The sequence below is a fragment of the Vibrio algivorus genome (assembly GCF_030161215.1).
Taxonomy (GTDB): domain Bacteria; phylum Pseudomonadota; class Gammaproteobacteria; order Enterobacterales; family Vibrionaceae; genus Vibrio; species Vibrio algivorus.
The window spans coordinates 115,344-173,014 of record NZ_BSPV01000010.1 but is presented as its reverse complement, the minus strand read 5'-3'; the positions used below and the strand labels follow the sequence as shown (position 1 = coordinate 173,014).

Genomic DNA, 57,671 nt, shown 5'->3' with positions numbered 1-57,671 from the left:
GATCAACAACTTCGAAATTCCAGCTCGAGCTTACTGTTCTCGCTTTAACTTCCGTGGTGTTGATCAGCAAAAACGCATTGGCGAACTTTCTGGTGGTGAACGTAACCGTGTTCACCTAGCGAAATTACTTAAAGCGGGCGGTAACGTATTACTACTCGATGAACCGACCAATGACTTGGACGTTGAAACGCTTCGTGCACTTGAAGAAGCGTTACTTGAGTTCCCAGGTTGTGCCATGGTTATCTCGCATGACCGTTGGTTCCTCGACCGTATTGCCACGCACATTCTTGATTACCGCGATGAAGGGCAAGTAAACTTCTACGAAGGTAACTACACAGAATACAGCGAGTGGTTGAAACAAACTTTAGGTGCAGCGGCTGCTGAACCTCACCGCATCAAGTATAAGCGCGTAACTAAGTAGTTATGATTTAGGTAGTCATCTATTGTCCTACCTAGACTGATACCCAACCACCAAAGCCATTGCCCTATGTGATGGCTTTATTTTTTCTGCTGATTTTTCTGTTTATATCAATCAAAATCCGTAGAAAGGTTTCCTTGCCTCAAAATGAGAACAGCGCTGTAAATTTTATCGCTTAATTTAGCTCAACCTTTTCCCTCCTTATAAATTGCTGTAGACCATAAGCTATCCAGATTTTTAACCTTGTGTGCTTTATGCCTGATTTAGACTCCACACTACCTAACACCCTACATTCTCAAATTACCGCAAAGAGTAAACAGAGTATTTGGCCTATGATGATCTTTAAGCACATGGTAGGCCAAAAGCTATTTAAAGTACTCTCCATTACTTGTATTCTTTTTTTAGTTTCAACAATATGGTTAGCTATCGCCCAGTGGCAAACTAGCCGAGATCAACTCGATATTCTCAATCACCAATTACAATTCTATAAAGAGCAGTACCAACTACAACTTGCCACCAATCAAAACCTGCAAGACGCTTTGCAGGAACAAGACCATGATCAAATTGATAACCTAGACGATGACTCAATCGTGCTCCCTGCAATAAATTTCGAGCAAGCTCTTGCCACAATAGACAACTCAGAGCAAATCACCTTCCCTCTTCCGCCAGCGATTGAAGCCAGCTTGTTTCGCATGATCCCTAATGATATCCCTGTCGAGTACCGACGAATCTCCTCACCTTACGGAGAGCGATTACACCCAATTAGTGGTAAATGGAAACGACATCTAGGGACGGATTTAACCTGCCCACTTGGCACACCTATTTTTGCAACTGCCGATGGTGTCATTGAAATGACTCGCGCCAGCAACCAAGGTTACGGCAACTTATTGAAGATTCGTCATGGCTTGGGCTTTGCAACTCTCTACGCTCATCTAAACCAATTTGCAGTCAAGCCAGGGCAGTTTGTCGAGAAAGGTGACCGAATCGGATTTTGTGGCAATAGTGGTAATTCAACAGGCTCACATTTGCACTACGAAGTTCGTTTTATTGGCAAAACGTTAGATCCACAAGACTTTATGCAATGGCAGCCCGAAAATATTGAACAGCTATTTAACAAGCAATCATACGTACCTTGGCCAAACTTAGTTAAGCAGCTTAATCGAACAGTGAACTTACAACTATTATTAGCAATGAGTAGCAAACAGCCAATAAATGATATAGTGAACCAATCAAGAAAACTCACCCAACAAAATAAAATAAAGAAAAAAGAAAGTTTACAAGATTTTGGTATAGAAGAAGGTGGATGGGTGACAGTAGAAGAATAATGAGCCTTTTCTATCAATAAAAAAGGCTCAGTAGTATTTGTAAAAATGCCCCTTAAAGTAACTGAAATTGCTGCAAAGTGACAAATAATGCAGCTTCAAATACGACAGGGATAATTATTTGCCGCGATGCATTGCATCATTAGCTTGCTTTAACAAGTTTTGGCTTTCACGCATAAATTGCTGAGAGTAGTCTCCATACCATTCTGATACCGAATTAAACTGCCTCACAAATTCTGCTTTGTTGCGATGTTCTAAAATTTCAATTGCTTCGCCAAAACGTTGATGGAAGCGTTTTATCATATCGATATTACGTTGTGACGACATAATAATATCACCGTACAAATCAGGATCCTGCGCAAACAGACGCCCCACCATCGCCAACTCTAAGCGATAAATCGGAGAGCTTAACTGCACTAAAGTATCGAGATTTGGGTTCTCTTTAGATAAATGCGAGCCATAAGCAAATGAAGTAAAGTGACGCAGCGCTTGAATCAAAGTCATGCCGTTATCATGCTCTTCTGCACCAATGTCACAAATACTCGCGCCCCAAATTTCAAATTGCTTGAGTAACCATTGGTAAGCTTCAGGTTGGCGACCCTCACTACAAATAATGACCTGTTTTGCCATGCTTGGAATATCCGGGCCAAACATTGGGTGTAAACCAACAACAGGACCAGCATGCGCTTCGAGCATAGCTGCGAGTGGTTCCGCTTTAATCGAGGTTAAGTCACATAAAATGCAATCATTAGGTAATGCTGGCAGCTTTTTAATCACAGAATCGGTTAAGTGAATCGGCACGCTGACCACAACCATTCCTGCATCCTTAACGATTTCTTGTGCGTTAGCCCAGTCTTGACTACCTAAGATTTTCACCTGATAGCCTGAAAGTTCAAACATACGCTTAAATAAACCACCGAGTTGACCATTACCTCCCACAATAACAATGGAACGTAACTCTGGATTTAAGCACTTAAAGCCGGAATCTTTTTCACTGGCATAAGATTCACGCATAGTACGACGTAGAATGTCTTCAATAAGTTGCGGTGGAACACCTCGTTTTTCAGCTTCTGCACGACGAGATGCCAACATCGCCGCTTCACGATCCGGTGCGTAAATAGGTAAACCATGTTTGCTTTTTACTTCGCCTACCTTTTCAACCAAAGACAAACGTTGAGCTAGAAGCTCAACGATTTGTTTGTCCACGGCGTCGATTTGATCTCTTAATTCATTTAATTCAACAGCCATTTTATTTCCTACTAAAACGCAATCGTCTTACTCTACCCTTTTAAACGGTTTTGTAAAAATGGAACTAACTCTTTATGTGCATGACGTAGCAAGGTTTCAGTTGTATCCCAGCTAATACAAGCATCGGTAATCGATACTCCATACTGCATTTCAGAGAGTGGGATATCTGAACCTTGATTACCTTCATTAATATGGCTCTCAATCATTAGGCCAATAATCGACTTATTTCCCTCGCGAATTTGGTGAATCACATCTTCTGCAACTAATGGCTGACGACGGTAATCTTTACGTGAGTTGGCATGACTACAATCGACCATCAACGCGGCGTCTAATCCATGTTTCGCCATCTCTTGTTCACACTCATTAACCGATACTGAATCGTAATTAGTTTGTTTTCCGCCACGTAAAATTACATGACCATTCCCATTACCTTGGGTAGTTAGTAGTGCAACTTGTCCATCACTATCAATCCCCATAAAACGGTGGCTAGAAGAAGCGGCTTGCATCGCATTAATAGCTGTACCTAAACTGCCATCGGTACCATTTTTAAAGCCAACTGGAACCGATAAGCCACTAGCCATTTCACGGTGAGTTTGAGATTCTGTAGTTCGTGCACCAATTGCTGCCCAACTAAAAGTATCACCAAGGTATTGTGGACTAATTGGATCCAATGCTTCAGTTGCCAATGGGATTTCCATTTCAGCTAAATCGACTAATAACTGACGAGCAATATGCAAGCCTTGTTCAATATCGAAGGAGTTATCCAAATGCGGATCGTTAATCAACCCTTTCCAACCTACTGTAGTTCGTGGCTTTTCAAAGTAAACGCGCATCACTAGGTAGATTTGATCATCCAATTGAGCCGATAATTCTTTAAGGCGTTTTGCGTACTCTTTTGCAGCATCGATGTCATGAATCGAACATGGACCACAAACAACCAGCAAACGGTGATCTTTCTTATGTATAATGTCAGAAATGGTTTGGCGTGACGATTGGATAAACTGACGAGCTTGGTCACTTAATGGAATTTTCTTTTTCAATTCATTCGGCGTGATGATGACTTGTTCATCGCTGATGTTGATATTGCTTAATTCGCTTTTGTACATAACATTACCTGTAAATTTTTTAATACACCTGATATCTGAGTCAACTCTCAGCGCTTGATGAATCCAAATTAACAGTATTAATAAAGTTTGCAAGCACCACCAACCTGAAAGTGATAACACTCAACAGTGTAAATTAAAATAAACACATGTACCTTAAAGTGTACAAATAGCGATATCATCAACTTTAAACAATGAACTAGGTACTATGGATTTAATACTTTCTCTGCTTCAACAAATGTGTGTCTACCTAGTACTGGCTTACATGCTCAGTAAAACGCCTATTTTTTTACCTCTGCTGAATATTTCTTCTCGCTTATCCCATAAGTTCAGCTGTTATGTTCTCTTTTCATTGTTTTGTATTATGGGGACCTACTTTGGTTTACACATCAATGATGCGATAGCAAACACCCGAGCCATTGGTGCGGTAATGGGCGGACTCTTCGGTGGCCCGATTGTTGGCTTTGCGGTCGGCTTTACAGGTGGAATGCATAGATACAGTCTAGGCGGATTCACCGATGTGGCTTGTGCTATTTCAACCACCGCAGAAGGGTTAATTGGTGGGCTATTACACCTCTATTTAGTGAAAAAAGATAAAACTGAGCAATTATTTAACCCTATCATCGTATTAGCGGTAACTTTTGTTGCCGAAACCGCTCAAATGCTGATCATCATTTCCGTCGCCAAACCGTTTGATCAAGCTTATGCTCTTGTTTCCAATATTGCCGCACCAATGATCATTGCTAATTGCGTCGGTGCAGCATTGTTTGTCAGTATTTTGCAGGATCGAAAAACCATCTATGAAAAGTATTCCGCAACCTTTTCTCGCCGAGCATTAACCATTGCAGAGCGTAGTGTCGGGATTTGGAATTCAGGCTTTAACTCAACAAATGCTGAAAAAATTGTTCGTATTATTTATGAAGAAACCAATGTAGGTGCGGTGGCAATTACTGATAAAGATAAAATCTTAGCCTTTATTGGCCTCGGTGATGATCACCACAAACCGAATACACAGATCTCTTCCGAGTGCACCATACAAGCGATGGAACAAAACCGCGTGATGTATCTCGATGGGCGTGAAACTCCTTACCAATGCTCGCTATCACCAAGCTGTAAACTAGGCTCTGTTTTAGTTATTCCACTAAGAGCGGGTAAAGAAGTGATCGGAACAATTAAGCTTTATGAGCCGAAACGTAAACTGCTCTCTAATATTAACCGTTCAATGGGTGAAGGGATTGCTCAACTACTATCAAGCCAAATTCTGTATAACGATTTTCAGCGTCAACAAGCCTTACTGAGCCAGGCTGAAATAAAGTTATTACAAGCTCAAGTAAACCCGCACTTTTTATTTAATGCACTAAATACCATCAGTGCGATTATTCGTCGTGACCCTAATAAAGCTCGCGAACTGATTCAACATCTTTCGCATTTCTTTAGAAGTAATTTAAAACAGAATATAGAAACCGTTACCTTTAAAGAAGAACTGGCCCATGTGAATGCTTACCTCACCATAGAAAAAGCCCGCTTTACCGATAGGTTAGAGGTAGAAGTTAATATTGATGATGGATTACTCGAAAAATCACTTCCAAGTTTCACTTTACAACCTTTAGTTGAAAATGCGATTAAACACGGTATTTCGAATAAACTAGAAGGTGGTAAGATCCGCATTATTAGCCAACGAAACTCGCTCGGTTATCAGATCGTAGTAGAAGATAATGCAGGTAACTTCATCCCCCCTCAACCCGGTCATGAAGGTTTAGGAATGGAAATTGTTGATAAGCGTTTGACCAACCATTTTGGCCCGACTGCCGCACTGCAAACCCATTGCCATAAAGATCACTTTACTCGCATGAGTTTTTTGATCCCTTACGAAAAAATTGGTCAATAAAGGATAACCAATGCTAACTGCAATCGTCATTGATGATGAACTATTCGCGCGTGAAGAACTCACCGAATTATTACAAGAAACCGGTCAAGTAGAAGTGATCGCTCAAGCCAGTAATGCGATTGAAGGCTTAAAGCAAATCAATAGTTTAAAACCTGAAGCCGTCTTCGTTGATATTCAAATGCCGCAAATTAGTGGCATTGAATTGCTCAGTATGCTTGATCCCGATACCATGCCGAACGTTATTTTTGTCACCGCATTTGACCAATACGCCATTCAAGCGTTTGAAGACAATGCCTTTGACTACCTACTAAAACCCGTCGACCCTAAGCGACTGAATAAAACGATTCAACGTTTGCTCAAAGCCGGACAAAATAAAGAAGCACTGCACACTCAAGCGCAAATCGAAGCCCTAACACCAAAACGCTTACAACAAGTGCCGTGTATGGGACACAACCGGATCATGATCATTCCACTGCAAGACATTGAATCAGCATTTAGTGATCTTTCAGGTGTTCATATCCAAACTGCTCAGCAAACGGCTACCAGCCAATTAACACTCAAAACATTAGAAGAGAAAACTGAATTACTACGCTGTCATCGACAGTATTTGATCAATACGAAAAAGATCAAAGAAATAAAACTTCTCGATAATGGTTTAGGGGAAGTGATCACCCAAAGTGGACAGGTGGTTCCAATTAGCCGACGCTATTTGAAACCACTGAAAGAAGAGTTGGGGATAGTGTAAATACAGGTTCCTAGTCACAAGTTCCTAGATTCGCTTCGCTGCTAGAAAGAGCAAAACTCACCGCCGCTCTTTCTAGGGACTATAAACTAGGGACTAGGAACCTTATCTTTTAGAACCCTCTCAACTGAATTCGGCGCAAGAATTCCGTCATAATACGATCGTATAGAAGATCGCCTAACCACAGATCTTCGACTTTATTATCGATACTAGGGTTGTCGTTCACTTCAATCACATACACGTGACCATCAATTTCTTTTAGATCGACGCCATATAAGCCCGACCCAATTAAGTTCGCGGCTTTCACTGCAGTATCCACCACATTCTTCGGTACTTGTTTCAAGTCTAAAGTATCAAAGCCACCGGAGGTTGTACGCCCACTGTTGTGATGCTGATAAATCTGCCAGTGACCACGACTCATGTGATAACGGCAAGCATAAATCGCTTGTCGGTTCATCACTCCAATTCGCCAATCAAAATCAGTAGGCATAAAGGCTTGTGCTAAAATCAACGCACTCTTATCAAACAATTCCGCCGCTTTAGCTTCTAACGTTGATTCATCGGTCACTTTGACCACACCCACTGAGAATGCCCCATCTGGAATTTTCAGCACTAAAGGTAAAGACATGTGCTCTAGCAAACTCTGCTTCCAATTAGGATCAAAGCTACGCAAAATCATCGACTTCGGCGCTGGCACATTGTGCCTATCGAGTAACTCGGTGAGGAAAACTTTATTGGTACACTTCATGATCGATTCTGGATCATCCATCACCACTAACCCGAGCTTTTCCGCTCGCTTAGCAAAACGATAAGTAAAGTTACTAATATTAGTCGTAGCGCGAATAAATAAACCATCAAACTCACTCAAACGCGAAAAGTCATCTGCGGTAATGGTTTGTAAACTCATACCTAATCGGTTGGCGGCTTTCTTAAAGCGATTAAGCGCTACTGAATCCGACGGTGGCATTTTTTCTTCTGGATCCACCAGCATCGCAATGTCATAGCGATATTGTTTACTTGGTTTTGGTGAACTGCGCCAAACTTTATTAGAGAACAGCTCTAAAGACTGAGCAAACACATCTTGCTCTTCATTGTTTAAATCTTGAAATGGAAAAGGCTCAACCTTAGCCAGTTGCCACTGCTTACCATGTTTTTTCAGTTCGATATCTAAAACTGGGATCATAAAATGCTCAAATAAACGACGAGCGACTTTTTCTAATCCTTTGATATTAGTACGGCCAAAATACACTTTGCCGGCTACTTGCTCAGCATCAGCAAAATGTTTATTTAAGTCTTGTTCAGGAAGTGAAATCACAAATGGCTGATTAACATCATTAATTGCCATTACTCTCGGTATAACCCGATGCCCACGCGCTTCTGCCAATAATGAACAATAATAGCCATTGCTCATATAGCCATAATCACGGCATAAATTAAGCACTTGTACACTTTTATGCTTTTCTGATTTGTCCGATAAAAAGCTAGGTTGAAGATATTGATCGACTGTTACAACTTGGTCAGAAGGGAAGTACTGACGCCAGTCGCTGTCTTTATCTGTCACAATAACAAAATTTGCCATAAATCCATTTTCCTCTAGCAAAAAAACACTTTGTCGTATCTAATTATTATGTCTCTGTTGTACTCACATAGCAGTGACACAAAGACCTTTATCGGCATTTTATGGTGGATATTAAGATGGAACTTCGCCGAGCAACTCCACAAGATTTACCCGCATTAATTGAGTTAGAAAACAGCGCATTTAGCAGCGATATGATTACTGCGAGACAAATGAAACGCTTTTTAAACTCCCCGTATAGCCAAATATGGATAGTACAGTCTGAACAGCAGATCGCAGGGTATGCATTGCTTCTTTTCCATCAAGGAACACAATTGTCTCGTCTGTATTCAATTGCAGTTAACCCACTGTTTCGTGGACAAAAAATTGCGCAACAACTGATGGATAAATGTGAACAAGCAGCACTAGAACACGGTTCTACCACATTACGCCTAGAAGTCAGAAATGACAATATTGCAGCTAAGAATTTGTATCAAAAATTAGGCTATAAACCATTAAAAGTTCTGATCCACTATTACGACGATTTGGCTGATGGTTTACGGATGCAAAAACGCTTAACCGCTAGCCAACCTAAAACTTTATTGTCGATGCCTCTGTATATTCAAACCACACCTTTCACTTGTGGCGCAGCTTGTTTATTGATGGCCTTTTCAACCTTAGATAAGCAATTTGAACTCGGACGAAAAGAAGAGCTACAACTGTGGCGTGAGGCCACCACCATTTTTATGGCAGGAGGTCACGGAGGTTGCAGTGGGCACGGTTTAGCTCTTGCGGCTAAAAAACGTGGTTTTGATGTCGAACTTTGGACACAATCACAATCGACGCCCTTTATTGATAGCGTGCGCGATAGCAACAAAAAAGAAGTGATTGAAATTGTGCATCAAGATTTCTGCCAACAAGCGGAAGCTCTCGGTATAGTGCCCATCAGTGCACCACCGAATACAGAGCAAATTGAACAATGGATTGAGCAAGGCAAATGCGTATTACTGCTGATCAGCACTTATCGCTTTAATGGCTACAAAGAACCACACTGGATTATTTTGTCTGGCATGAATGAGCAGTTTTTCTTTATTCATGATCCACACAGCGACCGAGAGAATGATGTCGCCTCTTCAGCGTCGATTCCCGTCAGCAAAGCAAGCCTAGGGCAGATTATTGGGTTTGGTAAACAAAAACACACCGCGTGTGTAGTAGTAAGTTCCTAGTCACGAGTTCCTAGTTTCGCTTCGCTACTAGAAAGAGCAAAGTTCACCGATGCTCTTTCTAGAAACTAGGGACTAGAAACCCGCTCTCATCTATTCCTTAATCAAACTCACCACTGTCCAACCCGCTTCAGTCGTATGGGTACTATCGTTAGAAAGAATATGTATATTGCCTTTAGGATCGACAGTAAACAGTGATAGGCGATGGCCATCGACATATTTCATCACATAATCTTGCCAGTTAAATTCAGCGGTTAATTTGGTGTGTTTAACCTCAGCACCTTGGTTAATGAGGCTTGCTAATTTCTTATAACTCACGTCATCACCTAGCAAAGTTCGCCCATGTTTTTCTTCTGCTAACCGATGCTTTTCATGTTGGTTTTCTTTACTTTTTCCATTTAAGAAAAATACTCGACGTTCGCTAAATTCCGCCATAAAGTATTTAGCAGCAACCACATTAAAGTGCTTATCTGGCGTCACCGCGATCAAGTTACCAATGCCTATTAAATCCAAATATTCTTCGGCATGACTTGAAATCGGGTTGCCGTAATAGGTTTCAAAACCTTGCATGCGTGCTTTACGGATGTATTCCCAGTTAGAGTCTGTGATGACGATTCGATAACCATATTTTTGTAAAGCCGTTGCGAAGGTTCGACCAACATCGTTTGCCCCCACTATCAAGAAACCTCTTGGCGAAGGTTCAGATAAGCTCAACGCATTGGCTAATGGTCGCGCAGTAATACTTTGAAGTACCACAGTTCCCACAATCACCATAAAGGTTAATGGCACCAGTAAGCTCGCACCTTCTACGCCTGCATCAACTAACTTAATCGCAAATAATGAAGAAATAGACGCCGCCACAATGCCTCGCGGAGCCACCCAAGCGATAAAGAATTTCTCTTTAAAGTTAAGGCTGCTGCCGATAGTGGCAATAAAGATCGCAATTGGACGTGACAACAACTGTATTGCGGCAAACAGTACCGCCGAGGCAACACCTAACGTAGCAAAATCCGCTAATTCCATTCGAGCGGAAAGCATTAAAAACAAGCCAGAAATCAATAGGATGGTCAGGTTTTCTTTAAAGTGCAGAATATTCTGGATATTGACGCCTTTGGCATTAGCAAGCCACATGCCCATCACGGTGACCGCCAATAAGCCCGATTCTGATTCCAAAGCATTAGAAACTGCAAACACGCCGAGTACTAAGGTTAACACTGCAAATGGTTGCAAATACTCAGGTAATAAACGGCGTCTTAATATCTGCGCCAACAACATACCCGCTAAACCACCCAGTACGATGCCGATCAATAAGATCAAACCAAATACATGCAAACTGTGCATCTTGCTACTAGAAACAATAAACTCATACACAATCACAATAAATAACGCGCCAATTGGATCGATTAGAATCCCCTCCCAGCGCAATATATTGGCAAGTTTGGATTTTGGTCTTACCGTACGTAATAGTGGCACGACTACCGTTGGGCCTGTCACCACCGTTAAACTACCGAATAACAGCGCCAACGGCCAACTAAAGTCGAGTAAATAAAAGGTGAAGACACTGGTAATCGCCCAAGTAATTAATGCCCCAATAGTGACAATGTTGATCACGGTTCGGTTTACTTCGCGGATCTCTTTTAAATTCAGCGTCAAGCTACCTTCAAATAAGATCACCGCAACGGCTAGGGAAATAAGGGGGAAAAGCAGATCGCCGAACATTTCATTCGGCTGAAAGATATGCGTAATCGGACCAATAATAAAACCAGCAATTAATAGAAATAAAATCGCAGGCAACTTCATTCGCCATGCAAGCCATTGGCAGCCTAATCCAACTAATCCAACTGCGGCAAGCATTAAACCTAGATCTTCAGTGAGCATCGAACATGATACCTATTGGTGAATACATTATAAATTGAGGAATAGATTATTGAGACTATCATTTTTACTAATCAGCATTCTTTGCTAACGAGCATAACCAACAGCCTCAATGAATGACTTATCTAGCTTGTTAGTTATTCAACTGACTATCGTTCCAACCGCGTTGCCATTCCATACGAAATTTTTGCGAATCAGGAGTCCCTTCACACACACCTTCATAATAGTTGCCACTTAACCCAATTTGATAAGCATGATTAGGGTTGCAGTATTCATTAATACCTTTTAAGTAACCATCGGCATAATCATTAATATTTACTTTGCTAAAGTCTTTAAAATCTCCTGCAGTACGACTCTGCTTACCTTTAATGCCATCAGAATAACCAACCGCATTCCAATCACCAGATTTAGCGTAATCTTCTGCTGTGCTCGTGCACGCAGTGACTAAAATCAGCCCTGAAACTACACCGATATTTCTAACCCACTTTTTCACTTGAGCTTGATTCATTGATATTCCCTTATTGTTCATCACATTGATATACCCAAGCAACTTCAAGATGCGAGTTTCAGCAAGAATAAAACAAGCTTTAGGCAAGACAAATTGAATATGATCATAGTTATTCTATCTCTGTTCAATTTAACGCAGCATAAAGCTTGTTTTAACTTGCCCTTCGGGAGCTTCATTCAAACCTCTTCTTTTTTATAAGAGAAAGGCCGCGTCAGATTGGTTTGAAAGGTAGCTAAATTCCTTCACCAATCATCCTTGCCTAAAGGTCTGGATGATAGCTCTGAATTCTGCATCTTGAAGTCACTTGGGTATATTTATCACAACTATTACACAGGTCACATTTAAAACAAATCAGAAAAGCACCGCTAAGTTAACAATAAAACCACTTACTAGGATTAATGACCGTTCAATTCTATATGCGACCACTCATCAAAAGGTTAAATGATTGTGACAAAATCTGGGATTATTATAGCTACCAAAGTGATTTCAAGATGCAAAACCCTCTTGAGTATAACCGCACTCCTCAACCCTTTTGAACAGGACAATAATTATGATGATGTTCCTTTTTTGTGTAGCCGCATTGATTGCCGGTTACTTTATCTACGGAGCTTTCGTTGAAAAAGTTTTTGGTATTAAAGAAAATCGCACCACGCCGGCTTACTCAAAGCAAGATGGTGTGGACTACGTACCAATGTCAAATAAGAAAGTGTACTTAGTTCAACTATTAAATATTGCTGGTGTCGGCCCAATTTTCGGCCCAATCATGGGTGCCCTTTACGGCCCAGCTGCAATGCTTTGGATTGTTTTAGGCTGTATTTTTGCAGGTGCGGTTCACGATTACTTCTCTGGTATGCTTTCTATTCGTAACGGTGGCGCTTCAGTTCCATCCATTACTGGCCGCTACCTAGGTAAAGGCGCGAAACACTTCATGAACGTCTTTGCGATTGTGTTATTAATGCTAGTAGGCGTAGTATTTGTTTCCGCACCAGCAGGCATGATCAGCAACCTAGTAAACGAACAAACCAGTGCGACCATTTCGATGGGGACTATGGTTGCGATTATCTTTGGCTACTATATTGTAGCGACCATCGTTCCAATCGATAAAATTATTGGTCGTTTTTACCCATTATTCGGCTTCTTACTCATTTTCATGTCTGTTGGCCTAATCAGCGCAATCGCATTCTCAAGCGACCAAGCGATTCTTGCTGGTTATAAATTTAGCGACATGTTCACCAACATGAACCCACATGATCTACCTCTATGGCCTGCACTATTTATTACGATTGCTTGTGGTGCGATTTCAGGCTTCCACGCTACACAGTCACCTCTAATGGCTCGCTGCTTAGAAAATGAAAAGAACGGTCGTTTCGTATTCTTTGGTGCGATGATTGGTGAAGGTGTGATTGCACTTATTTGGTGTGCGATTGCATTGTCATTCTTTGGTTCGATGGATGCACTAGGCGAAGCAGTGAAACACGGTGGTCCTGGTAATGTAGTTTACTCATCATCATTTGGTTTACTTGGTGTATTCGGTGGTGTGATTGCCTTCCTAGGTGTGGTGATTCTACCTATCACTTCAGGCGATACCGCATTCCGTTCTAGTCGTTTGATTCTTGCTGAATACTTCAACATGGAACAAAAGACACTAAAAAGCCGCTTACTAATGGCACTTCCATTATTCGTTATCGGTGGCATTTTGACTCAAGTCGATTTCGGCATCATCTGGCGCTACTTCGGTTTTGCTAACCAAACGACTGCAGTGATGATGCTTTGGACTGCATCGGCTTACCTACTGCGCTTTAACAAATTCCATTGGATCACCACAGTTCCTGCCATGTTTATGACGACGGTATGTATTACCTTTATCTTAAATAACAGCACATTAGGCTTTGGGCTACCAATGCAACTATCAACTATCATTGGTGTTGTTGCGATGCTTATCATCACAGGTTACGTGATTAAAATCTCTAAAGGTAAAGGCGACCCTGCTTTAGATGAAGCGGAAGAAGAGAAATTAAACGCGAAGCCAGAGACGGTGTAAGGCAGCGTTACTCGGAAGCTTGTGACTAGGGCGCGTTGCTTCTCGAAAAAGATAGAAACCGATAGTGAGAGACTATCGGTTTTTTTGTGTATAAAGGACGGGGTAAAGCTGTTGGGATTAATGGTTTTTGGTTGATTGGGTTTAATGACGTAATTCATTTTTGAGCATAGACGACTTAGGATTATTGAACTAAACCATTTCTATCAGACTAGGTGGAGTAACTTGACGCCTTAAATATTTGTTAGCCATGTTTTCGCCAATCATTCATTATTTGAAATAAAGCATATTGCTTAGCTAGTTTAAAGGAAGCTTCACTTGAATTAGGAGCAAAGAAAGAAATAGGCTCTCTTATTGAAACAACGAAGCACAAAAACTCAATTGAACCTTTAGCTTTGTAAAAATTAATAGGTGCACCATAGTCAGAATCAGAAAATGCTCCGTGTAATATGCCATGGCGATTAGTTTTATCACGATGAGAATATCGCGCTGAATTAACGTAAAGATTATTATTAGTAAAGTGAACAAATGAATCTAACATTGCTACGATTTCATCCACTGCACCAAGTTGGTTTGCAATTACGTTTTCTTTAGAGTATTCAGCTAATGAAACAAAAACATTTTTAACATACTTTTCTGATATGCCTTTAGATTCTAGTATTTTCCGACCCACTCCTTCAATTACGGGAATAAGACCAGATACAGCAACATGGTGTAACCCTACAATTGCTTCAGCGATGATGAGCTTATAATCAGAGATATAGGGAACAATAGGATACCGATGCTTTACCATTGCAGCCAAATGGTCGTGGGTATAAATAAGGCTAAGTCGTGATTCTAAATTGGAATCATTATTTTGGGAAATATCCCCTGCAATTTCAACTAAATACTCCATGTGAACATAAGGTGGAACAAACCACCCTGCTTTATTAAATAGTTCTTTATAGTAATCCATTCAATTCAATTAACTCAATTTAATGGCTAACGCCTTGCTCACCGGAAAATTAGGAGCGCAGCGGGGAATTTTTCCGAATACAGCAACTTGTTAGGCTACACAGGCTTGACCTTATCACCAACATTAGGATCATCAAAAGGCATAGCTTCTTTCTCCGGCTCCTCAACAACCTCGCTACTCAATGAGGCTAGAATCCCTGTTTGACGACGAATTACACGGCCTCTTGAAACTACGCGATTAGATTTTATTGTGGTCATTTTGGGCTGAACATGGGTTGCTGTTCCTGTACCTCTAATTATTTCCAAATTACCCAAACTTTCTCCTGTTTCAGGATCAGTCAATTCATCTGGGTCAACATAATAAACTAAAAAGTGATCGCCTTTTGTCACGCCATGCTCTGAGCCACGATTAATTACAAGGGTGTATTCATCATTTACCTTTGCAACTAGCGCTGGGTAATTTGATTTTTGTATGTTATCTGCCATTTGAAATATCCTCTAAGATAAAGCTCGGCACAGATGCTTTAACAATTAATTTTTTCAACTCATCTTTAGAGTTAGCCATGATTTGGCTGAGCTTTTCACCAAAGTCATAATTATCCGTAATGACTATTTGGACTTTTTTATCATTCTGTACGTTTATTACTTTACCTACCCCTACAAGCCTTTCTAAATCATCTTCCAAGTAGTAAACAGAAATAATGGCATCATGTGATAAAAGTGGCGTAGGTTCCACTAAAAACAAAGCACAAGCTCCTGAGTAAGCTCTCGGCGCATCCTTAACATACATTACACGAGGGATTTTCGAACCTGATTCTTGGCATGCAGTCCATGCAGCTCTCAACGCAACAACCACTGCAAAAAAAACCACAATTATTGCGGGCAAAATATACTTCAATTCAATACTGCTGGTCTCAGGCACCAAGTAAAAGACTAGAAGGGCACCAATAAAGCTTAGAAAGGTTAATATCGCTCCCCAGCTTTTTATAGTGCTCTCCCATAGGAGACTACCAAAGGACAATTGTTTCATTTATAAATGAATCTCCTAAACATGATTTGTAGCCTAACAATTTAATAGACGGAAAAAATCCGTATAGTCTTCCCTCTATCTTCCCAGTCACTTTTTGTGACAGCAAGCTAAATAACTAAATTTATTCCTAAAGTAGAACTTATCTCATATTCACTCAGCATAAAATGCGGAAATAATCCGTATAGTTCACCAAAGCAAACTCATGATAAAGAGGATAGCTATAGAACAGAATTTAACAAACATGAATAACTCCGACCCAGTCATCCCGCACATGAGCCTAAGCGAAGAAGATGCGGGATCTCACTTTCACGTAAGTTTCATTGGTGTGAGAGATTCCGGATAATTCGTCCCTCATTTCCGGAATGACAGGTTTTAGCATACTCAAAGCCTAGAGTATGACTTGGCTAAAAAACAAAAAGGCCGCTAGATTTTCACCTAGCGACCTTGTTTAAATTTGTCTCAAGCCATCTTTTCCGAGCCACGAGTAACGTCTTTACCGAGCCCCGCTACTCCACATTCTTAATTTGCAGCTCTTTTGGCACTTCAAAAAACATATTTTCTTCACGGCCTAGTACTTCTTCTACATCACGTCCGCCTAGCTCTTTAATACGCTCAATGATTTGATTGACCAGCTCTTCAGGAGCCGATGCGCCTGCTGTAACACCAACTTTAGTTTTACCATCAAACCAAGCAGGATTAATATCTTCAGAACAATCGGTCAAATAGCCTGGAGTGCCTAGTTTTTCTGATAGCTCTTTTAGTCGTGTTGAGTTTGATGAGTTTTTCGAGCCAACTACGACCATCACATCAACGCTACCAGCCAAAATACGTACCGCATCTTGACGGTTCTGAGTCGCATAACAAATGTCATCTTTGCGCGGCCCTTGAATTTCAGGGAAAGTTTTACGTAAGGCATCAATCACATCAGAGGTTTCATCAACCGATAAGGTAGTTTGGCTAACATAATGTAAGTGAGTAGGATCTTTTACCACTAGTTTTTCAACATCTTCTGGACGCTCAACCAGATACATACCACCGGTTTCGCTAGCGTATTGCCCCATAGTACCTTCGACTTCTGGGTGCCCTGCATGACCTATCAGAACCACTTCCATATTGCGGCGACTCGCACGAGCAACTTCCATATGAACTTTGGTTACGAGAGGACAAGTGGCATCAAAAACCGTTAACTGACGTTCTTTGGCTTCTTGACGAACCGCTTGAGAGACACCGTGTGCTGAGAAGATAACAATATTGTCATCTGGCACTTCTGAGAGTTCTTCAACAAACACCGCGCCACGCTGCTTTAAGCCTTCAACCACAAAACGATTGTGTACCACTTCATGACGAACATAAATTGGTGGCTGATACATTTCTAATGCACGTTCAACAATACTGATCGCACGGTCTACACCAGCGCAGAAGCCACGTGGGTTGGCTAACAAAATTTTCATGTCTTGGGTCATATCTCTGATCACTTAAGCGGCAATGAATGGCGCTATTCTACCGATAACGTTTTTACAGGCAACCATTATCCCTAAATGCCAGCTATTCTACTGCTAAGATTTCCACATCAAAAACGACGTCTTGACCAACAAGAGGATGATTAAAGTCAACCTTTACCGACTCACCGGTAACCTCAGAAATAATACCCGGAATCTCCATACCATCTCGGCCATTAAAAGCCATGATGGTGCCGACCTCTAACTCTTGACCATTAAAACGGTTTTTATCCATATATTGAATAAAATCTGGGTTAGGTTCTCCAAAAGCATCTTTAGCTTCAAGCTCTATCGCTTTGCTTTCTCCGGTAGTTAAACCAATAAGGCAGGTTTCAAAGTTAGGGCTTAAACTGCCATCCCCCATGGTGAATTTAGCCGCTTTTCCCATATTGTGGGTACTATCAGCCACCGAGCCATCTTTTAGCTTAATGGTGAAATGCAAAGTGACCGTACTCTTTTCTGTAATTATCGACACGAAAAATCCTTATTCTTTAAAATCAGCTTTACACGAGAAACGTTAACGGATTATATAAAAAAGCGCCGCTGGAAAAACCGACGGCGCTTGTAAATTGAAGCTAAATACCAAAATTAATTCTCTGGTTGCTCTTTTTTAGAGCGAAAACCGTCAAGCACAATCATAACGGCACCAATACAAATGGCTGAATCTGCTAAGTTAAAGGCTGGCCAGTGATAATTGCCCCAAAAGAAATCGAGATAATCCACCACAAAACCATGCACAATTCGGTCAAATACATTGCCGAGTGCGCCACCAATCACTAAAGCATAAGCAACATTGTTCCAACGTTCTGTAGCAGGTAACTTACGCATCCACCACATCAACACGCCAGTCACAGCAAATGCAATGCCTGAGAATAACCAACGTTGCCAGCCTTCTTGATCACTTAAGAAGCTAAATGCTGCCCCTAAATTATGAACATAAAGTAGGTTAAAAAATGGCAACACTTCAATACGGTTTGCCCAACCATATCCCATGTTATCCATGACAATTAACTTAATGCCAATGTCTAAGCAAAATACCAGAGCCGCTAGCCATAGCCAGCGAAGCCCTGTTTGTTTAATGAGATTACTCATATTAAGCGAACTCATAGTTATGCGAATTTACGAACTTCGCCGTCACCATCAACGTTAGTCACACAACGACCACATACGGTTTCATGACCAGCAATAGTGCCAACATCGGCCACATGGTGCCAACAACGATCACACTTCTCAGCTTCTGAAGCCGCAACTTCTACAAATAAACCTTCAACGTCGGTTTCTTTGGCTGAGTCCGTTTTCTCGCTAAGTGGTTTCACTTGTGCTTTAGAAGTTAATAGTACGAAGCGCAATTCATCTTCAAGTTTATTGATGGTTGCGGCTAACGCATCCTCTGCGAACAGAGTCACTTCCGCTTGTAGTGAACCACCAATCGTTTTGTCGTTACGAGCCGCTTCTAACAATTTGTTAATTGAAGCACGAACCGTTTGGATTTGAGTCCAGAATTCGTTGTTTAGTTCTTCACCTTCTACTAGACCAAACAGACCATCGAACCATTCACCAGTAAACACGAACTTATCACGAGCCTCACCGTTTGGCAGTTTAGCTGGCATTTCATTCCAGATTTCATCGGCAGTAAATGACATGATAGGAGCCATCCAACGAACCAATGCTTCTACGATGTAGTAAAGCGCAGTTTGACAGCTACGTTGTGCATGACCACCACGTTTTGCTGTGTACTGACGGTCTTTAATTACATCAAGGTAAAATGAGCCCATTTCAATTGAACAGAACTGCATTAAGCGCTGAGTAACGCCGTGGGTGTTGTATTCTTCATACGCTTTAACGATTTCGGTTTGCGCTGCTTGTGCACGAGCTACCGCCCAACGATCTAGTGCCACCATATCTTCCGGTGCCACCATATCGGTTGCTGGGTTGAAACCATTTAAGTTTGCTAGGAAGAAACGTGCCGTGTTACGAATTCGTCGGTACGCATCTGCGCTGCGCTTTAGGATTTCATCAGAAACCGCAACTTCACCAGTGTAATCGGTTGAAGCCACCCATAGGCGCAGGATGTCAGCGCCAAGCTTGTTAGTAACATCTTTTGGCGCAACCACATTACCGATAGATTTCGACATCTTACGGCCATTACCATCCACCACGAAACCGTGAGTTAATACTTGTTTGTATGGTGCTTTATCTTTGATCGCAACAGAGGTAATCAACGATGATTGGAACCAACCGCGGTGTTGATCCGAACCTTCTAGGTAAAGATCAGCGCTGTTGCCATTGAATTCCTCACGGCTATCTACCACCGCAAAGTGAGTAGCGCCAGAGTCGAACCATACGTCTAGAGTATCAAGAACTTTTTCGTAATTCGCCGCATCCGCTTCGCCCATAAGGTCGGCGATTTCAACATCCCACCAAGCTTGAATGCCTTTTTTTTCCACTAATTTGGCAACTTTTTCAATCAATTCAGGCGTATTAGGGTGCAGTTCAGCGGTTTCTTTATGTACAAATAAAGCAATTGGCACGCCCCAAGTACGTTGACGAGAGATACACCATTCAGGGCGACCTTCGATCATGCCTTCAATACGACTTTGACCCCATTCAGGCATCCACTGAACATTTTTAATTTCGCTTAACGCTTTCGCACGTAGACCCGCTTGATCCATCGATACAAACCATTGTGGGGTTGCACGGAAGATGATCGGAGTCTTGTGACGCCAGCAGTGTGGGTAGCTGTGCTCATAAGCGTGATGATGCAGTAAAGCGCCTTTTTCTTTCAATACTTCAAGTACAGAATCGTTGGCTTTAAATACATGTTGACCTGCAAATAGCTCAGTATCTGGTAAGTAAACACCGTTTGAACCGACTGGGTTAGCGACTTCTAGATCGTAGTGTTTACCAACCACGAAGTCTTCTTGACCGTGGCCAGGAGCCGTGTGAACCACACCCGTACCTGAATCAGTTGTCACGTGATCGCCTAAAATAGCAGGCACGTCAAAATCGTAGAATGGGTGATTAAAACGAGCCAGCTCTAAATCTTTACCGGTTGCAAAACCTAGGTTGTGGAAGTGCTCAATTCCAGCACGATCCATCACTGATTTCGCCAGTTCAGAAGCAACAATGATACGCTCAGCAGGTTGGTCGCCATGAGCTTCAACTTGAATCAATACGTACTCAAGATCGTCACGTAAACAAACTGCGCGGTTCGCCGGTAGAGTCCAAGGAGTCGTTGTCCAAATAACGATAGACACATCACCTTGGCCTTGATGACCGTCTTTGCAATCAAACTTAGCCACGACTGCCGCTTCATCTGCAGCTTTAAAGCGTACGTCAATTGAAGGGGACACTTTATCTTTGTATTCCACTTCCGCTTCTGCCAACGCTGAACCACAATCAGTACACCAGTGAACCGGTTTAAAACCTTTTAATAAGTGACCTTGATCGGCAATCTTACCGAGTGCACGGATAATGTTCGCTTCAGTATCAAAATCCATAGTGCGGTAAGGTTTATCCCACTCGCCCATGATACCTAAACGCTTAAAGCTTTCTTTTTGGCCTTCAACTTGACCAGCCGCGTATTTACGACATTCTTCACGGAATTCAGCCGCAGAGATTTTTTGACCAGGTTTGCCTTTTTTCTTCTCTACCATCAATTCAATCGGTAGACCGTGGCAGTCCCAACCTGGAACGTACGGCGCATCAAAGCCAGATAAGGTCTTTGACTTAATAATAATATCTTTAAGAATCTTGTTTAGAGCGTGACCAATATGAATATCACCGTTGGCATAAGGAGGGCCATCGTGTAATACGAAGGATTTTTTACCTTTCTTTGCAGCACGGATTGCGCTGTAAAGATCTTCTTTGTACCAACGCTTAAGCATTTCTGGCTCACGATTGGCCAGATTTCCGCGCATTGGAAACCCTGTTTCAGGTAGATTCAGAGTATCTTTATAGTCAGTCATCGATTCTTAATTCCGTTACATTTGGGCGACATTAATTAAAAAATTCGCAGTGATACTCAATTAATCGAGCGTCTCTGAAAACATATTGTGTTCAAGTAACCACACCCTTGCTACTTGCGCATCTAATTCTATTTGCTGTTTTAGCAATTCGAATGAATCAAATTTTTGTTCATCTCGAATTTTATGTAGCAACACAACTTCTAATTGCTTGCCATATAAATTCTGTTTGAAGTCGAATAAATGTACTTCAAGTTGTTGGCGTATACCATTGACCGTCGGCCTGTTACCGACATTAGCAACGCCACCAAGCACAGCATTGCCATCGGCACCGACCACTTTCACCACAAAAACACCAGAAACTGGCGACACATTACGTTTTAATGGAATATTCGCGGTTGGAAAGCCAATGGTTCGACCTAACTTACGGCCATGCGATACGCGGCCATTAATACTGTAATCACGGCCTAGCATAGTCTTAGCAGACGCCAAATCATCACTCGCTAATGCTTGGCGAATCGCGGTACTACTCACTCGAACTGCAGAGTCAGTTTGTTGGGCAATTCGTGCTGGCATGCAAAAGCTTTGTGTATTGACGACTTGAAAGCCATATTTATCCGCTGCTTTTTGTAAGTCAGAAAAACTACCCTGGCGATTTTTCCCAAAACAAAAGTCATCACCAACCACTAAAAACTTAACCCCAAGTTTCTTAATTAGCAATTCACTAATAAAATCTTCAGGGCTTAAATTGGCAAACTTTTGATTAAAATTAACACATAATAAGCGGTCAATTTTACATTTAGATAGTTGGGCAAACTTATCACGTAGTCGAGTTAGCCTTGCAGGCGCAGCTTGCTTAGCAAAAAACTCCATTGGCTGAGGCTCAAACGTCATCACAACCGAAGGCAACCCTAGAGTCTCAGCTTGTTCACAAAGTTGCTTTAATACTTTTTGATGTCCTAAATGGACCCCATCAAAATTACCAATGCTGAGAACACACCCTGAATGATGTGCCTTAATATTGTGAATGCCTCGAATCAATTCCATACGGTTTCTATTTACCAAATTTTTGCTTCGCGTTAAACCGGCGAATTATATACGTAATGCCCTTAATATGCGAGCGTCACGCACCCTTGTTATTGCCAATTAATCGGCTTTCAGATGTTTCAAGCGGACACCAAATAACGTGGCAGAAACCAGATAAACCGCCGCACCTAAACCAATCAAACCTCCTAACCACATGGTTCGTTGAGAAATCGACCAAGTTAACCAAGTAGCAAAGTCAGCCATTTGCCAATTAATCACTGCAACCATCAAGCCCCCTGCCAGAGAAATTTTCACTGCAAAAACAATGGTTTCTTTTGATAATCGATATACGTTGGCAATATGTAAACCACGATATAGTAGCCCCATATTAACTAAAGCAGAAAGAGAAGTTGCTAGCGCCAAGCCTACATAACCAAAGAAGTAAGCAAAAATGGCATTGAATACAATATTCGTTAACATGGCAATTATGCCGTAACGAACCGGGGTTTTTGTATCTTGTCTTGAGTAGTAACCTGGTGCTAATACTTTAATTAACATGAAGTTCAGTAAGCCCGTGGCATAAGCAAACAAAGACAAAGAAGCATTCTGAACATCTGTTGATGAAAATTCGCCGCGCATAAACAGCACCATTAACATGGGCTTAGCCAGCACGATCAAACCACACATTGCAGGCACACCAAGTAATAACACCATGCGAACCCCCCAATCCATTGTCTTGGAGAACCCATCGCTTTCTGCATCAACATGCTTACGTGACAATGCAGGTAAAATCACTGTTGCAATGGCTATCCCAAACAAACCTAACGGGAATTCTAATAAACGGTCCGAATAATAAAGATAACTGATTGAACCGGTTGCAAGAAAACTGGCAACCGCAGAATCAAACAATAAATTAATCTGGCTAACAGAGACCCCAAATAGTGCAGGGATCATCAATGTACGAATCTTTTTTACACCCGGGTCATTCCATCCCCACTGCGGACGAACGATCACTTTTTGCTTTAATAAAAATGGAATTTGAAACAAGAACTGAGCTAAGCCACCCAGAAATACCCCAATAGCAAGCCCCACTTCTGGCTGCTCTAGATTCGGCGAAATATATAAGGCGGCTAAAATCATCATGATGTTTAAAAACACCGGGGTAAACGATGAAACAGCAAATTTACCTAAGGTATTTAAAATCGCCCCAGATAAAGCAACAAACGTCACAAACCACAGGTAAGGAAAAGTTATCTTCAACAAGAAACTTGCCAAAACAAACTTCTCAGCTTTCGGGCCATCATGCAACCAATCCATAAACCAACCGGCACCAAAAATGGCAGTAACCACACCAGAACCCAGCACCCCAAGTAAAGTAACTATGGTGACTAAAACGCCAAGAGTTCCTGAAACTTTAGCGATTAACTGACGAGTCTTATCCATATCGCCAGAGGCATGATATTCCGTTAATACAGGAACAAAGGCTTGAGAGAATGCACCTTCAGCAAATAAACGACGTAGGAAGTTAGGAATTCGATTGGCAAAAAAGAATACATCGGCAGCCGCACCTGCCCCCATTAAATTTGCCACTACAACATCACGTACCAGCCCCAATACCCTAGAAACAAATGTCATGGCGCTAACGATTAGCCCTGATCGTAATAGTTTTCGACTCACGTGTGCCTCGATAAAAAAATAGTCATAAACGACAATAAGCCCTCAGCGGCCAATTTATCTCTAGTTGAGCATAAATTTGCCATCAATGAGTGACTTTGTAATGAGATAATATATACCCAAGCGACTCCAAGATGCAGAATTCAGAGCTATCATCCAGACCTTTAGGCAAGGAAGATTGGCGAAGGAATGTAGGTATCTTTCAAATCAATCTGACGCAGCATAAAGATTTGGATGAAGCTCCCGAAGGGCAAGTTAAAACAAGCTTTATGTTGCGTTAAATTGAACAGAGATAGAATCACTATGATCATATTCAATTTGTCTTACCTAAAGCTTGTTTTATTCTTGCTGAAACTTACACCCTGAAGTTACTTGGGTATAGCATTGGTATTCAAATGCTGATAGAATCCACGCCATCTTAACCGCGATAGCCATACTTCACCAAAATTTTGTTTGGTAAAGATTGGTTCTTGCACAAATCTGTTGACATTTTTTTTGGAAAAAGGCATAGTCCTCGCCCTTAAATTGTCACCGAACTAAAGTTTTTTGGGAGTTAGACCCTTGGCAAACAGTAAATCTGCTAAGAAGCGCGCTATCCAAGCTGAGAAACGTCGCCAGCACAACGCTAGCCGTCGTTCTATGATGCGCACTTACATGAAAAAAACTATCGCTGCTATTGAAGCTGGCGATAAAGAAGCTGCAACTGCTGCACTAGTTGAAGTTACACCATTACTAGACCGCATGGCGACTAAGGGCCTTATTCATAAGAATAAAGCTGCTCGTCACAAGTCTCGTTTTGCTGCAGCGATCAAAGCACTTTAATTTTAAAGTTGTTTAATTGCTAAAAACCGACCTTAGGGTCGGTTTTTTTATATCTAAATTTTATTTTTCGAAGAAATTACTTATCGCAATACAAATGATGCAACTGGTTAATCAAGGCTTTTACTTCATCACTTTGCAACGAGTAATACACCGTTTGTGACTCTTTACGAGTAATGACAAGTCCATCTCGGCGTAACCACGCCAAATGCTGAGATAATGCTGATTGGCTTAAAGGTAACTTTTCACACAACTGCCCAACTGATAATTCATTTTGATGCAAAATACATAATATCTGTAATCGATTTTCATTGGCCATGGCTTTCAGAAGAACCACAGCTTGAGAAAGATTGCTTTCCATATCTTTCAAATCCATCTAACTGCCTCACTATTGATAAGGGGAATGCTCACAAAGGTTGAAATAACCCACTAAAATCCGCATCACATACATTCTTTACAGAGGGGTGCTGGATCATCCTTTCTGCAAAAATAACATAATATTCTTCTTTCAAATCTTCGACCTCTGCAATCAAATGCAAAGGAAATTCATCTTCGACTTCTGACAAGTATAAGTTAGGCGCAAGAAAAATGGCATCAGTATGATAACGAGCAAAGGCTTTCATTAATGCAGAATCATCAAACTCCCCTAAGATATTAGGCGTAATCCCCAATCTTTCAAACCAATGCATGACATTACGCCCCATTGATGTTCTTCTTCCAGGAATCAGCAATTTTCTTTGAGACAATGCTGCTGGAAAATCATGTTCCTCAATCGGCAGAGAAGAATAAAAGCTCATTTTGCATTCCCCTAGCTTCTTACTATACAACCCTGGACTTTGACTCGAATCGACCGGACAGTCTGATAGAATCATATCTAACTTATGTTGAGAAAGTTGCTCTAATAGCAATTCATGAGTGGACTCAAAACAGCGTAAGTGAATGCTGTCATCTTCAGGTACTGTATTTAACAGAATTTTGCTGACAAGCCTTTTTGATAACGCATCCGCTACCCCAACATCAAACAATACATTTTCTTGCTGAGAGTAATTAACGATATCCAGCATTTCATAGCTAAGGCCAAACATTTTATCGGCATACTTAAATACCAATTGACCAAGCTCGGTAGGCTCAACACTGCGGCCACTGCGCTTCATCAACTTGCCATTCATACGCTCTTCAAACGCTTTAATTTGTCCGGTCACCGTTTGAGGCGTTAAGAACAAAGCTTCTGCGGCTTTTGCCACCGACCCTTGTTTACATACCATCCAAAAGTAATACAGATGGTTATAATTCAAATGTGACATTTATTGCCTCGAAAAAACCATAAATTAGACTTTTATAATATGTTTTTTCCGAGCTATTAAAAAGCCCTTATTTAGTCATACAATACTAAATAAGGGCTTAAATTTATGATTAATGTATTTAACGCGATTTAAACGGAGAAAGGATATTTAATCGCATCATGACATTGATAATCTGTCACTTCAAAATCATCCAACGTTACCCAAGTTTCCAAATCTTCTAACGTTTTAATCTTAGGATTGATATGGAATTTAGGCGCTTCAAATGGCGTGCGCTTCAATTGGATATCACGCATTGGTGCGAGTTGGTCTTCATAAATATGACCATTAACGATCTTATGATAAGCAACGCCAGCTTTTTTTCCGGTAATTTGCGCCATAATAGCTAAGAACACATACACTTGAACCATATTAAAATTAAGGCCTAGCGGCACATCACATGAACGCTGAGTGCTGTTTAAATATAGCGTATCACCAAGTAGAGAAAAATGATGGCTGTACATGCATGGACGCAAACACCCCATATGAAACTCACCTGGGTTATAAAAATTTAAAATTTCACCACGATCATCAACACCACGGGTTAAATCATCGACAATTTTACGTAATTGGTCGATATGTCCGCCATCCGGTTTTGCCCAGCTTCTTCCTTGAACGCCATAAACTCGCCCCATATCATCTTCACCTTTACGGTAAGGATTATCGAGCCAAGCCTGATTTAAGTTGGCATTAGCATCCCATGTTTTGGTGCCCAACTTACGGAAATCTTCTGCATTATCATAGCCACGAATATAACCTAACAACTCAGCAACGGCAGACTTCCAAAAGCTCTTACGTGTGGTCACTAAAGGGAATTGATTGTTGCCAACATCATAGGTTAGATCGGCATTAATAATCGTCAGGCAGCGTTTACCGGTACGTTCATTTTCAACCCATTGGCCTTCATCAATAATACGCTGGCAAAGTTCTAAATACTGTTTCACAACTTACTTCCCTTTGGCTGGTTTAGTGGCTTTTTCATTTGGATAGGTAGTTGGCTGCTGAGTTTTATAAGACCAAACCATAATCAAAGCTCCGATAATAATCATAGGGGCCGATAAAATTTGTCCCATAGAGATAAAGTTATCAAATAAGCCAAGTTGTGCATCAGGCTGACGAACAAACTCCACCGAAAAGCGGAAGACTCCATATCCCATCAAGAATAGCCCCGATACAGCACCAGCAGGTCTAGGCTTACGGATAAACCAATTAAGAATAAAGAAGAGCACGACACCTTCAAGTAAGAACTCATACAGTTGGGATGGATGGCGTGGATATGGGCCACCGGTTGGGAAAATCATCGCCCATGGCACGTCAGTCACCCGGCCCCATAATTCCCCATTAATAAAGTTACCAATACGGCCAGCACCTAAACCAAACGGAACTAGCGGAGCAATGAAGTCTGCCACACCAAAGAAAGTTCGTTGGTTTTTACGTGCATACCATAGCATGGCAGTAATCACACCTAGTAGACCACCGTGGAATGACATCCCCCCCGTCCAGACTTTAAAGAGATATAATGGATCTTCCATCCAGTAGTCAAAACCATAAAACAGCACATAGCCAATACGACCACCAAGTACTACCCCAAGAAAACCAGCAAATAGTAGATCAGAAACTTGCTCACGCGTCCAACCACTTCCTGGCTTATCAGCTCGCTTGTTAGCAACATACATTGCAAAAGCGAACCCTAGTAAATACATCAATCCATACCAACGCACCCCAATTGGTCCGATAGAGAAAATGATTGGATCAATCTGTGGGAAGACTAAAAATCCCTGACTCATAAAAGTCTCTCTGCTTTAAAGTTAAAAAATAATAGAAGGTAGATACTATCTGACCAAGGTTAACGTCTTTAGTGCCATCAACCATAAAAAGATAATTTATTGACGAGTATAATAAAGTAATCGCTTAACAGATGCAGTACTACCAACCAAATTAATTAGCTGGTTAGAAATTGTGTAAAAAACTATTATTTCTTACCTGCACGTATGAACCCAGCTAAACCTTTCTGCTCTAGGTATTGAAACACCAGGTTATAGATATCAGTACCATAGGCTTGTAGCATCGCAGTATTAACTAATTGCTGTAATTCTATAGAGTCAGATTTACGTAGAATATATTTAATTCGAGCAACATTGGAGGTATTCATACTCAACGAACGATACCCCATACCAATAAGCAACAAGGCTCCAACTGGATCCCCTGCTAACTCACCACAAATACACACCGGAAGTTTATATTGTTGGCACATATCATAAATATGTTTGAGCGCCATCACGACCGAAGGATGGACGTGTTCGTATACATCCGATACCCGAGAATTATTTCGATCAACCGCCAGTAAATATTGAGTTAAATCATTGGTACCAACTGATACAAAGTCCACTTTATGCGCCACTAACGGTAATAAATACAACATAGAAGGCACTTCGAGCATAATACCGATTTGTGGTCGCTGAATATTAGGATCCAACTGCGACACTTCTTGATAAGCACGTTCTATCAAGACCAGCGATTCATCTATCTCTTGGCATCCCGAAATCATAGGCAGCATAATATTTAAATTACCTAGTCCTGTACTTGCTTTTAACATAGAGCGTAATTGAATTAAAAAGATGTCAGGATGATCTAAGGTAAAGCGGATGCCACGCCACCCAAGGAAAGGGTTGTCTTCTTCAATTGGAAAGTAAGGTAGCGCTTTATCACCACCGATATCTAAGGTTCGCATTACCACACGTTTATCGGGATAAGTAGCTAAAATAGTGCGGTATTGTTGGGTTTGTTCTTCTTCGGAAGGAAAGCGATTATGCAATAAAAAAGAAATTTCAGTACGGTACAGCCCAACCCCATCAACGCCTTGGTTAACCGCAATATTGGTATCGGCACTAAGACCTGCATTGAGCATAAGCTCAACTCGCTTGCCATCTTGGGTAGCTGCTGGTTGCGATAATTCCTGAGCAACAAGATCAGACAGTTCTTCTTCTTCATTGGCTAACGATTGATATTCAGCAAGCAGTTGGGCAGCAGGTTCAACAAAGATGTCGCCACTGTAACCATCTACAATACCGAACTTACCCGATACCGATTCTGGTTTAAGTTGCGCCCCCATGATGGCCGGAATACCAAGCGCACGAGATAAAATCGCCGCATGTGAATTGGCGGCACCTTCCAATGAGATAACAGCAAGCAGCTTATCCTTAGGAATAGCGGCTAATATTGAGGCAGTCAGCTCTCTAACGACTAAAATGACCGGGTTTTTAAAACTAGGAGCACGAACTTCACTATTGTGTAAGAAATACAATAACCGCTGTCCAAGCTCTTTAATATCGTTGGCTCGCTCTCGCAAATAAGAGTCACTCATGCTGGCAAAGCGCTCAGCATAAAGCTCAACAACTTGCCTTAAAGCCCAATCCGCTCGATCGCCTTGCTCAATTTGTTTATTCAGATCAGCACGCAGCATAGGATCATGCAATAAGTGAACAAATAGCTCAAAAATCGCTAAAGTATCTTTATTTAATTCACTATCAAAACGCTTACGCATCCGGCGAAAATCTGCAATCGCACTTTCAATCGCAAGTGCCAACCATTCTTGCTCTTGGCTAATATCTAAACAAGAAGCCGGTGCGATTTGGGAAAGATCTGGATGAGTGTCATCCCACCAAATTTGACCAATCGCAATGCCCGACGAAGCCGCGATACCTTTATAAGAGTGAACTTGATTTTCATTGAGTTGCCACTGACCTTGGGCTTGAGAATGAGCAAGAATCACCGCCAACTGAGCAGCTAGTGTCACAAGGAAGGATTCTTCTACTTCACTGAATGATCTTGGCGATCGTTGCTGAATGACCAATACGCCCAGAATCTGGCGGCGATGAATAATCGGGGTGCCTAAAAAAGATTGGTAAACATTTTCCCCAAGCTCAGGGAAGTATTTAAAATTGGGATGTTTTTGTGCATAAGCAAGGTTAAGAGGTTCGGCACTACGACGAACCAACCCGACTAAACCTTCTTCAAAAGGAATGTGAATAGTTTGACCAGAAAACTTCAGCCCTTGAGTGGCCATTAGCTCCAAACGATTTTGCTCGTTATTGGCTAAATAAACGGTGCAACATTCTGTTTGCATCGCTTTACAAGTATCCTTTACCAAAATATCTAATGCGTGACGAAGATCGTCTGCTTTAGATACTTGTTCAACGATGTCCCTTAGTTGAATAAGCATTCACATCCACCTTTATGATCCCTTACCTAGCGACTAACCGGATAAGGATTATCGACGCACTTTTCTCTTACCTTTAATTTTAGGCTCTCGAAAAGGCATCGCAATCGAAGCAAACTCTTTCATTGCTCGTCGATATACATCCCTTTTAAAAGAAACCACTTGTCTGACTGGGTACCAAAAACTCACCCAACGCCAACCATCAAATTCAGGGGTTCGTCCACGATTCATATTGATGTTTGATTCATCACACTCTAACCGCAGTAAAAACCATTTCTGTTTTTGGCCAATACACACAGGCTTGGAATCCCATCTCACCAGACGTTTTGGTAATTTATATTTTAACCAATGACGACTGACCCCAATGATCTTCACATCTTTCTTTGTTAGCCCAACTTCTTCATACAATTCACGAAATAGTGCTTGTTCCGGCGTCTCACCGTCATCAATCCCACCTTGTGGAAATTGCCAAGAATGCTGCCCGTATCGTTTTGCCCAGAATACCTGACCATGGTTGTTACATATTACAATTCCCACATTTAAGCGGTAACCATCGCCATCTATCACGGCTAACCTCTAATATAAATCTCTGTTACCAGTGATTTTTTCACATATCCACAAAAGGGGCAAATTTCAAGTGCACAATATCGTGTTTTTTATTACTTAACACCCACTTTTTAATAAACAGAACCCAAATCATAAGTTATCAACACAATACTTGAGTTACTGTGACATTTATTCACTATTTCTGTGAATAAATGTGTGAAGAAAACGATAAAACAATTAAATGGCTTGTTTAACACTCAAATACAAGTGTTGATCTTTTATACCAAAAACAAATAAAACAATTTAAAAACAATATGATAAAAACAGTAAAAGCAATTAAGGACAACTAAAGGATCTTTAGGATCTTTTATAAACACAGATCGGTCAAAGATCCACCATGATTTATACTATCCACATCAGATCATACAAAAGCGCTTAAAAAGGACTCAGACATGTTCTTTTATTGCTACTTATGTGAATAAAGTGATCACCATCACCTTTATTTTTACCATTCAGAACAAAAGCTGTGGATAAGTTTACTTAACAATATAATAAGAACGATACAAATAAGATCCTCATAAAAAATCATGTACTATAGAGATCTTGTTTTTTAATCAGATCATTTGCCATGCCCTTACCACCTAAGACAGAACAAGAATTGATGCAGCGAGCCGAAAAGATCGTCGCTTGTTCTTTTGCTTCTTTAGCGCATAAAGCAGGCATTACCGTTCCTGAAAACCTCAAACGAGAAAAAGGTTGGGTAGGACAACTACTTGAATGGCATTTAGGTGCTGAATCTGGCAGCAAAGCTCAACCAGATTTTGAGCATTTAGGCATTGAATTAAAAACGATTCCGATTGGCTTTAATGGCCAACCTTTGGAAACCACATTTGTGTCTGTTGCGCCTTTAACCGGAGTAAATGGACTAACCTGGCAAAATAGCCATGTTAAGCACAAACTCGCAAAAGTATTGTGGATCCCAGTTGAAGGGGAACGAGAGATCCCTCTTGCTGAACGCCGAGTTGGACGTCCGATCTTATGGTCGCCAAACGAAGAAGAAGAGTATCAACTCAAACAAGATTGGGAAGAGTTGATGGAATTTATCGTGCTAGGAAAAATAGAACAAATTACAGCTAAGCATGGAGAAGTCATGCAATTACGCCCTAAAGCTGCAAATAGCAAAGTGGTTACAGAGGCCTATAGTGCCAATGGACAACCTATCAAGACCTTACCAAGAGGCTTTTATTTACGTAAACAATTCACAGCAAATATTCTGTTAAATCACTTACAAAGATCGTCATAAGCATCTTTCATACTTATCAATTAAGAAGCAAGGTGTAATTCAATATCCTGAAAAAGATCAAGCCCCTCTGCGCCAAACTCATCATAAGCATTGTGCAATCTCAAGTAAGCACTAGATAAACCTAATTTTTTAAGCTCATCTTTTACCGACTCTAAAGAGTTAAAGTAGGCTAGCTGATCTTTATCCATTATCGGCTCAAGTCGATGTTTATATTCAACAGCAAGTGAATAATGAGAAAGATCAGCGCAACTCACCACAAATACTTTAGGAGGTTCACACTCCTCTTTTTTACTTGCTTGCAACCAATGATCCAATTGCTGTTTTCTCATCTTTACCTCCAACCACACACTCACACAATCAATGATGTACGTTCAAATCCCCTAGTGGCTTCAAAGTATAAATTACTTGGCTACATTTTTAGTCTAGGACAAAAAATGAACCTTAGCTAACTGACTTACTACTCAAGCTTTTTTGCTATATATTGAGTAAACCTTTTATATGATTTTTCAACGATCAGCCAAGGATGTGCAATGAAATATCACAAAATCCCGCACTCTAATTTAGAAGTCAGTAAAATTGCTTTAGGTACAATGACCTATGGTGAACAAAACTCTCAAAAAGAAGCTTACGAACAATTAGATTATTCGATCGAACGAGGAATAAACCTCATCGATACCGCAGAGATGTACCCTGTTCCCCCCAAACCTAATACCCAAGGATCCACTGAGGAGTATATTGGTAATTGGTTAGAAAAATCAGGTAAACGCGAAAAAGTCATTTTGGCGACCAAAGTAGCTGGTCCTGGCCGTATGTCTCATATTCGTGAAAATATGAGTCTCGATCGTCGTAATATTCACCTTGCAATGGATAGTAGCTTACAACGCCTCAAAACCGACTATGTTGACTTGTACCAAATACATTGGCCTCAACGTAATAACAACCGCTTTGGACAACTCAACTACCCTCATTTAGATGAACAGCAAGAAGTCACTCTTATCGAAACATTAGAGGCATTAGCTGAATTGGTGAAAGCGGGTAAAACTCGTTATATCGGTGTATCCAATGAAACCCCATGGGGAGTAATGACGCTACTACGTTTAGCAGAAAAACATGATTTACCAAGGATTATATCGATTCAAAATCCATACAACCTACTCAACCGTAGCTTTGAAATTGGTCTATCAGAAATTAGCCATCATGAAGGTGTAGAATTATTGGCTTATTCGCCATTAGCATTTGGGGTATTAAGCGGGAAATATCTCAATGGCTCTCGACCAGATGGAGCTCGTTGTAGTTTATTTGAACGCTTTGTTCGTTACTTTACGCCACAAGGTGAGGCCGCAACACAAGCCTACATTGATATTGCTAAAAAGCACGGTATTGACCCTGTACAAATGGCATTAGCATTTGTTAATCAACGTCCATTTGTTGCGTCGAATATTATCGGAGCAACCACAATGGAACAGCTAAAAGCTAACATTGATAGTATCGATACCCAGTTATCTGAAGAGCTACTGCAAGATCTTTATTCAATAGGTGTGCAATACCCTAATCCTTGTCCATAACTCATACTTTCAAAATATATACCCAAGTAACTTCAAGATGTGAGTTTCAGCAAGAATAAAACAAGCTTTAGGCAAGGATGATAGCTCTGAATTCTGCATCTTGAAGTCACTTGGGTATAATGGGAAGTGAGTGATCACTTCCCTTTTCTGTACGCTGGCGATCTATAACCACCAGCATTCGGTTATGTACTCAGTCGAGTCCTAAATATTCGCCGTATTAAAATAACACGGCGCTCAGCTCTATTAACCACAACTGGTAATGATTCACCAAGAGGTCGACCTGTAGTATCTAAGCCTATATCTCGTAGTAAGTGATCACTATGCAGAGGTAGTTGGTATTGAGAGCGACGAATTTTACGAACCCAAGCATTTTGTTCACGTTTTAAATCCGCTTTAATTAGCAATGTTGCAAGTTGAATATAAATAGAATGACGCATAATTTTCTCCAAATAATGAATGGGGAAAACAGCAGCGCAGAAGGGAATAAGCAAAATGATCCTAATGGCTGCTTACTTTCCGCAGCCAAAAGGTTACGGAATAATTAGTTAATTCGTTTATCAGATAACATGCTTGAACCCATCGACATTACTCGAAGGGAATGAAAAGCATAAGCTAAATGAGTCGCGTTTAGTCGGGCACATACAAAAATGTCAGAATATAAATGTTTCATCATGTGCCTCCTAAATAACTAATTAATCCATTTGATATATAAAGTGAAATTCAATTCACGATTAAATTTTAACCAGCTAAGAAATTTGTTCAACCCTTATTTGCGCAACAAAATAAAAACAACCAATTAACCTAGACACAACCTAAAAATCAGTTAATTATCGCTCAAAAATCAATCAGCGCTAATCTATTACCATATTATTGATGGTTCCAATGCATCCTTGACCGTTCTCATTTCACACTTCTGAAACCAGTTTATGTTTACCAAGCAATCGATACATGGTTGCTCGCGATATCTTCAGCTCTTTCGCTGCGAGCGATACTTGCCCATCATGAGCCTCTAATACTTTCACTAGTGCCTCTTTTTCAGAATCTTCTCTTATCATTTTTAAGGTGCGTGTTTTTTGGCTTTGAGATGGTAAATCAAAATGCTCTAATTCAATCACGATTCCATCAGAAACCAATACGGCTCGTTTAACTTGATTAAGCAACTCTCTAACATTGCCTGGCCAATGATATTGCGTCAAAACTTTGAGTGCTTGAGAAGAAAGGCTGCGCGCTTGAGTGTTATATTCTCGGCTAAATTGCTGAATATAATAATTCACAATACTCGCAATATCACCACATCGTTCTTTCAGGGGGGTAACATGCACTTTGAGAATTTTTAATAGATAAAAGAGCTCATCAGAAAACTCCGATTCTTGTACTTTTTGCTCAAAATCATTATAGGTTGAAACCATAATTCGAATATCTAACGTTTTTTCACCGTTATCAGTCGAAATCACTGGATGATTAATAAAGTGTAATAAATGATTTTGTTGGCTTTTCGGTAATGCAGTAATGTCTTTTAGCAGCAAGGTCCCTTGGTCTGCCTCTTCAAGTTTCGTTTGAAAGCCTGGTGGTTGGCTTGCTCTTTCAAACCCAAACACTTCTCTTTCAAAACGTTTTTCCGATAAAGCACTACAATTCACAACAACAAAAGGAGCTTTACTACGTGATGATGCATCATGGATTGATTTTGCCACTAGCCGTTTCCCAACCCCTCTTTCGCCCGCAATAATAATATTGGCATCAGTATTGGCAATACGTTTGATCTGCTCACGTAAACGTTTGGTCGGTAAAGAGTCACCAACTAAGAGATCTTGGTTATCCAGAATATTTTCTGGCCATACCTTCTTCTCTATTTTCAGCATTCCTAGCTGATGGCCAATACTGCTCAGTAATAGTTTTTCTGGCATAGGTGAAGTGAAGAAATCGATACAGAAGTTAACAATGAACTGGCAAATAGGATCTTGATTAAGTTGATGCTCTTTGATGTAAGCCATCCAACGAACATGTTTATTATTAGTGACTAGGTAGGCTATCGCACTTAAACTGAAATCGTCATTGGTCAGATCAATCAGCCCAATACACGGACCAATTTGATCGATCATACTTTGACCAAGTCTTAAATCCCCACAACGTTCCACTTTCCAACCTGCGAGTGCTACCTTTTCATACCAAGTATCGAGTCGCCCTCCAATCACCAAAAGTGAACCAGGTACCGAATCCATTCGGAAATACTTTTCCATATCGTATCCTTTCGATTATTTATTAACCAGTTAAGGCATCATACACAGGACAATATTATTAAAGCTATGAAAGGGTTTCTTATTTTTGAGACGAACAGTTTATTTAATAAAAATAGACGCTTGGGATGTATTTTGCGAATTTCAGGTAAAAAAAACCCACCAATAAAATGGTGGGTTTTAATGCAATTAAGAATGCCTATTATTGCTGTGGACGCATCGCTGGGAATAAAATCACGTCACGAATCGTATGAGTATTGGTAAATAACATAGCTAAACGGTCAATACCGATACCTTGACCCGCTGTTGGTGGTAGGCCATGTTCCAGTGCCGTAATGTAGTCAGCATCGTAGAACATCGCTTCATCATCACCCGCGTCTTTAGCATCAACCTGTGCTTTAAAGCGTGCATCTTGGTCTTCTGCATCATTTAGCTCAGAGAAACCATTCGCCACTTCACGGCCACCGATAAAGAATTCAAAACGATCGGTAAAGAACGGATTTGAATCACTGCGACGTGCCAGTGGTGAAATATCTGCTGGGTAGCCAGTGATAAAAGTAGGTTGAATTAGTTGAGGTTCAGCGGTTTCACCAAAAATCTCTTCAAGCAGTTGACCACAAGTCCAGAAGCTTTCCACTTCAACGTGTACTGATTTCGCAATCTTAACCATAAAGTCACGATCTTTTACCGTTTCTTCGTTTAGGTTAGCAATATCGGCATGATCTGGATTGTATTGCTTAATCGCATCGATCATGCTCATACGTGCATATTTTCCGCCAAATTCTACACGCTCTTCACCATAAGGCATTGACGTATCACCAAGAACTTCAACTGCAACGGTACTTAGCATCTCTTCTGTAAGATCCATTAGATCGTTGTAATCAGCATACGCCATGTAGAATTCCATCATAGTAAATTCTGGATTATGACGAGGTGATAGGCCTTCGTTACGGAAGTTACGGTTCACTTCGAATACACGATCAAAACCACCGACAACCAAACGCTTCAAATAAAGCTCAGGAGCAACACGTAGATACATATCAATATCTAATGCATTGTGGTGAGTAATAAATGGACGCGCTGTCGCACCACCAGGGATCACATGCATCATTGGCGTTTCAACTTCTAGGAAGCCTTTTTTCGCCATGAAGTTACGGATCGCCATGACAAGCTTAGAGCGAATAATGAAAGCGGTACGTGAATCTTCGTTTACAATCAGATCAACGTAACGCTGACGGTAACGCATTTCTTGATCGGTTAGACCGTGGAATTTTTCTGGAAGCGGACGTAGTGCTTTGGTTAGTAACTCGTATGATTCCATATTCACGTAAAGATCGCCTTTACCTGATTTATGCAATGCACCTTTAACACCGACAATGTCGCCAATATCCAAACCTTGGTATTTTTCTTTTAATTCTTTTTGCACATCTTTCGCAGCGTACGCTTGAATACGGCCTGAAGTTTCTTGAATCACTAAGAATGGACCACGTTTTGCCATGACACGACCTGCAATCGCCACCACATGATTTAACTCTTCTAACTCTTCTTTTGATTTTTCACCAAACTCAGCTTGAAGATCGGCGGCTAAATGCTCACGACGGAAATCATTTGGGTGACCGTTCGCTTTACAGGTTTGACGGATGTGATCCAGTTTAGAACGACGCTCAGCGATCAGTTTATTTTCTTCTGCTACATCGATTTGGTTTTGGCTGTTTGATTCAGTCATCATGTGCCCTTATAAATAAATTAGTTGTCTTCTTAAAGAAGAGGAATCCTGTGTGCATAGTTGATAGCTGTGCTTATAAGCCAGACTTCAAGCTTGCTTCAATAAACTTATCGAGATCGCCATCTAATACTGCTTGAGTATTGCGGTTTTCTACACCAGTACGTAGATCTTTAATACGCGAATCATCTAATACGTAAGAGCGAATTTGACTGCCCCAACCGATGTCGGATTTAGAATCTTCATTGGCTTGTTTTTCAGCATTTTGCTTTTGCAATTCAAACTCAAACAATTTTGCACGAAGTTGCTTCATCGCTTGATCTTTGTTTTTATGCTGAGAACGATCGTTTTGACATTGAACCACAATATTAGTTGGTACGTGAGTAATACGTACCGCAGATTCGGTGGTGTTTACGTGCTGACCACCTGCACCAGAAGCACGATATACATCGATACGTAAATCTGATGGGTTAATATCAATTTCGATGTTGTCATCAATCTCAGGATAGATAAATGCCGATGCAAATGAAGTATGACGGCGACCACCTGAATCAAATGGCGATTTACGAACTAAGCGATGTACACCCGTTTCGGTACGTAGCCAGCCATAAGCATATTCACCAGAAATGCGAACTGTCGCGCCTTTAAGACCCGCAACATCCCCTTCTGATACTTCAATCACTTCCGTTTTGAATCCTTTAGCTTCCGCCCAACGTAAATACATACGTAGCATCATCGAAGTCCAGTCTTGCGCTTCAGTACCGCCAGAGCCTGACTGTAAATCAATATAACAATCAGATGCGTCATGGTCACCAGAGAACATACGGCGGAACTCAAGCTTTTCTAATTTCGCTTCAAGCTCGGCAAGTTCAGGCTCGATCTCATCAAAGGTTTCTTGATCTTGCTCTTCAACCGCAAGCTCTAATAGCCCTTCAACGTCATCACAACCTTGATCCAGTTGATCAATAGTTTCAACTACTGCTTCTAATGCTGAACGTTCTTTACCTAACGCTTGTGCGCGCTCAGGTTCATTCCAGACATCAGGTTGTTCAAGTTCGGCATTAACTTCTTCTAGACGCTCTTTCTTAGCATCGTAGTCAAAGATACCCCCTCAGAACATTCGTGCGCTCGGCAACGTCCTGAAGGCGGTTTTTAATCGGATTGATTTCAAACATGTTGGCTTATCACTTAGTTGAGAAATAAATTCACTTTCTATGCTATTTTCAAAGCATAGATAGGCGCAGAATTCTACCTAAATTGCTAATGAATATACAGGGATTTTACTCGTTTCATTTTGCTTCTAGATGGTCAACCATCAATTGCAATGATTGATTACCGCGAAATTCATTAATATCGAGCTTATAAGCTAAATGAACCGTTTTCACCGACGCATCTGGCCAACGACGTAAATCTACGTTAAAAGCAATTGCATCAATCATGATGCCTGTTGGGTGACCTTTAAACAGAGGTTCTAACATCATTTTTAAATGCTTTTCACCTACTAGTTTTTGATGCAGCAATTTGAATTCGCCATCAAAAATAGGTTCAGGAAAAGCTTGTCCCCAAGGACCACCAGCACGTAACTCTTCTGCTGTATGCATCGAGAACTCTTCTGGTTTTAATTCTCCATCAGATAAAATTATCCCCTCTAACGCTGATTCATCTAGCTCTTCACGTACAGCTAAATCAAACAAGCGAGAGAATTGTTCGAATCTATTTTGGTAGATCGTTAAACCCGCGGCCATCGCATGACCACCAAATTTCACAATAATCCCAGGGTGTTGGGTGTCGATCTTATCTAAAACATCTCGCATATGAAGACCAGGAATCGAGCGACATGAACCTTTTAAAGAAGACTCTCCATTCGGCAACTCACCACCATCAGCAAATGCGATCACTGGACGATGAAATTCATCTTTAATCCGTGATGCTAAAATCCCTATTACCCCTTGATGCCAATCCGCTTGAAACAAGGTTAAGCCATACGGCAGACTAGACTTATCCTCTAGGCCACCTTTTGCGTTCAGTAGGCGCTCACAAAATGCCATGGCTTCTTGTTTCATGCCTTGTTCAATTTCACGACGCATATGATTTAAGCCATCAAGTTCACTGGCCATACGACGAGCAGCATGAATATTATTACTAAGTAATAACTCAACCCCAAACGACATATCTTCAAGACGTCCAGCCGCATTAATCCTCGGCCCTAAAGCAAAACCAAAATCAGCTGCCACAAGACGTTTAGCATCGCGTTTTGACACTTCGATTAACGCCTGAATGCCCGGGCGTGCTTTACCTGCTCGGATCCGTTGCAATCCTTGATGAACTAAAATTCGGTTATTTTCATCTAGTGGTACCACATCAGCTACCGTTCCTAATGCCACAATATCTAATAATTCAGCTAAGTTTGGCTCGGGGATATTTTGTTGAACAAACCACTGTTGAGTTCGCATTTCAGCACGTAGAGCCAACATGAGGTAAAACGCCACGCCTACTCCTGCTAATGCTTTTGAAGGAAAAGAACATTGTTGCAGGTTAGGGTTAACCATCGCATCGGCATTCGGCAATTCGTGGCCAGGTAAGTGATGGTCGGTTACGATCACAATTAAACCTTGCGCTTTGGCATAACGCACGCCTTCAATAGAAGATACGCCATTATCCACCGTCATGATCACTTGCGCACCACGCTCAATCGCTTGATCAACGACTTCAGGGCTCAAACCATAACCATCTTCAAAACGGTTGGGCACTAGGTAATCGACATTACTACTGCCTAGCATACGAATAGCCAGTACAGACAAAGCCGAACTCGTCGCCCCATCAGCATCAAAATCCCCCACCACGATAATACGTTGTTGTTGTTTAATCGCTTGAAACAATAATGACACTGCAAGCTCAATACCATGCAAAGCTTGATAAGAGTGAAGCCCTTTAGCACCCTTTTCTAATTGACTAACATTCTGGATCTGACGATTAATATAAATGCGACGTAATAAGGGAGAAATCGACTCAGGTAGGATAGAAAGATCAACATCAGGTCGGCGAGAAATAGTCGTCATAATACTCTTAATAGGTTAAGGATGGTTTAAACATTTGAAGAATAAATCTGATAATCAATCACAAATAATTGTTCTAAACCGGGGTAAATCTCTTGAATAACGCTTTTCAGTTGCGGCAAGCTCATATTCTCTTGCTCGGCATGAAACTCATTAAGTTGTGATAAATGCACTGGCGTGACGGATAATATTTTCAGTTGGCAGAATACTCTCCCTTGCTCTAAGGTCGAAACTGTCACTATGCTACCAGGAACATAATGACTTTCTGCTTCATCACGAATCGTAATGGTCTTTTTGCCCGCTAGAATATCATCTTCAAAGCGAGCAAAAAATGTCATTTCAGTTGGAGTGTTTAATATAGCCACTATAAACCTTCGGCTTCTAATGCTTCGAGTAAATCGTTAGCTGGTAAGTACCCTCCCACTATTCGACCATTAGAAAGTAAAATGGCAGGCGTACCACTAATGCCTAATTGTGCGCCAAAAGCATATTGATCAGTGATCATTTGTTGGCACTTAGGTAAGTTTTTACTATCAAAATCAAATCGGCGATTGATCTTCACATCATCTAAAGCTTGCTTACGATCGTCCGCACACCATACTTTAGCCATCGTCTGAGCGACATCTCCGGTCGGTCCTTGGCGAGGATAAGCCATATAGCGTACCGTAATACCTAGATCGTTATATTTTTGCATTTCTTTATGCAGTTTTACACAGTAACCACAAGTAATATCGGTAAATACCGTCACCACATATTTTTGCTCTTTAGCTTTGTATACGATCATGTCATCAGCAAACTTTTCAACTTGCTTAGCGTATTTTTTCGCCATCAAATCACTGAAGTTACCTTGTTTATCTAGGCTATACATCTTGCCTTGAATAAAAAAGTCACCTGTCGCACTCGAGAAGAAAATGCCTTGATTCGTTGTCACTTCATATAAACCATCGATCGGTGATGGCACAACCTCAGTCACTTTAATACCAAGATTAACAAACCGCGCACTGATTTCAGCTTGATTGCCTTCTGTACTAGCGTAACTGGGTAAACTCAATACTGAAAAAATCAATGCGGAAAAAGCCAATGCTCCTTTAGCACAAACAGACTTAACGTTAATTGAATCAAATAAAGAAGCAAAATGCATAGAACACCTAAAATGTGGATAAAAGTTATCAAACAACGACCCCTTACGCTCTCGGGTGATGTTGTTGGTGAATTTGTTTTAATCTCTCCGTTGCCACATGAGTATAAATTTGTGTGGTCGATAAGTCACTATGTCCAAGCAGCATTTGCACTACTCTCAAATCGGCGCCATGATTCAACAAATGCGTCGCAAAAGCATGGCGTAATACGTGTGGAGAGAGTGCTTCAGAATCAATTCCTGCATGTTGAGCATAGAATTTAATACGATGCCAAAAAGTTTGACGTGTCATTTGGCGGGCCCGCTTACTGGGAAACACCACATCAGAGCTTTTCTCACCAAGTAATGCCGGACGACCTTGCTCTAAGTAAGTTTCAATCCATTCAATGGCATTTTCTCCCATAGGCACTAGACGCTCTTTACCACCTTTACCCATCACCCGTACGACTCCTTGACGAAGACTCATATTTTCCATGGTCAAACTCACCAGTTCCGTTACACGTAAGCCTGTCGCATAAAGTAGCTCTAGCATAGCTTTATCACGTAACTCTAAAGGATCTTCAACGATTGGCGCATCAAGTAAGGCTTCAATTTGTTGTTCTGACAAATCTTTCGGTAAGCGTTTTGGCAACTTAGGGGCAATTAATAACGCACTAGGATCATCGCTGCGCAGCTTTTCACGAGTAAAGTATTGGAATAGTCGACGTATAGCAGACAACATACGTGCTCGAGAGGTTTGTTTGTAATTTTGTTCCAATAACCAAGCTTGGTAGGCTTGTAAGTCATAAGTTGTCACGGTTAACAAGCTCATTGATTGTTTACTTAGCCATCCCACCAACTTATCAAGATCATGTCGATAAGACTGCAAGGTATTTTCTGACAAGCCTTTCTCTAACCAGATTGAATCAAGAAAACGTTCTACCAGAGATAACTCAGACTGCATCACCTATACTCACTTTATACCTAATACCCATACTGAGACTACGGTAGCTCACTCATAATTGCCACTAATTTTACTGAAAGCATGTAAAGCTCTGCTTATTACCGTTAGAATTAACCACAAATTCATCAAACGTTTAAAAATACTTATGAAGATTGGATTATTCTACGGTTCAAGCACCTGTTATACCGAAATGGCATCGGAAAAAATCCGCGCGATTATTGGCGAAGATCTGGTCGATATCTACAATATTAAAGATACTCCAGTCGCAACACTTCAAGATTATGACTTTCTTATTTTAGGCATTTCCACTTGGGATTTTGGTGAGATACAAGAAGATTGGAGCGCGGTATGGCAGCAACTCGATGGGCTATCTCTAAACGGCAAGTACGTGGCATTATTCGGTCTCGGCGATCAAGAAGGCTATGGCGAATGGTTTCTCGATGCGATGGGGATGCTGCACGACGAGCTGATAGTAACCGGAGTTAAATTTTTAGGCTATTGGCCTAACCAAGGCTATGAGTTTGAACAATCTAAAGCGCTTACTGAAGATAAAACACATTTTGTTGGTTTAGCGCTTGATGAAGACTCTCAGTATGAACTCAGTGATGAGCGTATCGAGCAGTGGTGCGAGCAAATCCTTGTTGAGTATCACGACAGTTTATAGAGCATATTTATACCAATCGTACTAATTATCTTTTGTCTCAAACAAAATTTAATCTTGAACGTTAAACACGCCCTAACATCAACTATCGAAAACCTCCAAATACAAAAAAGGCTTAGTGTACTCAACTCACTAAGCCTTTTCTTATTCGCTTATTAAAGAATTAAGCCATATCTTCGCTTAACTCAGCCATTTCATTTGCTTGTTGCTCGCATTTTGGGACAAACATCATCACCACAACCGCGGCCAATGTTGGTAGCATCCACGCCATACCGTAATCAAACAGCGGTAGGAAGTTTAATGCTGACATATCAATCCCCACAGCTTTTGCTGCATCAATCAAAGCAAACAATAAAGATAAACAAACTACAAAACGATATGCCAAAGCACGATTTGGCAAACGAGAACGAACGAGCGTTAAGAACACAATCGCAATCGCCACTGGATACAAGGCAAATAATACCGGCACAGATAACGCAATTAATTGAGTCAAACCAACATTTGCTACCAATGCACATACTGAACCAACAACAATAACCCATGCTTTATAGCTAATTGGTGTTAATGAACTAAAGTAATCAGCACAAGCTGAAATCAAACCTATTGAAGTAGTTAGACAAGCCAGTAATACGATTGTTGTGAGAACAAACTGACCTTCAGTACCAAATAGAGCCTGTACATAAACACTTAGAATTGCACCGCCATTATCAAGGCCGGCGGCAATACTGTTACTGGTCGCACCAAGATAGAACAATGAAATGTAAACCAGTGCTAAACCGCCAGCTGCAATAAACGCTGCATAAGTAACGTAACGAGTCACCGCGCGTTTATCGGTAATCTTTTTGCTACGTAAAGCTTCAATGATCAAAGTACCAAACATCAGCGAAGCAAAGGTATCCATAGTGTTATAACCATCAAGGAAACCCGTACTAAATGCATGTGTTGCATAGCGACCTTGCGCAGCCACAATATCGCCTTGAGGATTAATAAATACCATCACTGAAAGAATGATTAATCCTAAAAAAAGAACGGGAGTAAGCACTTTTCCAATTACATCTAATAGCTTACCTTGTGACCAAGCAAAACCCATCGCAATAGCAAAAAAGACGATAGAAAAAATAGTGAGATGTATTTGCGATGGCTCAGAGATAAATGGCTTCAACCCCATTTCATATGCCACAAGACCAGTACGAGGTGCAGCAAAAGCTGGACCGATGATAATGAAGAAAAGTACAGCAACAATTGTCGCCGCTTTTTTAGGTAAGTCTTGGGTCAATTTATCCCAACCGCCACCAACTAGCGCAATGGCAATAATTCCAAGTAAAGGCAAGCCTACCGCAGTGCTAAGAAAACCTAGCATAGTAGAAAACACTGATTCGCCAGCTAATTGACCAGCAAGTGGTGGAAAAATGATATTGCCAGCCCCTAAAAAGAACGCAAACAACATGAAGCCTAGGGCCCAAATATCGGTTATTTTTAACTTTTGGTTCAAAATAAACCCTTAATATAGTTGTAATGAATTGCATTTCAGGTGAACAACAAATAAAACTCCACCCGAATGTAAGGAGCAAGATAATGAAGAAATTAGAGCCAATGCGCAAGCAAGTAGCAATAGAACACCACAAAATAACAACATAAAAACACAAAAGCAGTGTTTATATCTACTCACAAGTATAATTTAAAGAATTTATCACTTAACAATATTAAAACAAAAAAGCCATAAGTAAGCATAAAAAACCATATCAAGACCATTAATTAGTCACTTAAGCCAAAAGTATTGATATTATGAATAAAACTAAAGACTTTCATTTAAAGCAATTCTCAATTTACGGTGGTCATGCGGGCATGGCGGTCAGTACCGATGGCATATTACTCGGTGCCTGGGCCAAAATATCCAACCACAGTTCAATATTAGACATTGGTACTGGTACTGGACTACTAGCATTAATGTGCGCCCAAAGAAGCCAAGAAAGTAAGATTATCGCAATTGATATTGATGATAATGCAATAAAAGCGGCGCAATATAATGTCGATAATAGCCCTTGGAGCAAAAGAGTTCAGGTTATCAAAACCGCTGCCCAGCAATTAAAATCAAACCAGTTATTTGATCATATTGTTTGTAACCCGCCTTATTTCAGTTCGGGCGCCACATCCGATTGGCAAGCCAGAGCAGCCGCACGCCACACTCATTCTTTACCGCATGGTGAATTACTTAACGCTTGTACTAAGTTATTAAAAACAACTGGTAGTGCGAGTTTTATTTTACCTAAAGCAGAAGGCGAAGCGTTTATTCAATTAGCTTTAGAGCAAGGCTGGTTTATAGAGCGACTCTGCCAAGTCAATACCACAAACCATAAACCCGGCTATCGACTATTATTTACCTTAACTCGCGAACAAACCGAATGTCACAATAGCCAATTAACGATTCGCCAAGCTGATGGCTATAGCAAATCATTTATTCAACTAACTCGCGATTTTTATCTCAAGATGTAGTAACGGTAATATACCCAAGTAACTCGCATCTTGCAGTCACTTGGGTATATAATGCGCGACCGTTTTCATAACCCCTGAACCTAAAGCCACACGGCTTGTTGGAGAAATGACGTGATCAGAACTTTTGCTGAACTCGATTTAGACCAAAACCTTATTGAAGCCATTGAAGAAATGGGCTTTGAGCGCCCGACTCAAATTCAGGCGGATGCCATTCCACAAGCGCTTGATGGCAAGGATGTCTTAGCGTCAGCTCCTACAGGTACTGGTAAAACTGCTGCATTTGCACTTCCTGCACTACAATTTTTACAAGATTTCCCACGCAAGAAAGCTGGCCCAGCTCGCGTATTAATCTTAACGCCAACTCGTGAGCTAGCAATGCAAGTGGCAGATCAAACTCGCGCACTGGCAAAAAATACAAATTTAAACATCTTTACCATTACTGGTGGCGTAATGTACCAAGAGCACGCTGATATTCTGGGTACTACTCAAGATATCGTTGTTGCAACGCCAGGCCGCTTAATGGAGTACATTGAAGCTGAACGTTTTGATTGTCGTGCGATTGAATGGCTGATCTTAGATGAAGCGGATCGCATGCTAGATATGGGGTTTGGTCCGGTTGTTGACCGTCTATCTGCAGAATGTCGCTGGCGTAAACAAACCCTGCTTTTCTCTGCAACCTTAGAAGGTCGTGGGGTTGAAGGCTTTACTAAAGATCTACTAAACAACCCCGTAAAAGTGGAAGCGGATCCTTCAAGACGCGAACGTAAGAAAATCACTCAATGGTATCATCGTGCTGACCACGCTGAACATAAACTAGCACTACTAAAAAACATTCTTACTGAGCAAGCTGAGCGCAGTATCATCTTTGTCAAAACTCGTGAACGCCTTGCTGAATTACGTGGCCAACTAGAAAGCGCACAAATCGTGTGTTCATGGATCCAAGGCGAAATGCCGCAAGACCGCCGAAACAACGCAATTCAACGTTTTCGTGATGGTGAAGTGAATGTATTAATTGCTACTGATGTAGCAGCACGCGGTATCGATTTACCCGATGTAAGTCATGTCATTAACTACGATATGCCAAGAACTGCCGACGTATACCTACACCGTATTGGTCGTACCGCTCGTGCCGGCAAAAAAGGCAATGCAATTTCTTTAATTGAAGCTCATGACCAGCCGATGATCGATCGCGTAATGCGCTACACCCAAGATGAAATCAAAGAGCGATACATTAAAGATCTTCGTCCACAGAGCAAAAAAGCAACCTTTAAGAAGAAGAAAAAGAAAGCACCTGCTGCTAAAAAGAAAGCAACAGTGAAAAAGAAGAAAAAGTAAGGGCTAGCAAAAAGGAGCGAATATTCGCTCCTTTTACGTTTTAATCAATAACAGCAACCTACTATGACTGCTCTTCTCGCTTAAACACCAGTTCCGTTTCCGTTGATTCTGCAGCAACAAAGTAATATCCAGCCGTATCAAATGCTTTTAGCGCATCCAAATCTTCTATTTTATTTTCAATGATGTAACGCGCCATCATACCGCGGGCTTTTTTCGCGTAGAAACTGATCACCTTGTAGGTGCCATTTTTGCAGTCTTTAAATACAGGGGTAATAATTTTACCTTTCACACCTTTAGGCTTCACCGCTTTAAAGTACTCATTCGACGCTAGGTTAATTAACCATTCATCGCCTTGTGCTTGTAACGCATCATTGACTTTATCAGTAATGATATCACCCCAGAACTGATACAGATTACTACCACGTGGATTTGCTAGCCTTGTCCCCATCTCTAAACGGTATGGCTGCATTAAATCAAGCGGTTTTAATAGCCCATACAAACCAGATAGCATTCTTAAATGAGACTGAGCATAGTCGATATCTGTTTCAGACAGACTATTCGCATCTAGTCCTGTATAAACATCACCTTTAAAAGCAAATAATGCCTGACGAGCATTCTCAAAACTAAATTCAGGACTCCATTGAGCAAAGCGAGCCACATTTAGCCCTGCAATCTTATCACTGACTTTCATTAAGCTAGACACATCCGCAGGCGTTAGCTGACGGCATACTTCAATTAACTCAGCAGAGTGCTTGGTTAAATCAGGTTGAGTGTGCTTTTGGGTAGGAAGGGAAGATTCGTAATCGAGTGTTTTTGCCGGAGAAACCAATATCAGCATATTCAATCCATGTGTTCTGAAATAATACTGGCCATTATAACAAAAAAGCCACGCATCGCTGCATGGCTTTTTCTATTAGTTGTATCGGTCAAAGCTATTTATCGAGCAATCTTATTACTTCGACTCTTTCCCCCATACGCCTTCTTCAATTTGAGAATGTAATTCAGGGAAATCTTTCGCATCAAATGTCGGTAACTTACCTTCATCTAATTGCTTGTTGTAGTCTTTCGCCAGTTTAATAACGATACCAGACAACAATAAGATAGCCACCAAGTTAACAATCGCCATCAAACCCATTGATGCATCAGCAAGAGACCATACCGTCGGTAGTGTCGCTAATGAACCAAACATCACCATACCAAGTACAATCACGCGGAAAATATTTTTAGCGTGACGAGACTTCTTAAAGATAAACACAATATTGCTTTCTGCATAAGAGTAGTTAGCAATAATTGATGTAAATGCAAAGAAGAAAATCGCGATAGCAACGAAAGTTTTGCCCCACTCACCAACTTGAGAGCTCAATGCGTTTTGCGTCAAGATGATACCAGTCACTTCACCATGTGGTACATATTCACCAGATAACAAAATGATCGATACTGTTGCAGTACAGATAACAATCGTATCAACAAACACACCTAGCATTTGCACATAACCTTGTGATGCTGGGTGTGGCGGATACGGCGTTGCCGCTGCCGCAGCATTTGGCGCAGAGCCCATACCTGCTTCGTTCGAGAACAAACCACGAGCAACACCAGTCTTAATCGCATTCATAATGGCGTAACCCACACCACCAGCTGCTGCTTCTTGTAAACCGAAAGCACTTTTGAAAATAAGCGCTAAAGCTCCAGGAACTTTATCTAGGTTCATCACAATAACAATCACAGCTAACACTAGGTAGAAGATAGCCATAATTGGCACTAGAATTTCGGCTGTACGGGCGATCTTACGGATACCACCAAAGATAACAAAACCAGAAAGCACAACCAGTACTCCACCTACCATTGCTTTATTCCAAGCAAAAGCGGTGTGCATCGCATCCGCAATCGAGTTTGATTGAACCGCGTTAAATACCAAGCCAAAAGCAATGATAAGGAAGATTGAGAATAAGATGCCCATCCAGCGCATACCTAGACCTTTCTCCATGTAGTAAGCCGGACCACCAATATAGTTACCGTCAGAACCTTTGGTTTTGTATAACTGAGCTAAAGTACTTTCTGCAAATGCGGTTGCCATACCAACCATAGCAATAATCCACATCCAGAAAATAGCACCTGGGCCACCAACGGTTAAAGCCACCGCCACACCCGCCATGTTACCAGTACCAACACGCGCAGCTAAGCTGGTACAAAATGCTTGAAAAGATGAAATACCAGATGCATCTGCTTTACGGCTGTTTTTCAGCACTGAAAACATGTGCGTAAAGTGGCGAAATTGAATAAGGCCAAGACGTACAGTGAAATACACACCAACGCCAACCAATAAGTAGACCAGAATAGATCCCCAAAGAAGATCGTTTAATAAAGCTATTAGATCCGTCACGCAAACCTCACCTAAATTAATGATTAATTTACCCTCACCATAAGAGTGAGCTCCCTCAACACTCAGGTCATTTGAGTGTCCACCTTGTCTCTTTATATATTCATTACTTTTATTATCTTTAAAGAAAAAGGCATATCAAAATACAATTTTAGTACTTAAAGTAAGGACCAAATTGATAATGACCGGCAGGATAATGCAGGGCTGCGCACTAAAAATCAATATCAAATTTTATTCATAGTTATGCATTATTACACTAGTTGATAGTAAGTTTTCAGTATATTTAAGCTGTTTTTTCACATTAAAGACAAACTTTTGACTATGTAATTTAAGAAATAAAAATCCAATTATTCACATTTGTTAAAAGCAGGTAAATAGTGTGAAGCCAAGAGTTAGTAAGGTCTCAACTCGAACACTTAAGCAATTATCGTTTGATTATTCAATTTAGATATCTAACCTTCAAGTCAAACAAACATATCGTTAACATCATTAACCTTAATGCAACCCGATACAGCTTAAACCTCCACTTTTTCCTGCAGAAATTATTTACTAAAAGGCGATTTTTTACTCAAAAATAAATCATGAATCAAGCAGCAGAATGACACAAAAGTTTCATCTTTTAGAAACAAATGAGAAATACATCAAGGTTAATCTCTTAAAAAGTGTGGTATCAATAAAGTCCTGAATAGGATTCAGTATCAACAAAGAGGGATTATAGATGGAAAGCTTCCAATTAGAAGACATCATGGCAATGGAACCAAACCCTTATCGCGCTCACAAGACCAAGCCAACTAAGAGAAAGTGGCGCGAGATTGAAGCGATTCAAGATAGACGCCAACTACAGAAGGAACTGAAAGAGCTGGATTACTTTGGCGAGTATAATTTAGAAGACCTTGATATTTAAAAGCCTATCATATTTAAACTTTGGATATTTAACTTCAACTGCGGGTAAGAGTGTTACAATAATAACCCTAACTCAATGATATAAAAATGATAAAAATATCGTTCAGGTATCTAGAGTTGATTATGTTCTCTCAATGCTGCAATTTAGGTATAAAGCAGACACGGCCTGAATGTGTCTGCTTTATTTTATACCCAAGTAACTGCAAGATGCAGAATTCACTTGGGTATACCACTAGCCATCCGACTTCATGTATTCAGACAGACGCTGGTATTCTTTATCAATACTTTGTCCAAATAGAGGGTCACTATCTTCACTACCCCACAACTTTTCAACCGCCAACCAATCCTGCTCAGTAAAATGACGCTTTAAGGTAGGTAAGATTTCGCGCTCTTCAAAATCTAAATGTTTTTTTTGCTGATGAATAAAATGCTCTAAGTGTTCGCGAAATACATCATTAGGAACCACGGTATCTTGCAGAACCATCTCCAGTAAATCAGCAAACCTTTTAGTCGTCTCCGATAAGTTTTTATGCTCCTCCAACAAATTGGCAATATTATTATTATCGCCATAATGCTCTAAGAAGTAATGATAGATAAGATCTTCCTTCGGATGATGTGTCATTTCCGAGTGCCGCTGAAGATAAGAAACAATATCATTAATAATCAAATAATTAATTGATTTTTCTTGTTTTAATAAATTTAACTTCTGGTCAAGAATAATCAGCAATCGCACCATATAACTGTGCTCACGACTTATAATATTTCCTAGCATGGCTCCCTCCTACCCAGTCAACTACCACCACTATAGGCGATACTTTTCCGGCGCTATTGTCCATGGTCAAATATTGTTCAATCAGTATAGCTCATGCTCATTTTCTGTGACTAAACTCAAATCAATTCAAATTGTTCATTTTGTTGCAAACTCACCGAAGCCCAATTTATTGGGGACTTTCCTTGCTGTAATAAAAGTATATTGGCTTGAGAAAAATGCCGACAACCAAAAAAACCACGATGGACAGAAAGAGGAGATGGGTGTGGAGCAGTCAAAATGTGGTGCTTAGATGCATCGATTGATACGCCTTTTTTCTGTGCATGAGCTCCCCATAATAAAAAAACCAACCCATTATGCTTTTTATTTAACTCTGCAATCACTTTATCTGTGAATTTTTCCCAGCCAGACTTAGCATGCGAATGAGCCTTACCTTGTTCAACCGTCAATACCGTATTCAACAACAACACACCTTGTTCAGCCCAAGACACCAAATTACCGTGATTGGGAAGAGTAAAACCTTCGATATCTTGTACCAACTCTTTATACATATTAAGTAAAGAAGGAGGCGTTTTAATTCCAGGTTGTACCGAGAAAGCTAATCCATGCGCTTGATTAGGCCCATGGTAAGGATCTTGTCCTAGTATCACCACTTTCACTTGATCAAATGGTGTATGGTCAAACGCTGAAAAAACCAGACTATCATCAGGGTATATGTTTTTACCTTGAGAACGCTCAGTCGCAACAAAGCTTTCAAGAAGCTTAAAGTAATTTTGTTTTTTTTCATTTTCGATCACATCAGCCCACGTTGACATCATTCACCTTCTACTATTTCTTTGAGTTTATTTTGTCATTGTATCGCGAGGAGAGTACAAGGGCGAACGAACGACAGCGACCCGTGATTTCGTAGTAAATTAACCACACACCTAAAGTTAAATTATTTTTTATAATTTAAAATAATATTGTAAACCATTATTTTTTTTAGTTTTCTTGATTTACAGCAAAAAAACACACCAATAATGAAATCTAAATTTGGCATTTAATTGATTTAAATCAATATTAATTTTGTGGTTATTAAGTATATAATGGCGTCATCAATTAGTTCGAAAATAACATCATATTTAATTCCACTTAGGTGGCAAAGGAGATGGGCATGATCCAAGGTATCCAAATTACTAAAGCTGCAAACGACGACTTACTAAACTCTATCTGGCTACTAGATAGCGAAAAAAATGAAGCACGTTGTGTTGCTGCTGAAACAGGCTTTGAAGCAGATCAAGTTGTTGCTGCAGATTCTCTAGGCGACATAGAATACCGTGAAGTAAAAATTGAAACTGCACCACGTATCGAAGGTGGCCAACACCTAAACGTAAACGTTCTTTCTCGCGAGACACTAGAAGATGCCGTTGCTAACCCAGAAAACTACCCACAGTTAACTATCCGTGTTTCTGGCTACGCAGTACGTTTTAACTCATTAACTGCTGAGCAACAACGCGACGTTATTGCCCGTACATTTACTGAGTCTATGTAATAACGATTTTCGGGTTTACGTTTCTCGTAGCTCGGAATTCATATAAATAAAAAAGCTCAAAAGAATTTAACCTCTTTTGAGCTTTTCTTTTTCGAGTGACTAGTAACGAGCTTTCGAGCTACGGTTAACCCTGCACTCTTCTCAACACTTCTTTTAGCAAATCAAAATCTGCCGCAAGGTCTTCAGAAAGCAATTCCATCGCACCGTGTTTTGCTAGTGGCCCTGGAACGTCAATATCTGTATCAAGTATCTCATCAACCACTTCTTTAAATTTAGCCGGATGCGCAGTGCATAGGAATAAACCAGTTTCTCCCTCTTGGAGCTGTTGAGTCAAAACTCGATAAGCAATCGCACCATGCGGCTCACATAAATAACCAAGATTATTCAGCTCAACCACTGATTCAGCACTTTCTGTATCAGTCACCATGCCTTTGCCTAGTGTATCTAACCCCCAACCTTTAATACGGCAAAGTTCTTCAATACGCGGCCAGTTATTCGGTTGACTAACATCCATCGCGTTAGAAGTCGTCGCGACGGTTGGTTTAGGTTCCCACTTACCCGTTTCAAGGTAACGAGGTACCGTATCATTGGCATTGGTTGCCGCAATAAAACGCTTGATCGGTAGCCCTAAAGCTTTAGCAAGTAGACCTGCGGTTAAGTTACCAAAGTTACCACTAGGTACTGAAATGACTAAATTATCGCGCTCAGCTTTAGTCATTTGAGCAGCGGCTTCAAAGTAGTAGCAAATTTGTGCCATTAAACGGCTGATGTTGATTGAGTTAGCGGAGTTAAGGCCAATTTCTTCACGCAACGCTTGATCATCAAAAGCTTGTTTCACCAATGATTGGCATGCATCAAAGTCACCATCAATCGCCACAGTGTGAATATTGCCACCTAGGGTACAAAATAATTTTTCTTGTAATGGGCTGATCTTTCCTTTTGGATACAAGATCACCACATTAATATTTTCCATACCATAAAAAGCATGGGCAACGGCAGCACCAGTATCACCGGAAGTCGCTGTTAATATTGTGATTTTTTGTCCCTTGTCAGCAGTGACAGCCGCCAAAGATTGCGCCATGAAACGGCCGCCAAAATCTTTAAAAGCCAACGTCGGACCATGGAAAAGCTCTAGAGCGTAAACGCCATCTTTGACTGATTTAATCGGGGCTGGAAATTGAAAAGCTGCCGACACCAGTTGATTCACCTGCTCAGCAGTTAGTTCATCGCCAATTAATGCCGATAAAATCTTACTACTACGGCTAATAAAATCTTCCGCTAATAGTGATTCGATATCATCAAACTTAGGTAATTCTGATGGGAAAAATAACCCTTGATTACGACCTAGACCTTGACGTACTGCTTGGCCAAAAGAGACCTGCTCATCATTTTCTTTTATATTGTACAACTTCATAATTCACTTCCTGTTACTCTCGAACCTTCCTTGTCTAAACGACAAATATGCACGAAACCTTCATCATTTTGTATGTAATTTTCATTTAACCAATGTGCGACTCGTTCTGCCACATCTTTCTTACTACAAATAGTAAATAGTGTTGGACCCGAACCGGAAATACCGCAGGCTAATGCGCCCGCTGACATCGCGTATTGACGAGCATCTGCAAAACCTGGCAACAACTTAGCGCGATAAGGTTCTGCAATCACATCTTTAATCAGTTTGGCTGCGAGCTCTGGTTGCCCTGAATGACACGCATGAATAAATCCACCAAGGTGACGACCATGAGCAATAATATCTTGGCGACGATATTGAGAAGGTAAAATAGAGCGAGCTTCGGCTGTAGACACTTTAATTCCCGGATAAGCCATTACCCAATACCAATCATCAAAACAAGGCACTTCTTGACTGATAATACCAAGCTCTTCCAGCATGAGCTGCAAGCCACCTAGGTAGCAAGGCGCAACATTATCATAGTGAATACCACCAGAAATTTGCCCTTCCATCTCACCCATTAATGCCAGCAATTCCATTTCATTTAATGGTTGCTGATGAAAACGGTTTAACGCATCTAATGCCGCCACAATAGAACAAGCACTAGAGCCTAAACCTGAGCCAATCGGCATGTTTTTTTCTAGTGTCATTTCCAGTGGTAATAAAGGAATGTTTTTCTTTTCCAATTCACGGGCAAACACTTGCCAACAATGGTAGACAATATTCTCTTTCGGGTCAGTTGGAAGCTTCGCGACAAAGCTTCCTGCGGTTTTTAAATCAAATGATGCATCCGATGGTTTAACTAAAACTCGGTCACCAAGTAAAGTACCATCAATCGGTGATACTGCAGCGCCAAGAACATCAAAGCCAACACTGACATTACCGATTGAGGCAGGTGCATACACTGCGACACTTTGAGGTTGAGACATTGACATAATTAAACTCCTAATTTCCAACCTAAAGTACGCATCACATCAGAGAACACACCAGCTGCCGTCACTTGAGTCCCTGCGCCATAACCGCGCAACACCAATGGAATTGGTTGATAATAACGACTATAAAAAGCCAGCGCATTCTCGCCATCTTTAATTTTGTACATAGGATCGTTTTCATCCACCGCTATCATTTTCACTTTACATTGGCCGTCTTCAATCGTACCGACATAACGTAATACTTTACCTTCTTGAGCGGCTTTTTCTGAAAGGTCTGCAAAGTACGCATCCGCTTGTGGCAATCGCTCCATAAACTCAGCAATACTACCCGAGTCATCAAAACCAGGTGGTAATGCTTGTTCGACAATGACATCATCCAACTCAAGTTCCATACCAGCTTCACGAGCAAGGATCAGCAATTTACGCGCAACATCCATGCCAGAAAGATCATCACGAGGATCCGGTTCAGTAAAGCCATTTTCATTCGCGATATTCGTCGCTTGGCTTAGTGTCATACCTTCATCTAACTTGCCAAAAATATAAGATAAGGATCCTGATAAAATACCATTAAATTTCTCTAATTCATCACCAGCTGAGATCAAGTTTTGCAAGTTCTCAATAACTGGTAAGCCCGCGCCTACTGTTGTTTCATACATCAATTTACGTCGAGTGCTTCTAGCCGTTTCTCGTAGTTGATGGTAGTAACTCATGCTCGCAGTATTGGCTTTCTTATTAGGAGTCACCACATGGAAACCCGCAGCTAAGAAATCAGTGTATTGATTGGCGATAGATTCACTAGAGGTACAATCGACTAATACCGGGTTAATGATGTGATTACGCTGTACCAAAGCGATCATGCGCGCTAGGCTGAACTCTTCACTTGCATGTGCCATTCGCTCACGCCAATTTTCTAGCGGTAAACCATCGCTATCTAGCAATAAGCCTTTCGAATTTGCCAAGCCACACACTCGAATTACAATGCCTTTTTCCGCCAATTTGGCCTGTTGACGCTCGAACTGATCCACCAGCTCACCACCAACGCCACCAATACCGACCACGAATACATCGAGAAAATGCTTAGAATTGAATAGATTTTCATGACACGCTTTGATAGCAACTGAAATTTTATCTTCTGGAATTACCGCTGAAATCGCTCGCTCAGAAGAGCCTTGAGCAATGGCCACGACATTAACATTCACTTCTGCCAATGAAGCAAAGAACTGCGAAGCTACACCACGAGCAGTACGCATTTTGTCGCCAACTAAGGTTACAATCGCAACATCATCTGTAAACTCAATAGGATCAAGCAATCCATCTTTTAGCTCCAGTTCAAACCCCTCTTGTAAGGCCTGCTCTGCTTTATCTTTATCTTGCGCTTCAATACAAAAGCTAATGCTGTATTCCGATGATGATTGAGTGATCAGAACAATAGAAACACCAGAAGTCGACATTGCGCCAAATACGCGGCTCGCCATGCCAACCATCCCTTTCATCCCTGGGCCTGAAACATTGACCATTGTCAGTTGGCTTAAGGTGGTAATTCCCTTAATCGCAAGGTTATCTTCTCCAGTGTCTTGACCGATTAAGGTGCCTGCGCCTTGAGGATTAAAGCTATTTTTGATTAAACAAGGGATTTGAAATTGTGCTATAGGAGCGATGGTTTTAGGATGAAGTACTGAAGCGCCGAAATAAGATAACTCCATTGCCTCTTGATAGCTTAGCGATTTCAATAACCGTGCATCTTCAACTAATCTAGGATCACAGTTATAAACGCCGTCTACATCTGTCCAGATTTCACAACAATCGGCACGTAGACAAGCTGCCAGTACCGCAGCAGAGTAGTCAGAACCATTACGGCCAAGAGTGACCAATTCGCCCTTAGCATTACCAGCAGTAAAGCCTGGCATGATATTGATATGACCCGCGGGTAGCGGTTTACGTTGGAAATTTCCTGTAGAAATATCCACATCCACCATAGCTTCTAAATGATCACCTTTAGCAAATAAATACTCAACTGGATCAATTAAGCTCGCTAACTTACCTTTCGCCTCGATGACCGCTTTCATTAATTGAATAGAAATACGCTCACCTTTACTGATGATTCGAGCATTGACATGATCTGGGCACATTCCCAATAGCGCCATACCGTGCACATATTGGCGAAGTTGTTTCATTGAGGTCTTAACTTGAGTATCAAACGCTAAGTATTCTAACCCTGAAACTTGCTGTTTGATTTGCTCAAAAAGATCATAAAATGATTGTT

The 57,671-nt window shown here is 40.9% G+C and carries 52 protein-coding genes (2 of these 52 cut by a window edge); 14 read left to right on the top strand and 38 right to left on the bottom strand.

Annotated features, from left to right (window positions below):
• Both ettA and QQJ93_RS15715 read left to right on the top strand, forming a co-directional pair.
• Window positions 1-421, top strand: partial view of an energy-dependent translational throttle protein EttA gene (gene ettA, locus QQJ93_RS15720; RefSeq protein ID WP_089124789.1) — the end only. It extends 1,247 nt beyond the left edge of the window; the window shows 421 of its 1,668 coding nt (coding positions 1,248-1,668); its start codon lies off the left edge, out of view; it ends in the stop codon at window positions 419-421.
• 251 nt (window positions 422-672) lie between these two features.
• Window positions 673-1,743: a M23 family metallopeptidase gene (locus QQJ93_RS15715; protein ID WP_089124790.1), complete on the top strand. Its 1,071-nt coding sequence runs from the start codon at window positions 673-675 to the stop codon at window positions 1,741-1,743.
• A 114-nt stretch (window positions 1,744-1,857) separates the two neighbouring features.
• On the opposite strand, the gene tyrA is transcribed toward QQJ93_RS15715, so the two are convergent.
• Together tyrA and QQJ93_RS15705 are read right to left on the bottom strand one after the other, a co-directional pair.
• Entirely contained in the window at window positions 1,858-2,988 is a 1,131-nt protein-coding gene (tyrA, locus tag QQJ93_RS15710) for a bifunctional chorismate mutase/prephenate dehydrogenase (RefSeq protein ID WP_089124791.1), read from the bottom strand.
• A gap of 32 nt (window positions 2,989-3,020) precedes the next feature.
• Entirely contained in the window at window positions 3,021-4,094 is a 1,074-nt protein-coding gene (locus QQJ93_RS15705) for a 3-deoxy-7-phosphoheptulonate synthase (protein ID WP_089124916.1), read from the bottom strand.
• 205 nt (window positions 4,095-4,299) lie between these two features.
• On the opposite strand from QQJ93_RS15705, the gene QQJ93_RS15700 reads away from it, so the two are divergent.
• Window positions 4,300-5,979: a sensor histidine kinase gene (locus QQJ93_RS15700; RefSeq protein WP_089124792.1), complete on the top strand. Its 1,680-nt coding sequence runs from the start codon at window positions 4,300-4,302 to the stop codon at window positions 5,977-5,979.
• A gap of 10 nt (window positions 5,980-5,989) precedes the next feature.
• On the top strand, window positions 5,990-6,724 hold the full coding sequence (btsR, locus tag QQJ93_RS15695) for a two-component system response regulator BtsR (protein ID WP_089124793.1): 735 nt from the start codon (window positions 5,990-5,992) through the stop codon (window positions 6,722-6,724).
• Window positions 6,725-6,833: 109 nt separating this feature from the next.
• On the opposite strand, the gene QQJ93_RS15690 is transcribed toward btsR, so the two are convergent.
• Window positions 6,834-8,300, bottom strand: a complete 1,467-nt coding sequence (locus QQJ93_RS15690) for a RimK family ATP-grasp domain-containing protein (protein ID WP_089124794.1) — start codon at window positions 8,298-8,300, stop codon at window positions 6,834-6,836.
• A 116-nt stretch (window positions 8,301-8,416) separates the two neighbouring features.
• On the opposite strand from QQJ93_RS15690, the gene QQJ93_RS15685 reads away from it, so the two are divergent.
• On the top strand, window positions 8,417-9,502 hold the full coding sequence (locus tag QQJ93_RS15685) for a GNAT family N-acetyltransferase/peptidase C39 family protein (RefSeq protein ID WP_089124795.1): 1,086 nt from the start codon (window positions 8,417-8,419) through the stop codon (window positions 9,500-9,502).
• Window positions 9,503-9,592: 90 nt separating this feature from the next.
• Here QQJ93_RS15685 and QQJ93_RS15680 read toward each other — a convergent pair whose 3' ends face one another.
• Window positions 9,593-11,377, bottom strand: a complete 1,785-nt coding sequence (locus QQJ93_RS15680; RefSeq protein WP_089124796.1) for a cation:proton antiporter — start codon at window positions 11,375-11,377, stop codon at window positions 9,593-9,595.
• A gap of 130 nt (window positions 11,378-11,507) precedes the next feature.
• Entirely contained in the window at window positions 11,508-11,882 is a 375-nt protein-coding gene (locus tag QQJ93_RS15675) for a DUF2799 domain-containing protein (RefSeq protein ID WP_089124797.1), read from the bottom strand.
• Between the two features lie 550 nt (window positions 11,883-12,432).
• On the opposite strand from QQJ93_RS15675, the gene QQJ93_RS15670 reads away from it, so the two are divergent.
• Window positions 12,433-13,923, top strand: coding sequence for a carbon starvation CstA family protein (locus QQJ93_RS15670; RefSeq protein WP_089124798.1), 1,491 nt, complete (start codon window positions 12,433-12,435; stop codon window positions 13,921-13,923).
• A gap of 241 nt (window positions 13,924-14,164) precedes the next feature.
• Here the strand turns inward: QQJ93_RS15670 and QQJ93_RS15665 are convergent, their stop codons facing one another.
• The 9 genes from QQJ93_RS15665 to murJ all read right to left on the bottom strand — a co-directional run bounded on the left by QQJ93_RS15665 (window position 14,165) and on the right by murJ (window position 24,071).
• Complete coding sequence (locus tag QQJ93_RS15665) at window positions 14,165-14,875, bottom strand: hypothetical protein (RefSeq protein ID WP_089124799.1); 711 nt, start codon at window positions 14,873-14,875, stop codon at window positions 14,165-14,167.
• 95 nt (window positions 14,876-14,970) lie between these two features.
• Complete coding sequence (locus QQJ93_RS15660) at window positions 14,971-15,360, bottom strand: hypothetical protein (protein WP_089124800.1); 390 nt, start codon at window positions 15,358-15,360, stop codon at window positions 14,971-14,973.
• On the bottom strand, window positions 15,350-15,904 hold the full coding sequence (locus QQJ93_RS15655; protein ID WP_089124801.1) for a hypothetical protein: 555 nt from the start codon (window positions 15,902-15,904) through the stop codon (window positions 15,350-15,352). Before QQJ93_RS15655 ends, QQJ93_RS15660 begins: the two co-directional genes overlap by 11 nt.
• Before the next feature lie 506 nt (window positions 15,905-16,410).
• A complete protein-coding gene (gene ispH / locus QQJ93_RS15650) occupies window positions 16,411-17,367 on the bottom strand; it encodes a 4-hydroxy-3-methylbut-2-enyl diphosphate reductase (protein ID WP_162497276.1) in 957 nt (318 codons plus the stop codon).
• Between the two features lie 82 nt (window positions 17,368-17,449).
• The gene (gene fkpB / locus QQJ93_RS15645; RefSeq protein ID WP_089124802.1) at window positions 17,450-17,878 is read right to left on the bottom strand and encodes an FKBP-type peptidyl-prolyl cis-trans isomerase; all 429 of its coding nucleotides are present in this window, start codon (window positions 17,876-17,878) and stop codon (window positions 17,450-17,452) included.
• Between the two features lie 113 nt (window positions 17,879-17,991).
• Complete coding sequence (lspA, locus tag QQJ93_RS15640; RefSeq protein WP_089124803.1) at window positions 17,992-18,510, bottom strand: signal peptidase II; 519 nt, start codon at window positions 18,508-18,510, stop codon at window positions 17,992-17,994.
• Between the two features lie 2 nt (window positions 18,511-18,512).
• Window positions 18,513-21,371 (bottom strand): isoleucine--tRNA ligase, encoded by a 2,859-nt coding sequence (ileS, locus tag QQJ93_RS15635; protein WP_089124804.1) that lies wholly within the window; start codon window positions 21,369-21,371, stop codon window positions 18,513-18,515.
• 60 nt (window positions 21,372-21,431) lie between these two features.
• The gene (ribF, locus tag QQJ93_RS15630) at window positions 21,432-22,415 is read right to left on the bottom strand and encodes a bifunctional riboflavin kinase/FAD synthetase (RefSeq protein WP_089124805.1); all 984 of its coding nucleotides are present in this window, start codon (window positions 22,413-22,415) and stop codon (window positions 21,432-21,434) included.
• Between the two features lie 99 nt (window positions 22,416-22,514).
• Window positions 22,515-24,071: a murein biosynthesis integral membrane protein MurJ gene (murJ, locus tag QQJ93_RS15625; RefSeq protein WP_089124806.1), complete on the bottom strand. Its 1,557-nt coding sequence runs from the start codon at window positions 24,069-24,071 to the stop codon at window positions 22,515-22,517.
• A 558-nt stretch (window positions 24,072-24,629) separates the two neighbouring features.
• Between murJ and rpsT the strand changes: the two genes are divergently transcribed.
• Window positions 24,630-24,890 (top strand): 30S ribosomal protein S20, encoded by a 261-nt coding sequence (gene rpsT, locus QQJ93_RS15620; RefSeq protein WP_089124807.1) that lies wholly within the window; start codon window positions 24,630-24,632, stop codon window positions 24,888-24,890.
• A gap of 76 nt (window positions 24,891-24,966) precedes the next feature.
• Here the strand turns inward: rpsT and QQJ93_RS15615 are convergent, their stop codons facing one another.
• From QQJ93_RS15615 to rppH, 6 genes are all read right to left on the bottom strand, one after another.
• Window positions 24,967-25,263, bottom strand: coding sequence for an ArsR/SmtB family transcription factor (locus tag QQJ93_RS15615; RefSeq protein ID WP_089124808.1), 297 nt, complete (start codon window positions 25,261-25,263; stop codon window positions 24,967-24,969).
• A gap of 31 nt (window positions 25,264-25,294) precedes the next feature.
• Window positions 25,295-26,191 carry a transcriptional activator NhaR gene (nhaR, locus tag QQJ93_RS15610; RefSeq protein WP_089124809.1) on the bottom strand — a complete coding sequence of 299 codons (897 nt, stop codon included), beginning with the start codon at window positions 26,189-26,191 and terminating at the stop codon, window positions 25,295-25,297.
• Window positions 26,192-26,319: 128 nt separating this feature from the next.
• The gene (locus QQJ93_RS15605; RefSeq protein ID WP_089124810.1) at window positions 26,320-27,171 is read right to left on the bottom strand and encodes a thymidylate synthase; all 852 of its coding nucleotides are present in this window, start codon (window positions 27,169-27,171) and stop codon (window positions 26,320-26,322) included.
• A 3-nt stretch (window positions 27,172-27,174) separates the two neighbouring features.
• Window positions 27,175-28,014 carry a prolipoprotein diacylglyceryl transferase gene (lgt, locus tag QQJ93_RS15600; RefSeq protein ID WP_089124811.1) on the bottom strand — a complete coding sequence of 280 codons (840 nt, stop codon included), beginning with the start codon at window positions 28,012-28,014 and terminating at the stop codon, window positions 27,175-27,177.
• 185 nt (window positions 28,015-28,199) lie between these two features.
• Entirely contained in the window at window positions 28,200-30,449 is a 2,250-nt protein-coding gene (gene ptsP / locus QQJ93_RS15595) for a phosphoenolpyruvate--protein phosphotransferase (protein ID WP_089124812.1), read from the bottom strand.
• Window positions 30,450-30,497: 48 nt separating this feature from the next.
• On the bottom strand, window positions 30,498-31,013 hold the full coding sequence (gene rppH / locus QQJ93_RS15590; RefSeq protein ID WP_089124813.1) for an RNA pyrophosphohydrolase: 516 nt from the start codon (window positions 31,011-31,013) through the stop codon (window positions 30,498-30,500).
• 607 nt (window positions 31,014-31,620) lie between these two features.
• Between rppH and mutH the strand changes: the two genes are divergently transcribed.
• Window positions 31,621-32,295, top strand: coding sequence for a DNA mismatch repair endonuclease MutH (gene mutH, locus QQJ93_RS15585; RefSeq protein WP_089124814.1), 675 nt, complete (start codon window positions 31,621-31,623; stop codon window positions 32,293-32,295).
• A gap of 20 nt (window positions 32,296-32,315) precedes the next feature.
• Here mutH and QQJ93_RS15580 read toward each other — a convergent pair whose 3' ends face one another.
• The gene (locus QQJ93_RS15580) at window positions 32,316-32,624 is read right to left on the bottom strand and encodes a DUF6482 family protein (protein WP_089124815.1); all 309 of its coding nucleotides are present in this window, start codon (window positions 32,622-32,624) and stop codon (window positions 32,316-32,318) included.
• Between the two features lie 201 nt (window positions 32,625-32,825).
• On the opposite strand from QQJ93_RS15580, the gene QQJ93_RS15575 reads away from it, so the two are divergent.
• Entirely contained in the window at window positions 32,826-33,860 is a 1,035-nt protein-coding gene (locus tag QQJ93_RS15575) for an NADP(H)-dependent aldo-keto reductase (RefSeq protein WP_089124816.1), read from the top strand.
• A 182-nt stretch (window positions 33,861-34,042) separates the two neighbouring features.
• Here QQJ93_RS15575 and QQJ93_RS15570 read toward each other — a convergent pair whose 3' ends face one another.
• From QQJ93_RS15570 to xerD, 9 genes are all read right to left on the bottom strand, one after another.
• Complete coding sequence (locus QQJ93_RS15570; RefSeq protein ID WP_089124817.1) at window positions 34,043-34,297, bottom strand: DUF1127 domain-containing protein; 255 nt, start codon at window positions 34,295-34,297, stop codon at window positions 34,043-34,045.
• Window positions 34,298-34,401: 104 nt separating this feature from the next.
• Window positions 34,402-34,533 carry a hypothetical protein gene (locus tag QQJ93_RS15565; protein ID WP_272158688.1) on the bottom strand — a complete coding sequence of 44 codons (132 nt, stop codon included), beginning with the start codon at window positions 34,531-34,533 and terminating at the stop codon, window positions 34,402-34,404.
• Between the two features lie 232 nt (window positions 34,534-34,765).
• Window positions 34,766-36,100, bottom strand: coding sequence for a VpsR-related response regulator (locus QQJ93_RS15560; RefSeq protein WP_089124818.1), 1,335 nt, complete (start codon window positions 36,098-36,100; stop codon window positions 34,766-34,768).
• Window positions 36,101-36,299: 199 nt separating this feature from the next.
• Complete coding sequence (lysS, locus tag QQJ93_RS15555; protein WP_089124819.1) at window positions 36,300-37,823, bottom strand: lysine--tRNA ligase; 1,524 nt, start codon at window positions 37,821-37,823, stop codon at window positions 36,300-36,302.
• A 73-nt stretch (window positions 37,824-37,896) separates the two neighbouring features.
• Window positions 37,897-38,995 (bottom strand): peptide chain release factor 2 gene (gene prfB / locus QQJ93_RS15550; RefSeq protein WP_107922915.1). Its coding sequence is split into 2 segments (ribosomal slippage): window positions 37,897-38,919 and window positions 38,921-38,995, totalling 1,098 coding nucleotides; the frame shifts between segments, so codons are not numbered across the junction.
• Between the two features lie 114 nt (window positions 38,996-39,109).
• Complete coding sequence (gene recJ, locus QQJ93_RS15545; RefSeq protein WP_089124820.1) at window positions 39,110-40,879, bottom strand: single-stranded-DNA-specific exonuclease RecJ; 1,770 nt, start codon at window positions 40,877-40,879, stop codon at window positions 39,110-39,112.
• 26 nt (window positions 40,880-40,905) lie between these two features.
• Complete coding sequence (gene yqfB / locus QQJ93_RS15540; protein ID WP_089124918.1) at window positions 40,906-41,214, bottom strand: N(4)-acetylcytidine aminohydrolase; 309 nt, start codon at window positions 41,212-41,214, stop codon at window positions 40,906-40,908.
• Window positions 41,215-41,240: 26 nt separating this feature from the next.
• On the bottom strand, window positions 41,241-42,017 hold the full coding sequence (gene dsbC / locus QQJ93_RS15535; RefSeq protein ID WP_089124821.1) for a bifunctional protein-disulfide isomerase/oxidoreductase DsbC: 777 nt from the start codon (window positions 42,015-42,017) through the stop codon (window positions 41,241-41,243).
• 43 nt (window positions 42,018-42,060) lie between these two features.
• Window positions 42,061-42,957, bottom strand: a complete 897-nt coding sequence (gene xerD / locus QQJ93_RS15530; RefSeq protein WP_089124822.1) for a site-specific tyrosine recombinase XerD — start codon at window positions 42,955-42,957, stop codon at window positions 42,061-42,063.
• A gap of 145 nt (window positions 42,958-43,102) precedes the next feature.
• On the opposite strand from xerD, the gene fldB reads away from it, so the two are divergent.
• Window positions 43,103-43,621: a flavodoxin FldB gene (gene fldB / locus QQJ93_RS15525; RefSeq protein WP_089124919.1), complete on the top strand. Its 519-nt coding sequence runs from the start codon at window positions 43,103-43,105 to the stop codon at window positions 43,619-43,621.
• Between the two features lie 160 nt (window positions 43,622-43,781).
• Here fldB and brnQ read toward each other — a convergent pair whose 3' ends face one another.
• Window positions 43,782-45,110 carry a branched-chain amino acid transport system II carrier protein gene (gene brnQ / locus QQJ93_RS15520; protein WP_089124823.1) on the bottom strand — a complete coding sequence of 443 codons (1,329 nt, stop codon included), beginning with the start codon at window positions 45,108-45,110 and terminating at the stop codon, window positions 43,782-43,784.
• Between the two features lie 293 nt (window positions 45,111-45,403).
• On the opposite strand from brnQ, the gene QQJ93_RS15515 reads away from it, so the two are divergent.
• Both QQJ93_RS15515 and srmB read left to right on the top strand, forming a co-directional pair.
• Window positions 45,404-46,111 (top strand): tRNA1(Val) (adenine(37)-N6)-methyltransferase, encoded by a 708-nt coding sequence (locus QQJ93_RS15515; RefSeq protein WP_089124824.1) that lies wholly within the window; start codon window positions 45,404-45,406, stop codon window positions 46,109-46,111.
• Between the two features lie 111 nt (window positions 46,112-46,222).
• Complete coding sequence (gene srmB, locus QQJ93_RS15510; RefSeq protein ID WP_089124825.1) at window positions 46,223-47,446, top strand: ATP-dependent RNA helicase SrmB; 1,224 nt, start codon at window positions 46,223-46,225, stop codon at window positions 47,444-47,446.
• Between the two features lie 61 nt (window positions 47,447-47,507).
• Here srmB and yaaA read toward each other — a convergent pair whose 3' ends face one another.
• Complete coding sequence (yaaA, locus tag QQJ93_RS15505; protein WP_089124826.1) at window positions 47,508-48,284, bottom strand: peroxide stress protein YaaA; 777 nt, start codon at window positions 48,282-48,284, stop codon at window positions 47,508-47,510.
• A 114-nt stretch (window positions 48,285-48,398) separates the two neighbouring features.
• Window positions 48,399-49,826 (bottom strand): alanine/glycine:cation symporter family protein, encoded by a 1,428-nt coding sequence (locus QQJ93_RS15500; RefSeq protein WP_089124827.1) that lies wholly within the window; start codon window positions 49,824-49,826, stop codon window positions 48,399-48,401.
• 715 nt (window positions 49,827-50,541) lie between these two features.
• Between QQJ93_RS15500 and QQJ93_RS15495 the strand changes: the two genes are divergently transcribed.
• The gene (locus QQJ93_RS15495) at window positions 50,542-50,727 is read left to right on the top strand and encodes a DUF3545 family protein (protein WP_027696258.1); all 186 of its coding nucleotides are present in this window, start codon (window positions 50,542-50,544) and stop codon (window positions 50,725-50,727) included.
• A gap of 231 nt (window positions 50,728-50,958) precedes the next feature.
• Here the strand turns inward: QQJ93_RS15495 and QQJ93_RS15490 are convergent, their stop codons facing one another.
• Together QQJ93_RS15490 and ung are read right to left on the bottom strand one after the other, a co-directional pair.
• On the bottom strand, window positions 50,959-51,498 hold the full coding sequence (locus QQJ93_RS15490; protein WP_089124828.1) for a hemerythrin domain-containing protein: 540 nt from the start codon (window positions 51,496-51,498) through the stop codon (window positions 50,959-50,961).
• Window positions 51,499-51,614: 116 nt separating this feature from the next.
• The gene (gene ung, locus QQJ93_RS15485) at window positions 51,615-52,313 is read right to left on the bottom strand and encodes a uracil-DNA glycosylase (RefSeq protein ID WP_431313599.1); all 699 of its coding nucleotides are present in this window, start codon (window positions 52,311-52,313) and stop codon (window positions 51,615-51,617) included.
• A gap of 335 nt (window positions 52,314-52,648) precedes the next feature.
• On the opposite strand from ung, the gene grcA reads away from it, so the two are divergent.
• Window positions 52,649-53,026 carry an autonomous glycyl radical cofactor GrcA gene (gene grcA / locus QQJ93_RS15480; protein ID WP_089124830.1) on the top strand — a complete coding sequence of 126 codons (378 nt, stop codon included), beginning with the start codon at window positions 52,649-52,651 and terminating at the stop codon, window positions 53,024-53,026.
• Between the two features lie 124 nt (window positions 53,027-53,150).
• Here grcA and thrC read toward each other — a convergent pair whose 3' ends face one another.
• The 3 genes in view from thrC to thrA are tightly spaced (at most 8 nt apart) and all read right to left on the bottom strand, a layout consistent with a single transcriptional unit that may run on beyond the window.
• Window positions 53,151-54,440, bottom strand: a complete 1,290-nt coding sequence (gene thrC, locus QQJ93_RS15475) for a threonine synthase (RefSeq protein WP_089124831.1) — start codon at window positions 54,438-54,440, stop codon at window positions 53,151-53,153.
• Window positions 54,437-55,405: a homoserine kinase gene (thrB, locus tag QQJ93_RS15470; RefSeq protein ID WP_089124920.1), complete on the bottom strand. Its 969-nt coding sequence runs from the start codon at window positions 55,403-55,405 to the stop codon at window positions 54,437-54,439. Before thrB ends, thrC begins: the two co-directional genes overlap by 4 nt.
• 8 nt (window positions 55,406-55,413) lie before the next feature.
• Window positions 55,414-57,671 carry the 3' portion of a bifunctional aspartate kinase/homoserine dehydrogenase I gene (thrA, locus tag QQJ93_RS15465; RefSeq protein WP_089124832.1) on the bottom strand. The gene runs 202 nt beyond the window's last position, so only the last 2,258 of its 2,460 coding nucleotides appear in the window; its start codon lies off the right edge, out of view — the gene reads right to left on this strand; it ends in the stop codon at window positions 55,414-55,416.

What these genes read in the sequence shown, in the direction of transcription:
- mutH (WP_089124814.1), top strand. Translation starts at nt 31,621, where the DNA reads ATGCCCTTACCACCTAAGACAGAACAAGAATTGATGCAGCGAGCCGAA.
- recJ (WP_089124820.1), bottom strand. Translation starts at nt 40,879, where the DNA reads ATGACGACTATTTCTCGCCGACCTGATGTTGATCTTTCTATCCTACCT.
- thrC (WP_089124831.1), bottom strand. Translation starts at nt 54,440, where the DNA reads ATGAAGTTGTACAATATAAAAGAAAATGATGAGCAGGTCTCTTTTGGC.
- QQJ93_RS15580 (WP_089124815.1), bottom strand. Translation starts at nt 32,624, where the DNA reads ATGAGAAAACAGCAATTGGATCATTGGTTGCAAGCAAGTAAAAAAGAG.
- QQJ93_RS15680 (WP_089124796.1), bottom strand. Translation starts at nt 11,377, where the DNA reads ATGCTCACTGAAGATCTAGGTTTAATGCTTGCCGCAGTTGGATTAGTT.
- QQJ93_RS15565 (WP_272158688.1), bottom strand. Translation starts at nt 34,533, where the DNA reads ATGATGAAACATTTATATTCTGACATTTTTGTATGTGCCCGACTAAAC.
- ptsP (WP_089124812.1), bottom strand. Translation starts at nt 30,449, where the DNA reads ATGCTTATTCAACTAAGGGACATCGTTGAACAAGTATCTAAAGCAGAC.
- lysS (WP_089124819.1), bottom strand. Translation starts at nt 37,823, where the DNA reads ATGACTGAATCAAACAGCCAAAACCAAATCGATGTAGCAGAAGAAAAT.
- QQJ93_RS15615 (WP_089124808.1), bottom strand. Translation starts at nt 25,263, where the DNA reads ATGGATTTGAAAGATATGGAAAGCAATCTTTCTCAAGCTGTGGTTCTT.
- QQJ93_RS15715 (WP_089124790.1), top strand. Translation starts at nt 673, where the DNA reads ATGCCTGATTTAGACTCCACACTACCTAACACCCTACATTCTCAAATT.
- QQJ93_RS15495 (WP_027696258.1), top strand. Translation starts at nt 50,542, where the DNA reads ATGGAAAGCTTCCAATTAGAAGACATCATGGCAATGGAACCAAACCCT.
- QQJ93_RS15665 (WP_089124799.1), bottom strand. Translation starts at nt 14,875, where the DNA reads ATGGATTACTATAAAGAACTATTTAATAAAGCAGGGTGGTTTGTTCCA.
- QQJ93_RS15570 (WP_089124817.1), bottom strand. Translation starts at nt 34,297, where the DNA reads ATGCGTCATTCTATTTATATTCAACTTGCAACATTGCTAATTAAAGCG.
- yaaA (WP_089124826.1), bottom strand. Translation starts at nt 48,284, where the DNA reads ATGCTGATATTGGTTTCTCCGGCAAAAACACTCGATTACGAATCTTCC.
- ispH (WP_162497276.1), bottom strand. Translation starts at nt 17,367, where the DNA reads ATGACCCAAGACATGAAAATTTTGTTAGCCAACCCACGTGGCTTCTGC.
- ileS (WP_089124804.1), bottom strand. Translation starts at nt 21,371, where the DNA reads ATGACTGACTATAAAGATACTCTGAATCTACCTGAAACAGGGTTTCCA.
- QQJ93_RS15515 (WP_089124824.1), top strand. Translation starts at nt 45,404, where the DNA reads ATGAATAAAACTAAAGACTTTCATTTAAAGCAATTCTCAATTTACGGT.
- QQJ93_RS15560 (WP_089124818.1), bottom strand. Translation starts at nt 36,100, where the DNA reads ATGGAAAAGTATTTCCGAATGGATTCGGTACCTGGTTCACTTTTGGTG.
- QQJ93_RS15685 (WP_089124795.1), top strand. Translation starts at nt 8,417, where the DNA reads ATGGAACTTCGCCGAGCAACTCCACAAGATTTACCCGCATTAATTGAG.
- lspA (WP_089124803.1), bottom strand. Translation starts at nt 18,510, where the DNA reads ATGAGTTCGCTTAATATGAGTAATCTCATTAAACAAACAGGGCTTCGC.
- thrB (WP_089124920.1), bottom strand. Translation starts at nt 55,405, where the DNA reads ATGTCTCAACCTCAAAGTGTCGCAGTGTATGCACCTGCCTCAATCGGT.
- grcA (WP_089124830.1), top strand. Translation starts at nt 52,649, where the DNA reads ATGATCCAAGGTATCCAAATTACTAAAGCTGCAAACGACGACTTACTA.
- ung (WP_431313599.1), bottom strand. Translation starts at nt 52,313, where the DNA reads ATGATGTCAACGTGGGCTGATGTGATCGAAAATGAAAAAAAACAAAAT.
- fldB (WP_089124919.1), top strand. Translation starts at nt 43,103, where the DNA reads ATGAAGATTGGATTATTCTACGGTTCAAGCACCTGTTATACCGAAATG.
- QQJ93_RS15690 (WP_089124794.1), bottom strand. Translation starts at nt 8,300, where the DNA reads ATGGCAAATTTTGTTATTGTGACAGATAAAGACAGCGACTGGCGTCAG.
- QQJ93_RS15575 (WP_089124816.1), top strand. Translation starts at nt 32,826, where the DNA reads ATGAAATATCACAAAATCCCGCACTCTAATTTAGAAGTCAGTAAAATT.
- QQJ93_RS15490 (WP_089124828.1), bottom strand. Translation starts at nt 51,498, where the DNA reads ATGCTAGGAAATATTATAAGTCGTGAGCACAGTTATATGGTGCGATTG.
- nhaR (WP_089124809.1), bottom strand. Translation starts at nt 26,191, where the DNA reads ATGTCACATTTGAATTATAACCATCTGTATTACTTTTGGATGGTATGT.
- tyrA (WP_089124791.1), bottom strand. Translation starts at nt 2,988, where the DNA reads ATGGCTGTTGAATTAAATGAATTAAGAGATCAAATCGACGCCGTGGAC.
- lgt (WP_089124811.1), bottom strand. Translation starts at nt 28,014, where the DNA reads ATGAGTCAGGGATTTTTAGTCTTCCCACAGATTGATCCAATCATTTTC.
- QQJ93_RS15670 (WP_089124798.1), top strand. Translation starts at nt 12,433, where the DNA reads ATGATGATGTTCCTTTTTTGTGTAGCCGCATTGATTGCCGGTTACTTT.
- dsbC (WP_089124821.1), bottom strand. Translation starts at nt 42,017, where the DNA reads ATGCATTTTGCTTCTTTATTTGATTCAATTAACGTTAAGTCTGTTTGT.
- btsR (WP_089124793.1), top strand. Translation starts at nt 5,990, where the DNA reads ATGCTAACTGCAATCGTCATTGATGATGAACTATTCGCGCGTGAAGAA.
- xerD (WP_089124822.1), bottom strand. Translation starts at nt 42,957, where the DNA reads ATGCAGTCTGAGTTATCTCTGGTAGAACGTTTTCTTGATTCAATCTGG.
- yqfB (WP_089124918.1), bottom strand. Translation starts at nt 41,214, where the DNA reads ATGACATTTTTTGCTCGCTTTGAAGATGATATTCTAGCGGGCAAAAAG.
- QQJ93_RS15700 (WP_089124792.1), top strand. Translation starts at nt 4,300, where the DNA reads ATGGATTTAATACTTTCTCTGCTTCAACAAATGTGTGTCTACCTAGTA.
- QQJ93_RS15705 (WP_089124916.1), bottom strand. Translation starts at nt 4,094, where the DNA reads ATGTACAAAAGCGAATTAAGCAATATCAACATCAGCGATGAACAAGTC.
- ribF (WP_089124805.1), bottom strand. Translation starts at nt 22,415, where the DNA reads ATGGAATTGATTCGAGGCATTCACAATATTAAGGCACATCATTCAGGG.
- QQJ93_RS15675 (WP_089124797.1), bottom strand. Translation starts at nt 11,882, where the DNA reads ATGAATCAAGCTCAAGTGAAAAAGTGGGTTAGAAATATCGGTGTAGTT.
- QQJ93_RS15660 (WP_089124800.1), bottom strand. Translation starts at nt 15,360, where the DNA reads ATGGCAGATAACATACAAAAATCAAATTACCCAGCGCTAGTTGCAAAG.
- QQJ93_RS15655 (WP_089124801.1), bottom strand. Translation starts at nt 15,904, where the DNA reads ATGAAACAATTGTCCTTTGGTAGTCTCCTATGGGAGAGCACTATAAAA.